This is a genomic window from Pantoea sp. ACRSB, from assembly GCF_022346905.1.
Classification (GTDB): Bacteria; Pseudomonadota; Gammaproteobacteria; order Enterobacterales; family Enterobacteriaceae; genus Pantoea; species Pantoea piersonii.
Map to the genome: position 1 here is coordinate 55,370 of NZ_JAKRNL010000001.1, position 56,114 is coordinate 111,483.

At 57.7% G+C, this 56,114-nt stretch carries 54 protein-coding genes (1 of these 54 cut by a window edge); 28 read left to right on the forward strand and 26 right to left on the reverse strand.

Annotation, left to right across the window (positions count from 1 at the left end):
• On the reverse strand, positions 1-546 hold the 5' portion of the coding sequence (rstA, locus tag MHZ89_RS00285; protein WP_311781377.1) for a two-component system response regulator RstA. The gene continues 192 nt to the left of window position 1, outside the view; 546 of the gene's 738 nt are visible here — the first part of the coding sequence; the start codon lies at positions 544-546; its stop codon lies beyond the left edge, outside the window.
• A gap of 175 nt (positions 547-721) precedes the next feature.
• Here rstA and MHZ89_RS00290 point away from each other — a divergent pair, with 175 nt between their 5' ends.
• A complete protein-coding gene (locus MHZ89_RS00290; protein ID WP_120452717.1) occupies positions 722-1,138 on the forward strand; it encodes a hypothetical protein in 417 nt (138 codons plus the stop codon).
• On the opposite strand, the gene MHZ89_RS00295 is transcribed toward MHZ89_RS00290, so the two are convergent.
• Together MHZ89_RS00295 and ydgH are read right to left on the reverse strand one after the other, a co-directional pair.
• The gene (locus MHZ89_RS00295; protein ID WP_311781378.1) at positions 1,135-2,526 is read right to left on the reverse strand and encodes a basic amino acid/polyamine antiporter; all 1,392 of its coding nucleotides are present in this window, start codon (positions 2,524-2,526) and stop codon (positions 1,135-1,137) included. The genes MHZ89_RS00290 and MHZ89_RS00295 overlap by 4 nt on opposite strands.
• 202 nt (positions 2,527-2,728) lie before the next feature.
• The gene (gene ydgH / locus MHZ89_RS00300) at positions 2,729-3,682 is read right to left on the reverse strand and encodes a DUF1471 family protein YdgH (RefSeq protein WP_311781379.1); all 954 of its coding nucleotides are present in this window, start codon (positions 3,680-3,682) and stop codon (positions 2,729-2,731) included.
• A gap of 535 nt (positions 3,683-4,217) precedes the next feature.
• Between ydgH and pntA the strand changes: the two genes are divergently transcribed.
• Together pntA and pntB are read left to right on the forward strand one after the other, a co-directional pair.
• Positions 4,218-5,750, forward strand: a complete 1,533-nt coding sequence (pntA, locus tag MHZ89_RS00305; RefSeq protein WP_311781380.1) for a Re/Si-specific NAD(P)(+) transhydrogenase subunit alpha — start codon at positions 4,218-4,220, stop codon at positions 5,748-5,750.
• A gap of 3 nt (positions 5,751-5,753) precedes the next feature.
• Entirely contained in the window at positions 5,754-7,142 is a 1,389-nt protein-coding gene (gene pntB / locus MHZ89_RS00310) for a Re/Si-specific NAD(P)(+) transhydrogenase subunit beta (protein ID WP_311781381.1), read from the forward strand.
• Between the two features lie 29 nt (positions 7,143-7,171).
• On the opposite strand, the gene uspE is transcribed toward pntB, so the two are convergent.
• Both uspE and MHZ89_RS00320 read right to left on the reverse strand, forming a co-directional pair.
• Positions 7,172-8,131 (reverse strand): universal stress protein UspE, encoded by a 960-nt coding sequence (gene uspE, locus MHZ89_RS00315; protein ID WP_311781382.1) that lies wholly within the window; start codon positions 8,129-8,131, stop codon positions 7,172-7,174.
• A gap of 174 nt (positions 8,132-8,305) precedes the next feature.
• The gene (locus MHZ89_RS00320; RefSeq protein ID WP_120452708.1) at positions 8,306-9,058 is read right to left on the reverse strand and encodes an FNR family transcription factor; all 753 of its coding nucleotides are present in this window, start codon (positions 9,056-9,058) and stop codon (positions 8,306-8,308) included.
• A 320-nt stretch (positions 9,059-9,378) separates the two neighbouring features.
• Between MHZ89_RS00320 and smrA the strand changes: the two genes are divergently transcribed.
• The gene (smrA, locus tag MHZ89_RS00325; RefSeq protein WP_311781383.1) at positions 9,379-9,945 is read left to right on the forward strand and encodes a DNA endonuclease SmrA; all 567 of its coding nucleotides are present in this window, start codon (positions 9,379-9,381) and stop codon (positions 9,943-9,945) included.
• On the opposite strand, the gene MHZ89_RS00330 is transcribed toward smrA, so the two are convergent.
• On the reverse strand, positions 9,942-10,862 hold the full coding sequence (locus MHZ89_RS00330; protein ID WP_311781384.1) for a LysR substrate-binding domain-containing protein: 921 nt from the start codon (positions 10,860-10,862) through the stop codon (positions 9,942-9,944). The two genes, smrA and MHZ89_RS00330, sit on opposite strands and share 4 nt — an antisense overlap.
• A gap of 326 nt (positions 10,863-11,188) precedes the next feature.
• Here MHZ89_RS00330 and MHZ89_RS00335 point away from each other — a divergent pair, with 326 nt between their 5' ends.
• The 4 genes from MHZ89_RS00335 (at position 11,189) to MHZ89_RS00350 (ending at position 17,424) form a co-directional block, all read left to right on the forward strand.
• On the forward strand, positions 11,189-12,523 hold the full coding sequence (locus MHZ89_RS00335) for an aromatic acid/H+ symport family MFS transporter (RefSeq protein ID WP_311781385.1): 1,335 nt from the start codon (positions 11,189-11,191) through the stop codon (positions 12,521-12,523).
• A gap of 69 nt (positions 12,524-12,592) precedes the next feature.
• On the forward strand, positions 12,593-13,936 hold the full coding sequence (locus MHZ89_RS00340; protein WP_311781386.1) for a VOC family protein: 1,344 nt from the start codon (positions 12,593-12,595) through the stop codon (positions 13,934-13,936).
• Positions 13,937-14,034: 98 nt separating this feature from the next.
• The gene (locus MHZ89_RS00345; RefSeq protein WP_311781387.1) at positions 14,035-15,552 is read left to right on the forward strand and encodes a carboxylesterase/lipase family protein; all 1,518 of its coding nucleotides are present in this window, start codon (positions 14,035-14,037) and stop codon (positions 15,550-15,552) included.
• A 210-nt stretch (positions 15,553-15,762) separates the two neighbouring features.
• Complete coding sequence (locus MHZ89_RS00350) at positions 15,763-17,424, forward strand: methyl-accepting chemotaxis protein (protein WP_311781388.1); 1,662 nt, start codon at positions 15,763-15,765, stop codon at positions 17,422-17,424.
• On the opposite strand, the gene MHZ89_RS00355 is transcribed toward MHZ89_RS00350, so the two are convergent.
• A complete protein-coding gene (locus MHZ89_RS00355; protein WP_311781389.1) occupies positions 17,421-18,263 on the reverse strand; it encodes a LysR substrate-binding domain-containing protein in 843 nt (280 codons plus the stop codon). The genes MHZ89_RS00350 and MHZ89_RS00355 overlap by 4 nt on opposite strands.
• Positions 18,264-18,389: 126 nt before the next feature.
• Here MHZ89_RS00355 and MHZ89_RS00360 point away from each other — a divergent pair, with 126 nt between their 5' ends.
• From MHZ89_RS00360 to MHZ89_RS00370, 3 genes are all read left to right on the forward strand, one after another.
• The gene (locus tag MHZ89_RS00360; RefSeq protein WP_311781390.1) at positions 18,390-19,550 is read left to right on the forward strand and encodes a methionine aminotransferase; all 1,161 of its coding nucleotides are present in this window, start codon (positions 18,390-18,392) and stop codon (positions 19,548-19,550) included.
• Between the two features lie 17 nt (positions 19,551-19,567).
• Positions 19,568-20,347, forward strand: coding sequence for a transporter substrate-binding domain-containing protein (locus tag MHZ89_RS00365; RefSeq protein ID WP_311781391.1), 780 nt, complete (start codon positions 19,568-19,570; stop codon positions 20,345-20,347).
• Between the two features lie 115 nt (positions 20,348-20,462).
• Positions 20,463-21,008, forward strand: a complete 546-nt coding sequence (locus tag MHZ89_RS00370; RefSeq protein ID WP_311781392.1) for a hypothetical protein — start codon at positions 20,463-20,465, stop codon at positions 21,006-21,008.
• A 171-nt stretch (positions 21,009-21,179) separates the two neighbouring features.
• On the opposite strand, the gene pepT is transcribed toward MHZ89_RS00370, so the two are convergent.
• A complete protein-coding gene (gene pepT, locus MHZ89_RS00375) occupies positions 21,180-22,406 on the reverse strand; it encodes a peptidase T (protein ID WP_409373179.1) in 1,227 nt (408 codons plus the stop codon).
• A gap of 122 nt (positions 22,407-22,528) precedes the next feature.
• On the opposite strand from pepT, the gene MHZ89_RS00380 reads away from it, so the two are divergent.
• The gene (locus MHZ89_RS00380) at positions 22,529-24,118 is read left to right on the forward strand and encodes an ABC transporter substrate-binding protein (RefSeq protein WP_311782232.1); all 1,590 of its coding nucleotides are present in this window, start codon (positions 22,529-22,531) and stop codon (positions 24,116-24,118) included.
• On the opposite strand, the gene MHZ89_RS00385 is transcribed toward MHZ89_RS00380, so the two are convergent.
• Positions 24,119-25,030 (reverse strand): LysR family transcriptional regulator, encoded by a 912-nt coding sequence (locus MHZ89_RS00385; protein ID WP_311781394.1) that lies wholly within the window; start codon positions 25,028-25,030, stop codon positions 24,119-24,121. It lies immediately after the preceding gene.
• Between the two features lie 155 nt (positions 25,031-25,185).
• Here MHZ89_RS00385 and MHZ89_RS00390 point away from each other — a divergent pair, with 155 nt between their 5' ends.
• Entirely contained in the window at positions 25,186-26,607 is a 1,422-nt protein-coding gene (locus MHZ89_RS00390) for a M20 family metallopeptidase (protein WP_311781395.1), read from the forward strand.
• On the forward strand, positions 26,604-27,878 hold the full coding sequence (locus MHZ89_RS00395; RefSeq protein WP_311781396.1) for an MFS transporter: 1,275 nt from the start codon (positions 26,604-26,606) through the stop codon (positions 27,876-27,878). The genes MHZ89_RS00390 and MHZ89_RS00395 overlap by 4 nt, the downstream gene beginning before the upstream one ends.
• Before the next feature lie 31 nt (positions 27,879-27,909).
• Here the strand turns inward: MHZ89_RS00395 and aldA are convergent, their stop codons facing one another.
• Positions 27,910-29,349 (reverse strand): aldehyde dehydrogenase, encoded by a 1,440-nt coding sequence (gene aldA, locus MHZ89_RS00400; RefSeq protein WP_311781397.1) that lies wholly within the window; start codon positions 29,347-29,349, stop codon positions 27,910-27,912.
• A gap of 240 nt (positions 29,350-29,589) precedes the next feature.
• On the opposite strand from aldA, the gene MHZ89_RS00405 reads away from it, so the two are divergent.
• On the forward strand, positions 29,590-29,856 hold the full coding sequence (locus MHZ89_RS00405) for a DksA/TraR family C4-type zinc finger protein (protein ID WP_311781398.1): 267 nt from the start codon (positions 29,590-29,592) through the stop codon (positions 29,854-29,856).
• A gap of 1 nt (position 29,857) precedes the next feature.
• Here MHZ89_RS00405 and MHZ89_RS00410 read toward each other — a convergent pair whose 3' ends face one another.
• Together MHZ89_RS00410 and MHZ89_RS00415 are read right to left on the reverse strand one after the other, a co-directional pair.
• Positions 29,858-29,956 carry a YoaK family small membrane protein gene (locus MHZ89_RS00410; protein ID WP_143806249.1) on the reverse strand — a complete coding sequence of 33 codons (99 nt, stop codon included), beginning with the start codon at positions 29,954-29,956 and terminating at the stop codon, positions 29,858-29,860.
• 21 nt (positions 29,957-29,977) lie between these two features.
• Positions 29,978-30,301, reverse strand: coding sequence for a hypothetical protein (locus tag MHZ89_RS00415; RefSeq protein ID WP_311781399.1), 324 nt, complete (start codon positions 30,299-30,301; stop codon positions 29,978-29,980).
• A 357-nt stretch (positions 30,302-30,658) separates the two neighbouring features.
• Between MHZ89_RS00415 and rhaT the strand changes: the two genes are divergently transcribed.
• Positions 30,659-31,693, forward strand: a complete 1,035-nt coding sequence (gene rhaT, locus MHZ89_RS00420) for an L-rhamnose/proton symporter RhaT (RefSeq protein ID WP_311781400.1) — start codon at positions 30,659-30,661, stop codon at positions 31,691-31,693.
• Between the two features lie 207 nt (positions 31,694-31,900).
• On the opposite strand, the gene rhaR is transcribed toward rhaT, so the two are convergent.
• Positions 31,901-32,773: an HTH-type transcriptional activator RhaR gene (gene rhaR / locus MHZ89_RS00425; RefSeq protein WP_311781401.1), complete on the reverse strand. Its 873-nt coding sequence runs from the start codon at positions 32,771-32,773 to the stop codon at positions 31,901-31,903.
• A gap of 14 nt (positions 32,774-32,787) precedes the next feature.
• Positions 32,788-33,609: an HTH-type transcriptional activator RhaS gene (gene rhaS, locus MHZ89_RS00430; RefSeq protein ID WP_311781402.1), complete on the reverse strand. Its 822-nt coding sequence runs from the start codon at positions 33,607-33,609 to the stop codon at positions 32,788-32,790.
• Positions 33,610-33,899: 290 nt separating this feature from the next.
• On the opposite strand from rhaS, the gene rhaB reads away from it, so the two are divergent.
• From rhaB to rhaM, 4 genes are read left to right on the forward strand one after another with little or no spacing between them, the layout of a single operon-like run.
• Positions 33,900-35,381 (forward strand): rhamnulokinase, encoded by a 1,482-nt coding sequence (rhaB, locus tag MHZ89_RS00435; RefSeq protein WP_311781403.1) that lies wholly within the window; start codon positions 33,900-33,902, stop codon positions 35,379-35,381.
• The gene (locus MHZ89_RS00440; protein WP_311781404.1) at positions 35,365-36,621 is read left to right on the forward strand and encodes an L-rhamnose isomerase; all 1,257 of its coding nucleotides are present in this window, start codon (positions 35,365-35,367) and stop codon (positions 36,619-36,621) included. The genes rhaB and MHZ89_RS00440 overlap by 17 nt, the downstream gene beginning before the upstream one ends.
• Before the next feature lie 9 nt (positions 36,622-36,630).
• Positions 36,631-37,473 carry a rhamnulose-1-phosphate aldolase gene (gene rhaD / locus MHZ89_RS00445; RefSeq protein ID WP_311781405.1) on the forward strand — a complete coding sequence of 281 codons (843 nt, stop codon included), beginning with the start codon at positions 36,631-36,633 and terminating at the stop codon, positions 37,471-37,473.
• Positions 37,463-37,777 (forward strand): L-rhamnose mutarotase, encoded by a 315-nt coding sequence (rhaM, locus tag MHZ89_RS00450; protein WP_311781406.1) that lies wholly within the window; start codon positions 37,463-37,465, stop codon positions 37,775-37,777. Before rhaD ends, rhaM begins: the two co-directional genes overlap by 11 nt.
• A 59-nt stretch (positions 37,778-37,836) precedes the next feature.
• Here the strand turns inward: rhaM and MHZ89_RS00455 are convergent, their stop codons facing one another.
• Positions 37,837-38,487: a TetR/AcrR family transcriptional regulator gene (locus tag MHZ89_RS00455; RefSeq protein ID WP_311781407.1), complete on the reverse strand. Its 651-nt coding sequence runs from the start codon at positions 38,485-38,487 to the stop codon at positions 37,837-37,839.
• A gap of 292 nt (positions 38,488-38,779) precedes the next feature.
• Here MHZ89_RS00455 and bhsA point away from each other — a divergent pair, with 292 nt between their 5' ends.
• On the forward strand, positions 38,780-39,037 hold the full coding sequence (gene bhsA / locus MHZ89_RS00460; protein ID WP_120452666.1) for a multiple stress resistance protein BhsA: 258 nt from the start codon (positions 38,780-38,782) through the stop codon (positions 39,035-39,037).
• Between the two features lie 31 nt (positions 39,038-39,068).
• Entirely contained in the window at positions 39,069-39,326 is a 258-nt protein-coding gene (locus tag MHZ89_RS00465; RefSeq protein ID WP_311781408.1) for a hypothetical protein, read from the forward strand.
• Positions 39,327-39,371: 45 nt separating this feature from the next.
• Here MHZ89_RS00465 and MHZ89_RS00470 read toward each other — a convergent pair whose 3' ends face one another.
• From MHZ89_RS00470 to MHZ89_RS00485, 4 genes are all read right to left on the reverse strand, one after another.
• Positions 39,372-40,556 carry a sugar transporter gene (locus MHZ89_RS00470; protein WP_311781409.1) on the reverse strand — a complete coding sequence of 395 codons (1,185 nt, stop codon included), beginning with the start codon at positions 40,554-40,556 and terminating at the stop codon, positions 39,372-39,374.
• Between the two features lie 175 nt (positions 40,557-40,731).
• Positions 40,732-41,274 carry a cytochrome b561 gene (gene cybB / locus MHZ89_RS00475; RefSeq protein ID WP_311781410.1) on the reverse strand — a complete coding sequence of 181 codons (543 nt, stop codon included), beginning with the start codon at positions 41,272-41,274 and terminating at the stop codon, positions 40,732-40,734.
• Between the two features lie 124 nt (positions 41,275-41,398).
• On the reverse strand, positions 41,399-41,650 hold the full coding sequence (locus MHZ89_RS00480; protein ID WP_120452659.1) for a hypothetical protein: 252 nt from the start codon (positions 41,648-41,650) through the stop codon (positions 41,399-41,401).
• Positions 41,651-41,811: 161 nt separating this feature from the next.
• On the reverse strand, positions 41,812-43,071 hold the full coding sequence (locus MHZ89_RS00485) for an MFS transporter (RefSeq protein WP_311781411.1): 1,260 nt from the start codon (positions 43,069-43,071) through the stop codon (positions 41,812-41,814).
• Between the two features lie 93 nt (positions 43,072-43,164).
• On the opposite strand from MHZ89_RS00485, the gene MHZ89_RS00490 reads away from it, so the two are divergent.
• The 4 genes from MHZ89_RS00490 (at position 43,165) to MHZ89_RS00505 (ending at position 47,777) form a co-directional block, all read left to right on the forward strand.
• Positions 43,165-44,061: a LysR family transcriptional regulator gene (locus tag MHZ89_RS00490; RefSeq protein WP_311781412.1), complete on the forward strand. Its 897-nt coding sequence runs from the start codon at positions 43,165-43,167 to the stop codon at positions 44,059-44,061.
• A 136-nt stretch (positions 44,062-44,197) separates the two neighbouring features.
• Positions 44,198-45,415: an ROK family protein gene (locus MHZ89_RS00495; RefSeq protein ID WP_311781413.1), complete on the forward strand. Its 1,218-nt coding sequence runs from the start codon at positions 44,198-44,200 to the stop codon at positions 45,413-45,415.
• Positions 45,416-45,519: 104 nt separating this feature from the next.
• Entirely contained in the window at positions 45,520-46,218 is a 699-nt protein-coding gene (gene bioD / locus MHZ89_RS00500) for a dethiobiotin synthase (protein WP_311781414.1), read from the forward strand.
• A 182-nt stretch (positions 46,219-46,400) separates the two neighbouring features.
• The gene (locus MHZ89_RS00505) at positions 46,401-47,777 is read left to right on the forward strand and encodes a nucleobase:cation symporter-2 family protein (RefSeq protein WP_311781415.1); all 1,377 of its coding nucleotides are present in this window, start codon (positions 46,401-46,403) and stop codon (positions 47,775-47,777) included.
• A gap of 153 nt (positions 47,778-47,930) precedes the next feature.
• On the opposite strand, the gene osmV is transcribed toward MHZ89_RS00505, so the two are convergent.
• Genes osmV through osmY form a run of 4 tightly spaced genes read right to left on the reverse strand, consistent with a single transcriptional unit; the run spans position 47,931 to position 51,369 of the window.
• Entirely contained in the window at positions 47,931-49,067 is a 1,137-nt protein-coding gene (osmV, locus tag MHZ89_RS00510) for an osmoprotectant ABC transporter ATP-binding protein OsmV (protein WP_311781416.1), read from the reverse strand.
• Positions 49,067-49,714 carry an osmoprotectant ABC transporter permease OsmW gene (gene osmW / locus MHZ89_RS00515; protein WP_126688884.1) on the reverse strand — a complete coding sequence of 216 codons (648 nt, stop codon included), beginning with the start codon at positions 49,712-49,714 and terminating at the stop codon, positions 49,067-49,069. Before osmW ends, osmV begins: the two co-directional genes overlap by 1 nt.
• 9 nt (positions 49,715-49,723) lie before the next feature.
• On the reverse strand, positions 49,724-50,635 hold the full coding sequence (locus MHZ89_RS00520; RefSeq protein ID WP_311782233.1) for a glycine betaine ABC transporter substrate-binding protein: 912 nt from the start codon (positions 50,633-50,635) through the stop codon (positions 49,724-49,726).
• A 20-nt stretch (positions 50,636-50,655) separates the two neighbouring features.
• The gene (gene osmY / locus MHZ89_RS00525) at positions 50,656-51,369 is read right to left on the reverse strand and encodes an osmoprotectant ABC transporter permease OsmY (protein ID WP_311781417.1); all 714 of its coding nucleotides are present in this window, start codon (positions 51,367-51,369) and stop codon (positions 50,656-50,658) included.
• A gap of 298 nt (positions 51,370-51,667) precedes the next feature.
• Between osmY and MHZ89_RS00530 the strand changes: the two genes are divergently transcribed.
• The gene (locus MHZ89_RS00530) at positions 51,668-53,134 is read left to right on the forward strand and encodes an MDR family MFS transporter (RefSeq protein ID WP_311781418.1); all 1,467 of its coding nucleotides are present in this window, start codon (positions 51,668-51,670) and stop codon (positions 53,132-53,134) included.
• Positions 53,135-53,161: 27 nt separating this feature from the next.
• Here MHZ89_RS00530 and MHZ89_RS00535 read toward each other — a convergent pair whose 3' ends face one another.
• The gene (locus tag MHZ89_RS00535; RefSeq protein ID WP_269950334.1) at positions 53,162-53,458 is read right to left on the reverse strand and encodes a DUF1161 domain-containing protein; all 297 of its coding nucleotides are present in this window, start codon (positions 53,456-53,458) and stop codon (positions 53,162-53,164) included.
• A gap of 55 nt (positions 53,459-53,513) precedes the next feature.
• Entirely contained in the window at positions 53,514-53,849 is a 336-nt protein-coding gene (locus tag MHZ89_RS00540; RefSeq protein WP_311781419.1) for a DUF1283 family protein, read from the reverse strand.
• A 134-nt stretch (positions 53,850-53,983) separates the two neighbouring features.
• On the opposite strand from MHZ89_RS00540, the gene MHZ89_RS00545 reads away from it, so the two are divergent.
• The gene (locus MHZ89_RS00545) at positions 53,984-54,310 is read left to right on the forward strand and encodes a YnfA family protein (RefSeq protein ID WP_311782234.1); all 327 of its coding nucleotides are present in this window, start codon (positions 53,984-53,986) and stop codon (positions 54,308-54,310) included.
• Between the two features lie 36 nt (positions 54,311-54,346).
• Here MHZ89_RS00545 and ydfG read toward each other — a convergent pair whose 3' ends face one another.
• Complete coding sequence (ydfG, locus tag MHZ89_RS00550) at positions 54,347-55,093, reverse strand: bifunctional NADP-dependent 3-hydroxy acid dehydrogenase/3-hydroxypropionate dehydrogenase YdfG (protein WP_311781420.1); 747 nt, start codon at positions 55,091-55,093, stop codon at positions 54,347-54,349.
• Between the last annotated feature and the right edge of the window lie 1,021 nt (positions 55,094-56,114).

Here is a 56,114-nt window from a genome sequence, read left to right on the forward strand (position 1 = left end):
CTGTCCTGCATGACTGGCCAGCTCCCACAGCAGGTCGAAATCGGCGGTCGAGAGCACGATTTGCTCGCTAAAGAGCGTGACTTCGCGGTTCAGCGCGTCGATGGTCAGCGAGCCGAAGCGCAGCAGCTTCTGCTTCTGCGCCACGGCGGGTGTGGGCGTCTCATCGCTTTGTCCCTGCTGCGCCTGACGCAAATGCAGCCGCAGCCGCGCCAGCAGCACCGCAGGCGGCGTGGTTTTCAGAATATAGTCCTGCGCGCCCATCTCCAGTGCCAGAATATGGTTCATGTCGCTGTCGAGCGAGGTGAGGAGCACAATCGGGCCTTGCCACTGTTGCGACTGGCTACGCAGATCGCGGCACAGCGTCATGCCATCTTTGCCCGGCAGCATAATATCCAGCATCACCAGATCCGGCTGTTCGGCCGCGATAACCGCTTCAGCGCGGTCGCCGCGCGTCTCGACAATCACTTCAATATCATGACGGCCAAGGTAGGCCGCAATCAGCGAACCGACTTCCGGCTCGTCTTCAACAAAAACGATTTTATTCATAATCCACTGCGACAAATTAGCCTGGCGAGCAGCATAGCTTTTCCCGGTCCTGAGCACTATGCTGCCGCACGAAATATCCCTGCGTTACTGGTATCTGCACAGCAAAATGTGCCATCATTAACTCTGCGTTTAAGCAAGGTTCTGAACCGTAATGAAAAACAGAGGGAGAGAGAGGGTGTCTGATAAAGAGCTGGCTTCAGCCGTATACAGTGACCGCATCTGCTTAAACTATAGCGATTTTCTCTCCGCCTCGTGCAAAAAACGCTGGAGCTTCGTTGACGCCATCTATGGCGTAATGCCGATTTTTGGCATGGTGACGCGCAAATCCTCGGCCCGCAGTGTACAGGCGAGCGACGAGCATCTGAAAGAATTAGCGTTGCAAATCATTTCGACTCAGGTCAGCGACGAAATTAATATCGCTCGCCTTATCACCCTGGCAGAACAGCAGCACATCAGCCGTTTTGATATCCAGCTGCCTTATCCGCTCTCCGAGCAGCAGCTGGATGCTATCCATCAGGAATACCGCAAACCGCTCAACCTCACACAGCGCGACGATCTGCTGTGTGTGGCGATCCCCGGTCAGCCGCACTAAATCATCAGCTGCCACATAGCGGGCAGCGACGCCGCCATTAACAAGCCGATAGCCACGCGCTCCAGCTGCGACAGCGAGACGTCGCCACGTCCGCCGCGTCGGGCGAACAGGAACAGCAGCAGGCCAGGGGCGTAAAGCACCACCGAAAGCAGCAGATGCAGCGGCCCGGATGCGTAGAGCAGCCACAGCCCATAAAAGCTGGCGCCGAGGCCAGTCGCCAGCGCCAGCGGCTGCGCTTTTCCGCGCGTCAGCTTCACCAGATAGAGTCCTACCAGCAGATAGGGCATCAGTATCATCTCAGAAGCGATGGTCAGCAGCGTATTGTAGTCGGCGTGGGTCAGGGCGATCAGTATCAGACAGATTTGCACGCTGCCGTTAGTCAGCCACAGCGACGCGGCAGGCGCGTTGCGATCGTTCTGGCGCGCAATGCTGCGTGGAAACGCGCCCTGCTGCGCGGCGATAAAAGGCACTTCCGCCGCCATAATGGTCCAGCTCAGGTAGGCGCCGCATACCGAAACGATCAGGCCGGCCGCAATCACCGCATCGCCCCAGTGGCCCATCAAACGCGTCATCAGTCCCGCCATCGACGGATTACGCATCTGCGCCAGCTCGGCGCGCGGTACGACGCCCAGCGACAGCAGCGTCACCAGCAGATAGACCAGCAGCGCCGCCAGCACCGCCAGCAGGGTGGCGCGGCCAACATCCTTTTTCTGACGCGCGCGGGCGGACACCACCACGGCGCCTTCTACGCCGATAAACACCCACAGGGTAATCAGCATGGTCTGCTTCACCTGCTCCCACAGCGGCTTACCGAGCGAGAGGCCGGAAAAGTCGAAATGGAACCGGTCGTAATTAAACGCCGCTACCGCCAGCACCACAAACAGCACCAGCGGTACCAGCTTGCCCAGCGTCGCCAGCAGATTGATGCTTGCGGCGGTTTGCACGCCGCGCAGCACCAGAAAATGCACCATCCACAGCAGCAGCGACGCGCCCAGCATCGCCTGCCAGGTATTGCCGTCGCCGAAAACCACCCGATTGGGCGTATCGGTAAAGAAACTCAACGCGGAGAAGACGATCACCAGATAGGAGACGTTGGCGATAACGGCGCACAGCCAGTAGCCCCAGGCGGAGCAGAAGCCGAGGAGTTCGCCGAAACCGGCGCGCGCATAGGTAAAGATACCGCCATCCAGCTCCGGCTTCAGCCGGGTCAGCAGCAGCATGGCCAGCGCCAGAAACAGAATGCCGACGCCGGTGATGACCCAGCCGATCAGCAGCGCCGCCGGCCCGGCTACCGCTGCCATATTCTGCGGCAAACTGAACACGCCTGCGCCCAGCATTGAGCTGAGTACCAGCGCAGTAAGCGCGCTGAGACCTAATTTTTTCTCCAAAATACCTTCCCGCTAGCATAAGTGGCTGGATTATGTTCTGAGCGACGAATTTAACCGCGCTTTTTTGCTTTTACATGACTAATTCACCTAAAAGCAGCGCGCAGATTCTACGGAGTGCGAAAAAGGATGGCAATGCGTGGTTATGCAAAATTGTGAAGGGATAATGCAAACAGCAGGGCGGCGGGCGCCGCCCTGAAGGAAATTACTTGAAGAGATCGGCTGTGACGGTCAGGTTGCCGCCGCTCTGGTTCTGCCACTGGCGGGTAACGTGATAGTACTTCGCCCCTTTATCGGCGGCGCGTTTCGCCACTTCTTCAGAGATTTCTGTCGGCGTGCCGAAGTGGCCAGTGAAGGTAACGGTGTCAAACGGCTGCATCTGCGCAGCGGTAATGGCGTTTACTTCCTGAACCGACTTGCCGTTCGCCAGCTTAACGGTATAGCGCTGGCCGGTAGAGCTCTGGGTTTCAAAGAAGCGGCCCACGCTGCTGCTCGGCGTTTCTGACGAGGCGACGCCTGGGATCTCAACGCGTTTCGCCGCTTCGCCGCCGGCCGCCAGCGCCGCTTTGCCCGCTTCGGAATCGGCCGGGATCAGGTTCGGGCTCTGCACCTTACGCTCTTTCGCGTCAGCTTTATAAACATAGGCGGTGATGTACTGGTTGCCGCCGTCGTTGGCATCGACCTGGCGCACGATATAGAAAGAGGCCGCGCCTTTTCTTTTCGCTGCTTTGCTGATGGCGTCGTTGACGTCCGGCTGGCTGGCGAAGAAGCCGCTAGCGCTCACGGTGTCAAACGGCTCCAGACGGTAAGCTTCCGCTTTCGGCAGCTCTTTAACGCCGTTAATCACCCGGTAGGTAGTGGCGTTGCTGGCTTTCGGCGCGTCAGCTTTATAAAGGTCAGCCGTAACGCGCCAGTTGCCGCTGTTGCCGTTGCTGTCGTTGATGCCCTGAATGTAATAAGAGGCTGCGCCCAGTTCATCCGCACGTTTCGACACGGCGTCAGCAGCGTCGTTAATCGCATTAAAGCGGCCGGTGATGTTAATACGTTCGAATGGTTTCAGCTCGGCCGCTTTTTCCGGCGTCAGTTCCTGCGCGGCGAATGCATTGGCCGCGAGCAGTGATAACAAGGTTGACGCCAGAATGGTGTTCTTCAGCTTCATAAAAATGATCCTTCGCCTTACGCAAAATGAGTACGAAAACGTGCTGGACTCTTGATGTATAACAGATTAGCCGCTGATTATTGCATGTTATAAACAGGCTGTCGCAGCCAATTTATGCGACAAATCTCGGGAAATTGATAGTGAAATTCATCATGACGTCATGCAAATTTGCTAAGGCCAGTTTTTGTACTGATTATCACTAAAGATGGTAACGCTTAGTGGTTAATCAGTTAATGTATTGTTAAATAAAGGTTTTTACTAACCAGAAATTCGTCATGATTCGATTCTGCTTAGCAGAATATATTTCAAACTTTTCAATTTGCAGTCGCATAGCGCGGCTTTTCTCGTATGACGCTGAATAATTGTATGAATGTTGCTGGCGAGAGTTCTGGTTGTAGATCGCTGTTCACATTTTCAGTAGGTTATAAATACTTTGATACAAGTGCATTTCGTTCATAAGCGCCTGAAACCCTGTTTCAGGCGCTGTGTCGCTATGCAGTCGACAGGCCATCATCACGTGATGAAAGGGATGAATATGTTAATTGGAATACCCAAAGAGCGATTGCCTAACGAGGCGCGCGTGGCGGCGACGCCGAAAACCGTTGAGCAGCTTATCAAACTGGGTTTTAGCGTTGCTGTCGAGCACGATGCGGGCAAACGCGCCAGTTTTGATGATGAAAGTTTTGCCGCCGCAGGCGCCAGCCTTTGTGATGGGCAGCAGATCTGGCAGTCCGATATCGTGCTGAAGGTCAATGCGCCTGACGATGAGGAGATCGCCCTGACGCGGGCGGGCAGCACGCTGGTGAGCTTTGTCTGGCCGGCGCAAAATGCGGCGCTGCTGGAGAAGCTGGCGGCGCGGCAGGTTACCCTAATGGCGATGGACGCCGTACCGCGTATTTCGCGCGCGCAGTCGCTGGATGCGCTCAGCTCGATGGCGAACATCGCGGGCTATCGCGCCATTGTCGAAGCCGCTCACGAATTTGGCCGCTTCTTTACCGGGCAGATTACCGCGGCGGGTAAAGTGCCGCCGGCGAAAGTGATGGTGATCGGCGCAGGCGTTGCCGGACTGGCGGCCATTGGCGCGGCGGGCAGCCTCGGCGCTATCGTGCGCGCCTTTGATACCCGTCCGGAAGTAAAAGAGCAGGTGCAAAGCATGGGCGCCGAATTCCTTGAGCTCGATTTTGAAGAGGAAGCGGGCAGTGGCGACGGCTATGCGAAAGTGATGTCCGAAGCCTTTATTAAAGCGGAGATGGCGCTGTTCGCCGCGCAGGCGAAAGAGGTCGATATTATCGTCACGACGGCGCTGATCCCAGGCAAGCCCGCGCCGAAACTGATCACCGCCGAGATGGTGGCCAGCATGAAGCCGGGGAGTGTTATTGTCGATCTGGCGGCGCAAACCGGCGGTAACTGCGAGCTGACCCAGGCCGATCGCGTCACCGTTACCGATAACGGCGTGAAGATCATTGGCTATACCGATCTGCCCAGCCGCCTGCCGACCCAGTCCTCTCAGCTTTATGGCACCAACCTGGTGAACCTGATGAAGCTGCTGTGCAAAGAGAAGAACGGCGAGATCGTAATTGATTTCGACGATGTCGTGGTGCGCGGCGTGACCGTGATCCGCGACGGCGAAGTCACCTGGCCCGCACCGCCGATTCAGGTCTCCGCCGCGCCAAAAGCGGCGCCTGCTGCGGCGCAGCCTGCGGTCAAGGAAGCAGCGAAACCTGCGCCGACCTGGCGCAAGTATCTGCTGCTGGCACTGGCGATCGTGCTGTTCGCCTGCCTTGCCAACGTCGCGCCTGCGGAGTTCCTGTCGCACTTTACGGTGTTCGCGCTCGCCTGCGTGGTCGGCTACTACGTGGTGTGGAACGTCAGTCACGCGCTGCATACGCCCCTGATGTCGGTAACCAATGCTATTTCCGGCATTATTGTGGTCGGCGCAGTGCTGCAAATGGGGCATGGCGGCTGGGTCACCTTTATCTCATTTATTGCGGTGCTGATCGCCAGCATCAATATTTTCGGTGGTTTCACCGTCACCCAGCGCATGCTGAAAATGTTTCGTAAGGGGTAACAAATGTCTGGCGGATTAGTGACTGCAGCATACATTGTTGCCGCGATTCTCTTTATTTTCAGCCTGGCGGGACTCTCGAAGCATGAGACCTCGAAGCAGGGCAATCTGTTTGGCATCAGCGGGATGGCGCTGGCGCTGCTGGCGACCATTTTTGGTCCTGACAGCGGCAACGTCGCCTGGATTTTGCTGGCGATGGTTATTGGCGGCGCGATTGGCGTGCGCCTGGCGCAAAAGGTCGAAATGACCGAAATGCCGGAACTGGTGGCGATTCTCCACAGCTTCGTCGGCCTGGCCGCTGTGCTGGTGGGCTTCAACAGCTATATCGATCATGCGCCGGGTTTGCCTGCGGTGATGGAAAATATTCACCTGACTGAAGTCTTTCTCGGCATCTTTATCGGTGCGGTGACCTTTACCGGTTCGCTGGTGGCGTTCGGCAAGCTGCGCGGCAAAATCTCGTCGCGTCCGCTGATGCTGCCGCATCGCCACAAGCTTAACCTGCTGGCGCTGGTGGTCTCCTTCCTGCTGCTGCTGTGGTTTGTACGCACCGACAGCAGCGGCGCGCAGGGCTTCTCGCTGCTGCTGATGACGCTGATCGCGCTGGCGTTCGGCTGGCATCTGGTGGCCTCTATCGGCGGCGCCGATATGCCGGTGGTGGTGTCGATGCTCAACTCTTACTCCGGCTGGGCGGCAGCGGCGGCGGGCTTTATGCTGAGCAACGACCTGCTGATCGTGACCGGCGCGCTGGTGGGGTCGTCGGGTGCCATTCTCTCTTACATTATGTGTAAGGCGATGAACCGCTCCTTTATCAGCGTTATCGCTGGCGGCTTCGGCACCGACAGCAGCGCAGGCGGCGAAAGCGAAGAGGCGGGCGAGCACCGCGAAATCAGCGTGGAAGAGACGGCTGAACTGCTGAAGCAATCTTCATCGGTCATTATCACGCCGGGCTACGGCATGGCGGTGGCGCAGGCGCAGTATCCGGTGGCGGAGATCACTGAAAAGCTGCGCGCGCGCGGCATCAAGGTGCGCTTCGGCATCCATCCGGTTGCCGGGCGTCTGCCGGGCCATATGAACGTGCTGCTGGCAGAGGCGAAAGTGCCTTATGACGTGGTGCTGGAGATGGATGAGATCAACGATGACTTTTCCGACACCGATACCGTTCTGGTAATCGGCGCCAATGACACCGTTAACCCGGCGGCGCAGGACGATCCGCGCAGTCCGATTGCGGGTATGCCGGTGCTTGAGGTGTGGAAAGCGCAAAACGTTATCGTGTTTAAACGTTCGATGAATACCGGCTACGCCGGCGTGCAGAATCCGCTGTTCTTTAAAGAGAATACGCAGATGCTGTTCGGTGATGCCAAAGCGAGCGTTGAAGGGATACTCAAAGCGCTGTAAAGAAAAGGGCGGCCAGCTGGCCGCCCTTGTTATTCGTCATCTTCCTCTTCGTCATCATCCAGCGTAACGGGCGAATTAAAGTCGTCAGGCTTGATCGCCAGCAGGTCGCAGCGCAGGTGATCGATAACCTGTTCCGCCGTGTTGCCAAGGAACGCCGCTGACAGACCGGTACGGCCGATAGTGCCGAGCACCACAATCCCGGCGCTGAGCTGACCGGCGATATCGGGAATCACCTCTTCAGGCAGCCCTTTTGCGACGTGAGTAAACTCCTCGCTGATTGAGAATTTCTGACGCAGCGCTTTCATCGCCACCAGATGCTGGCCGCGAATCGCGTCGTTGTAGACGCTGGGGTCGAAGTCGGGCAGCTCGATAGCAATATTGATCGGCGTAATCGGGTAGGCACCGACCAGATGCACCTCAGTGTGATTCACCATCTCCGCCAGCCGGGTAGTTTCCCGAATCAGCTTCTGGTTCAGCTCATCGTGATGTGGCTCTTCGCTGGCGAGATTCACGGCTACCACCGCTTTGCCGCCTTCCGGCCAGGGCTGATCTTTTACCATCCACACCGGGCAAGGGCACTTACGCAGCAGATGCCAGTCGGTAGGGGTAAAGATTACGGCCTCCAGCCGATCGTGCTGATGCGCCATCTTCAGCACAAGATCGTGCCCATGCGCCAGCACCTCCTGAATAATCGCTTCATAGGGGCGATTGTGCCACACCACTTTAATTTCAATATCTACGCCCGCTTCGAGATAGGCGTGCGCCTGCTCGCGGATCCATTCGGTGCGCTGGCTTATCACGCCTTGCCGCATAGATGAACGCTCATCTGGCGAGAGCAGCGTGGTCATCTCATAGGAGAAGTCATAGATCGGCAGAAAGGCCTTTATTTTGCCGCCGATACGCTGATTAAGGTAAACCGCGCGTCGTAACGCAGGCTGATCGTCTTGCTGGGGGTCGATAGCGACCAGCATATTTTGGTAGCGGGACATAGGGAATAACTCCTTAAACCAAGCCGAACTGGTTTAAAGATAGCCTAAGTTAAGGACGGGAAGAAGCGGAAAAGTTACTGTGGGATCAATAAACTAACAAATTTACGCTGGCGATCAGAGTTGCAGAGGCGTTGCGCGCATACCTGCAACTCTAATCATTAGGCGACCAATTAATTAAGCAGCCTGAACGCTCTGACCGGCCAGTTCAGCAAGCAGGTCATGGTTTTCAATAGTGATATATTTGCCTTTTACCGCCAGCATACCCGATTTCTGAAAACGACCGAGCAGACGGCTGATGGTTTCAACGGTCAGACCAAGGTAGTTACCGATATCGCCGCGCGTCATCGTCAGGCGGAATTCACGCTGGGAGAAGCCGCGCTGGCCGAAACGACGCGAGAGATTCCAGATAAACGCAGCCAGACGTTCTTCAGCATTTTTCTTCGACAGCAGCAGGATCATATCCTGGTCGCCTTTGATTTCACCGCTCATCAAACGCATCATCTGCTGACGCAGGGCCGGCATTTTACCTGATAAATCGTCCAGCGTTTCGAATGGGATCTCACACACCATCGCCGTTTCCAGCGCCTGGGCGAAGCTGGGATGATTGCCGTTCATGATCGCGTCGAAGCCGACCAGATCGCCTGCCAGGTGGAATCCGGTAATCTGCTCGTCGCCCTGTTCAGTAATGGTGTAGCTCTTGATTGTGCCGGAACGGATAGCGTAAAGCGATTTCAGATCGTCGCCCGCTTTAAACAGCGTCTGGCCTTTCTGAATCGGTTTTTTACGCTCGATAATGTTGTCGAGCTGATCCAGCTCATGTTCATTCAGAGTGAACGGGATACACAGCTGACTAATGCTGCAGTCCTGACAGTGGATGGCACAGCCACCCGACTGAATACGGCGAATGGTGCGTTTTTCTGTGATCATAATGTACGCTCGACGATTATTGACTGGCGTCAATTTTATCATTTTTCACGCTTAAATGAACTCATCAGAGCAGTTTTAGCCTCAGAAAGTGTAGGGATGTCAGGCGTGGCGCGGAGCCGCGTTCTGACAAGCCCTGCGCGTCACATTTTTCCTTTTTGGAACGAAAACTTTCCACTTTATTGATCTGGACGGGCGTTTTTTAAACTACTGACTGGCGTATTTCACCACTGGCGCACTGTTTTTTCCCTTTGCTACTATTGCATCTACTGAGGCAGATTTGATCCCTCTATTTCCCTGTTGACCTGGCGTGAGAAAATTCCATGAACCTAGACGATAAAGACCTGTTTCGGGATGCCATGGGTGATGTCACTCCATTAAAAGATAGCGCCAGTACCTTATGGCTGAAATCGCCCTCAACCAAAGCGCCGCGACGTTCTGAAACCACGATCGCGGAAGAGAACTTTCTGACGCGCGGCTACCTCGATATTATTCCGCTTGCCACGCCGCTGGAGTATAAGGCGGACGGCATCCAGCAGGGCGTGCTGGATAAGCTGCGCAAGGGTGAATATAAGATGGACGCCAGCCTGAACCTGCTGCGCCAGCCGGTGGAAACCTGCCGTCAGGCGGTTTTCAGCTTTATGCAGCAGGCGCGCAAAGATGGGCTGCGCAATTTACTGATCATTCATGGTAAAGGGCGCGATAACGAATCCCATGCCAATATCGTGCGCAGTTATCTGGCGCGCTGGCTGCGTCAGTTTGACGACGTGCAGACCTTTTGCACCTCGCAGCCGCAGCATGGCGGCGCAGGGGCGCTCTATGTCGGCCTGCGTAAAACTGAAAAGGCGCGGCTGGATAATCGCGAACGTCATGCAAAACGCAGCCGTTAGTCAGGCGCTTTGCGGATAGTCGCCATCAGGATTTCAGCGCTAAGAGTCAAAGGGTGGCCGGTGCGGGTGATAATACCGACCGGCTCGCCCGGTCCCGATGAGCTGATGGGCAGGGCGCACAGGGCATTGTGCGCCAGATCTTCCTTGATAGCGCCGGAGGGCACAAACCAGACGTAGTCATACCGCAGCGCCAGCTGGCGCGCGAGCGACGTCGAGGAGGTCTCAACGCAGGTGCTGGGCAGGGTACAGCCCTGTTCGTCCAGCATCTGCTGCGCGATACGGCGCGGCGCAGTTCCTTCAGGCGAGATAACAACCGGCCACTGCATGGCTCGCGACAGCGTGACGTTGTCACTTAAAAGCGGATGTTCCGGCCGCACTACTAACTTAAGCGATTCGAGAAACAGCAGTTCGTAGGTCAGGCCGGTCATCATTTCGCTGTCCGCCATACGACCAATACCGATATCAAATTCACCCGCACGCAGCCCGGCCAGCAGTACGTTATTATGCAGGGTGGCGACCTGAACGGTCGCATGAGGCTGCTGCTGATGAAAACGATCGAGGATTTGCGGCAGCATCCCCATAGCTGCCGTAGTGAGCGCGCCAAGCCGGATCACCACCGGGCGCGTTGACACCGGCAGGTTAACGCTCTGGCCTGCGTGATTAAGGGCATCCAGCACTTTTACCGCGTGGATCAAAAATTGTTCGCCCATGGTGGTGAGCTGCGCGCCCAGCCGGCCTCGCTCAAACAGGCGAACGCCCGTCAGCTCCTCAAGCTCATTTAACGTTTTAGAGAGTGCGGGCTGGCTGAGGTTCAGGGTTTCCGCCGCGCGCCCCAGGGTCCCCTGTTGCGCCACCGCAACAAAGGTATGAAGATGGCGCAAGCGAATGCGCTGATTGAAAAGGATATTTTTGTCCATCTCACAAAGTTAATAAGTTTTGCCGCTACCCGACAACTATTAAAGATGGGTTTTGTTAACTTTGCTGCAAAATATAATTAACAAAATGGGATGAGCGACCTTTGTGATTGATATTTAGGTAAAAGTGCTCGCAGCAGGGCGGCAGAGCGGCGGCCAGGCTGGAAAAGAGGTTTAAAGGGAATTCAGTGCGTTAACCATTAAATGTTGAATAATTCTCAATATCATATAAAAATCGAACGCCTTATTGTTAACGATGGGCTATTATAGCTGCCGTTTTTTTTACCAAAACTGATGTTTCAAGAGGTGAGCGCAGTGAGGAGTTCGCAGTGACCAGCATTGAAGCAGTAGACGTTCGCCAGTTAATCAATCAGTCAGAGCTAAGCCGCTGGCAAAAGCGTCTGATTGCGCTCTGCTTTATTGTGGTCGCGCTTGACGGCATGGATATCGCGCTGATGGGCTTTATCGCCCCGACGCTCAAGGCGGCCTGGAACGTCACCAACCATCAGCTTGGCGTTGTGATCAGCGCGGCGCTCGTCGGGCTGGCGCTCGGCGCTATGCTGGCGGGGCCGCTGGCCGATCGCTATGGTCGCCGCATGATGATTATCCTCAGCGTCTTTTTCTTCGGGCTATGGACTCTCGCCACTGCGCTGGCAAATAACATCGAGCAGATGATGCTGTTTCGCTTTCTGACCGGTCTGGGCCTGGGCGCGGCGATGCCTAACGTCGGCACGCTGGTGGCGGAATATGCGCCGGAGCGCCGCCGCGCCTTTATCATCACCGTGGTGTTCTGCGGCTTTACTTTCGGCGCCGCCAGCGGCGGCTTTGCCGCCTCGTGGCTGCTGCCGCGCTACAGCTGGCATGCGGTCATGATGCTGGGCGGCATCCTGCCGCTGGTGGTTTTGCCGTTTTTAATGCGTGGCGTGCCGGAGTCGGTGCGTTTTCTGATTAGCCGCCGCGCGCCCGCGACGCGCATTCACGCGATTCTGGAGCGAATGCTGCCCGGCGCCACGCGGCCCGACAGCGCCTTTCACTCGCAGGAGCCGACACCACAGACTCAGGGCGCAATCGCTACCGTTGTTTCCCGTCGCTATCTTTTTGGCAGCCTGATGTTGTGGGGCGGCTATTTTATGGGGCTGTTTCTGGTTTATCTGATCGGCAGCTGGCTGCCATCGCTTATCAATACGCTGGGCATGTCCGTAACCGACGCGGCTATTATCACCGCCATGTATCAGGCGGGCGGCACCCTTGGGTCGCTGTTTGCCGGCTGGCTGATGGACCGCTTTAATGCGAATCTGGCGCTGGCTGTTATCTATTTCTGCGGTGGACTGGCGATTGTTGCGCTGGGCTTTTCACCAGCGGAAGTGGGAATGATGAGCGGCATCGCCTTTCTCAGCGGCTTCTGTTTCAACGGCGCCAATACCGGCATGAATGCGCTTTCCGCCAGCTACTATCCTACCCATGCCCGCGCGACGGGCTCCAGCTGGATGCATGGCGTCGGCCGCGTCGGGGCTATCCTCAGCGCCTTTGTCGGCGCGGAGATGCTCTCTCTCGGCTGGTCTTTTAGCCTGATCTTCGTGCTGCTGGCGATCCCCGCGCTGCTGACCACGCTGATGCTGGTGATGAAAAATCGCTTCGGCTTTAAGCCGATCACAAATCCGTAACTTTTTTGCCTGCCGATTTCGCGTTGCTCTACAGTAGCAGCAACGTCGATCATGTCAGGAGCAGGCACCATGAATCACTTCCTCAGCGCGGACGCTATTCGTACGCGCTTCTCACAGGCGATGTCCGCTATGTATCAGCAGGAGGTGCCGCAGTATGGCACGCTGATGACGCTGGTACAGCGCGTCAATGCGCGCTGCTTAGCCGAGCGCCCGGCGCTGAAAGTGCGGCTTGAAGCAGCAGATGAGCTTGAGCGCCTTAATCTGGAGCGTCACGGCGCTATTCGCGTCGGTACGGCTGAAGAGCTGGCGACGCTGCGGCAGATGTTCGCGGTAATGGGGATGGAGCCGGTCGGCTACTACGATCTCTCGCAGGCGGGCGTGCCGGTGCACTCCACCGCGTTTCGTCCAGTCAGCGACGCTGCGCTGCGCCGCAATCCCTTCCGCGTTTTTACCTCGCTGCTGCGGCTGGAACTCATCGACGATCTTCAGCTGCGGGAAAAGGCGGCGGCGATACTGGCGCAGCGCGACATTTTTACGCCGCGCTGCCGGGCGCTAATCGCGCAATATCAGCAGCAGGGTGGCCTCGGTGACGCGGACGCCGACGCCTTTGTCAAAGAGGCGCTGGAAACGTTCCGCTGGCATGGCGTGAGCACTGTTGACAGCGAGACCTACCAGGCGCTGAGCCAGCAGCATCGCCTGATTGCTGACGTGGTCTGCTTTCCCGGATGCCATATCAATCATCTGACGCCGCGCACGCTCGACATCGACCTGGTGCAGTCGCTGATGCCGGAGTACGGCATCGAACCTAAAGCCCTGATTGAAGGGCCGCCACGGCGCGAAGTCCCGATTCTGCTGCGTCAGACCAGCTTTAAGGCGCTGGAGGAGCCGGTACGCTTCAAGCAGGGCGAGACCGGGACTCATACCGCGCGCTTTGGCGAAATCGAGCAGCGCGGCGTGGCGCTGACGCCGAAAGGGCGCGCGCTGTACGATCGTCTGCTGGCGGAAGCAGGCACTGGTGCCGATAACCAGCAGCATCAGCAGCGGCTGGCCGAGGTATTTCGCGACTTTCCCGACAATGAGCGCAGCCTGCGCGAGCAGCAGCTCGCCTGGTTTGATTACCGGCTGAGCGAAAAGGGCGAGGCGCAGCCGCCGCGTCCGGGCGAATCGCTGGCGACGCTGATCGACCAGGGACGCATTATTGCCGATCCGGTTGTTTATGAAGATTTTCTGCCGGTCAGCGCGGCAGGCATATTCCAGTCGAATCTGGGGGACAGGGCGCAGGCGCGTACGGCGGGCAACGCCAGCAGGGCTGATTTTGAAGCGGCGCTCGGCGCGCCGGTGCAGGATGAGATGCAGCTCTATCAGGCGCGCCAGCAGCAATCGCTGGTACGGTGCGGTATCGGCGACGCTTAACGCGGGCGGCTCAGCATATTCTGCAAATGCACTAAGGACATAGACAATATCTTAACGGCCTGTAGATAATGCCTTAACGCTTTATCAGGGAACAGGTAATGAAAAACAGACGACCTCTGCGCCTCCGAACAGCGGAAGGCGAGCTAAGAGGAAGTATGGATGATGATCTCTTTGTCTTTAAGGGTATTCCTTATGCCGCCGCGCCGGTGGGCGCGCTGCGCTGGCGCGCGCCGCAGCCGGTAACGCCCTGGCAGGAGGTGCGTGATGCAACTGCATTCGGCGCCGCCTGCTGGCAGAACCGCGCGCTCTGCGTCGCCGCAGGCGGTGGCGATCCCGGCCCGCTCAGCGAAGACTGCCTTTATCTCAACGTCTGGACGCCTGACGTCGAGCCGTCGCGGCCCTTGCCTGTAATGGTATGGCTACACGGCGGTGGTTTTGTGATGGGGTCGGGCGGGCTGGCGCCCTATAACGGCAAGCCAATGGCGGCGCGCGGCGCGGTGGTCGTAACGGTAAATTACCGTCTCGGCCATCTCGGTTTCTTCGCGCATCCGGCGCTGGACGCGGAATACCGCGACGGCGGCATCGTTAATAACTTCGCTTTGCTCGACCAGATTGCCGCGCTGCAATGGATACAGCGCAATATCCCCGCGTTTGGCGGTAATCGTGACAACGTCACAATATTTGGCGAGTCGTCCGGCGCGCGCAGCGTGCTTTCGCTCTGTTGCTCACCGCTGGCGGAGGGGCTGTTTCATAAAGCGATAGTGCAAAGCGCCTACAGCCTGCCGGACAAACCGCGTAAAGCGGCTCTGCAGCAGGGCGAGCAGGTCGCGGCGCATTTCGGTCTGCGCAACGCTACCGCGCAGCAGCTGCGCGAACTGCCAGCCGACGCCTTCTGGCCGCTGGAGTCCCCTTTGTGGCACGGGCCGGTGCCCATCGCTGGCGACGCCGTATTGCCGCAACCGATGATGCACACCTTTATGGCGGGGCGGCAGCATCGCATTCCGCTGATGGCTGGCAGCAACAGCGACGAAGCCAGCGTGCTGGGATACTTTAACGTGGATACCGCCGCGGTTATGCGCCAGCTGCGGGCCAACAGGCCGCTCAGCTATCGGCTGCTGAAATGGCTATACGATATTCATGACGATCGCCTGCTGGGGCGTGCTGCGGCACGCGATATGGCTTTTAGCGTCATGCCGTGGATCCTGATGCGCGCGCAGCACAACGTCGGCATGCCGGGCTGGCGCTACTGGTTCGACTATGTTTCCGAACAGTCGCGCGATCTCTATCCACACGGCGCATGGCATGGCAACGAGGTGCCCTATACGCTTAATACGCTGGAAGCGATGCAGCCTGCCGACAGTGAACGCCCCTATACCGACAGCGATCGCGCCTTTTCGCAGCGTATGGCGGATTACTGGTTCGCCTTTGCGCGAGACGTAAATGAATTCAGCCACCGCCTAGAGGGCGAGATAAGCTGGCCCGCCTGGCATCCCGGCGAAGATATTACGCTGTCGTTTGGCGAAGGCGGAGAGAATGCGCTGCTGCTCAAGCGCAATTTTATGCGTGCGCGTCTGAGGCTGTTTCGCCTGATGATGAAAAGCATGGTAAAGCTTTGACGGCTAATTATTAAGGCAGCAGAACGGTTTTTTTTCCTGCCTGCGCAATACTAAATATTGCAAATCAGTTGCTTATGCGTACCTGCCTCAGAGGCATTAAGCAATTTTTTTGCTAACTAAACTGCTGTACCTTCCTGAATTTCTGCCGATAACGCCATTATGCCCGAGATTATCGGGCCCCTCTCGGTTTTCACCGTCAAGGATTTGGCTATGGGTATATTAAAAAATTTCACAATTCGCGCCGTTATGCTGTGGATTCTCGGGCTTTTTTGCCTGCTGTGGTGCGCAGTAGGCTGGTTCAGCGTGCATTCGCTCGGCGCGCTCAGCGAAGGCAATGACGTCGATCGCCATCTGGTCGCGCAAATGACTACCTTAAGCAAGGGCAACGACCAGTATTTTCGCGTTATCACGCGCCTGTCGCGCATTATGGAAAGCAAAGCGGGCGGTGCGCAGCCAACTGAGGCGGACTGGCAGCCGGTTCAGCAGGCGCTGAACAACATGACGCAGCAGCTGACGCAGTTTAAACAGATGGCGCCAGGCCCGATGGAAGCGCAGATCGTCGACCAGGTCATCGTCAGCTGGCAAAAGCTGCTCGATGAAGGTGTGACGCCGCAGCTGCAAAAAGCGCGTCAGGATTCGCTGGAAGCCTATCGCCAGCACGCCAGCACAGTGACGCCTGCGTTGAGCCGCGCGTTTGGTGCCAGCGCTGAGGCGTTCAATCAGGCGGCGGCCGTCAAGCTGGATCAGACCCGCGTCAGAGTCGATCACCTGACCGTACTGACGAAAATTACGCTGGTGGCGGCAGTTTTCCTGGGCTTACTGATCCTGCTGTTTACCGATCGCTATCTGGTCACCATGCTGGTGAAGCCGCTGGATCGCATCCGCGAACATTTCGCCGTGATCGCCACAGGCGATCTGAGCCAGCCGGTTGCGCCGTTCGGACGTAACTGCGTCGGCAAGCTGGTGCCGCTGCTGAGTGCCATGCAGGAGAGCCTGCGCGAAGCGGTCAGCGCGATCCGCAGCGGTACCGAGAATATCTCGCGCGGCGCGGCAGAAATCTCAGCGGGCAACAACGATCTCTCCTCACGCACTGAAGAGCAGGCGGCGGCGCTGGAGCAGACTGCCGCCAGCATGGAACAGCTGACCGCAACGGTGAAATTCAACGCCGACAACGCGCGTCAGGCCAGCATGCTGGCGGAAACCGCCTCGTCAACGGCGCAGCAGGGCGGCCAGCTGGTAAGCGAAGTGGTCTCTACCATGAACGGCATCTCCGGCAGTTCGAAAAAGATTGCCGAGATCACCAGCGTCATCAACGGCATCGCTTTCCAGACCAATATTCTGGCGCTGAACGCAGCGGTTGAGGCGGCGCGCGCCGGCGAACAGGGGCGCGGATTCGCGGTCGTCGCCAGCGAGGTGCGCAATCTGGCACAGCGCAGCGCTGGCGCGGCGAAAGAGATCGCCGCACTGATTGAGGATTCAGTGCAGCGCGTGGACAAAGGCGCGATTCTGGTGAGCAACACCGGCAGCACCATGCACAATATTCTTAAGTCGGTGCAGGACGTTGACGCCATCATGAAGCAGATTGCCGCCGCGTCGGAAGAGCAGAGCAAAGGCATTTCACAGGTAGGCGTAGCCGTCACCGAAATGGACAGCGTGACGCAGCAGAACGCCTCGCTGGTGGAAGAGGTCTCATCCGCCGCCGCCGCGCTGGCGCGTCAGACCGAATCGCTGGAAGCCTCGGTCTCCCGGTTCCGTCTTTCATCGCACGAGCCGATTGCCAGCACGCCGCCTCGCGGCAACAGCGCTACGCCGCCCGCAGCTACTGCACGCCTCCCTGGGGCAGACCAGAGCGGTGAATGGGTAACCTTCTAATCGCGTGACAGCCACGCCGCCAGATCCGACAGGAAAGGCGGCGCATCTTTGACCGGGCGCTGCAGCAGGCTGTAGGCCGCTCCGGTTTTCACCCGACTGGCGAACGGCGCAATCAGACGTCCGTTCGCCAGATCGCTCTCCACCAGATTAATATCCGCTACCGTTACGCCAAACCCCTGTATCGCCGCGCTAATGGCCAGATCCATTGTGCTGAAGTGTTGATTACGCGTCATCGTCAGCCTGGTATTCTGTGCGTCGAGCCACAGCTGCCAGTCGCGGCTATCGCTGGTGGGATGCAGAAAGGTCATTGCCGCCAGCGCCTCAGGCGAGGCGGGCGGCGCGATGTCGGCGGCCATTACCGGCGTAATCGCCTCATCAAACAGATGAATCGTCCCAGGCGGCGGCGTGCCGTAAAGGATGGCGGCGTCGAACCCATCCAGCTGCGCGTGATGCTCCAGCGTGGTGGTCAGGGCGACATGCAGTTCCGGCTGCTGCTGCTCCAGCGCCATCAGGCGCGGTACCAGCCAGCGCATCGCGCAGGTCGGCGCTTTTAGCCGAATCACGCCGTGATGGCGCATCGCCCTGTCCGTGGCGCTCTGCATCTGTTCAAAACCCTGGCGCAGTTCCGGCAGCAGCGCCGCTCCCTGCGCGGTCAGGCGCAGGCCGCGCGCGTGCCGCTCGAACAGCGCGAAGCCCAGATAGTGTTCAAGCGTGGCGATTTTACGACTGACCGCCCCCTGAGTAATACAGAGTTCGCCCGCCGCGCGCGTCAGGTTGAGATGGCGCGCAGTCACCAGAAAGGCGTGTATGGCGTTAAGCGGCAAAGAACGCGGCATCATCACTCCAGCTATGCATTTTAGTCATAGCTATTATGACAACAATTCGCTTGTCGGCTCAAGCGCCGGGTCGTTGAATAGAAATTAACTAAATCGACATGTTTATGCAGCCGCGCAGGAGTTTGCCCGATGAAAAGCAGCGTTAACGTCACCTCTAAATTGCCTGACGTAGGCACCACGATCTTCAGCGTCATCGGCCAGCTCTCGGCGCAGCACAGCGCGATTAACCTGTCGCAGGGCGCGCCTAACTTCCCTTGCGATCCGGCCCTGGTGGAGGAGGTCAGCCGCGCCATGCGCGAAGGGCATAACCAGTACGCGCCAATGACCGGCTGGCCCGCGCTAAAAGAGGCGCTGGCGGCTAAGGTCGCTGCGCTTTATGGTCAGCATTACGATCCCGCGACCGAAGTGCTGATTAGCGGCAGCGCCAGCCAGGGCATCTATATGGCGATTACGGCGCTGGTAAGCCAGGGCGACGAGGTGATTTTCTTCGAGCCCGCTTTCGACAGCTACGCGCCGGTGGTGCGTTTACAGGGCGGCACGCCGGTTGGCCTGAAGCTGCAGTTCCCCGACTACGCCATTAACTGGGATGAGCTGCGCGCCGCGCTGACGCCGCGCACCCGAATGATCATTATCAATACGCCGCACAACCCGAGCGCACAGGTGCTGACGCCCGCCGATCTGGCGCAGCTGGCGGCACTAACGCGCGGCACCGATATTGTGGTGCTCTCTGACGAAGTCTATGAGCATATTGTGTTCGACGGCCGCGCGCACTGCGGCATGGCGACCCATCCGGAGCTGGCGCAGCGCAGCGTGATCGTCTCTTCCTTCGGCAAAACCTTTCACGTTACCGGCTGGCGCGTCGGCTACTGTCTTGCGCCCGCCGAACTGATGGAGGAGCTGGTAAAAGTACATCAGTTTATGATGTATGCCGCCGATACGCCGATGCAGATCGGCTTTGCGCACTACCTGCAGCGCGCCGAAAACTATCTGTCGCTGTCGGCGTTCTACCAGCAGAAGCGCGATCGTCTGGTGTCGCTGCTGCAGGATTCGCCGTTTAAGCTGCTGCCGTGTGCCGGTTCTTTTTTTGTTTTAGCCAGCTACGGACATTTCAGTGACGAAGCTGACAGCGAGATGGTAAAACGTCTTATCGTTGAACACGGCGTGGCAACCATTCCGCTTTCGGCGTTTTATATGGACGGCACCGATAACAACGTGATTCGTCTCTCTTTTGCAAAAGATGATGCCACTCTGCAGCGCGGCGCAGAGGCGCTCTGTCGGGTGAAGGGTTAATCTCAGGGGAAAATAAGATGAAAAAACTGAACGCGCTCTTTCTTGCGCTGGGGCTGATGAGTTCTGTACATGCGCTGGCGGCGGAAACGCTGCGCTATGGCCTGGAGTCGCAGTATGCGCCGTTTGAGAGCCGCAACGCGCAGGGCGAGCTGGAAGGCTTCGATATTGAACTGGGCAAGGCTATCTGCGCCACCGGCAATTTCGACTGCCACTGGGTGGAGAGCAGCTTCGACGCGCTGATCCCGGCGCTGCAGGCGAAGAAATTCGACGCCATTAACTCAGCGATGAATATCACCGAAGCGCGGGCGAAAAGCATCGATTTCACCAAACCGATTTACCGTATTCCGAGCATGCTGATTGTCAAAGAGGGCGAGAAGCTGCAGCCGACCGCTGAGGCGCTGAAGGGCAAGAATATCGGCGTGCTGCAAGGGTCGATTCAGGAGACCTACGCTAAAAAGCACTGGGAAACGCAGGGCGTAACCGTGACCTCCTATCAGGATCAGAATCAGGTATATAACGATATGGTCGCAGGCCGTCTTGACGGCACGCTGGTGATGTCCGCCGCGGGCCAGTCGGGCTTCCTCGATAAGCCTCAGGGCAAGGGCTTCGTTTTTGCCGGTAAAGCGGTAGAAGATGACGCGATTCTCGGTTCCGGTATCGGTTTTGGACTGCGTAAGGGCGATACCAAACTGAAGCAGGCGCTGGATGCGGCGATTACCAAAATCCAGGACGACGGCACAGTGAAAAAGCTGGCGGAGAAATATTTCCCCGGCATTGACGTCAGCGCCAAAAAGTAAAATCAGTCAGGCGGCGGATAGCCGCCTTTTTAATATTGAGGTTTACGAACGCTGCCTTTGCGTTAATCATTATTAATCGCCTCTTTTTTGAAAATGTCTTACAAGGATGAAAACAGTGCCTCTGCCAGAACGCATGAAACCTGCCAACGTCAGCAACAAAAAAATTATTGAGATGACAAAAAAGGCTGAGCATATACTTTCTAAAATAGATGGGGGAAAAACAGAGCAAGACAGTGAGTTAAGGGCAATGATTGTTGACTGGAACAGCCAGGTAATGTGTCCCCGTGAATATTCAGATTTTAGAGATTTTAGATCCTGGACCAGCGCCAGGGAATTTACACGAATGGCCTTTAACCTGGAAAGGTTCTATGAGGATTTTACCTGGCATGAACTGCTGCATACCATTGAATATATTTGTAACGCGGAAGGCGAGGAATCTGAGCAAGACTTTGCTCTCTCTTTACTTGAGATAAACTTCCCGGGCAATCCCTCTGATCTTATCTATTGGCCCGATCAGTGGTTCCAGGACCCTGAAATGTTTCACGTCGAATTATCTGCTGAAGAGATTGCGGGATACCTGATGGCCCGATCGGGCAGGCAGCTGGTTGATGCCCCGCAGATAGAGCTGAAATATCCTGTTCCTGTGACTGACGGCCAGTAATACGGGATCACCTCCTTTTCAGCCTGAATAATTTGCATCAGTAAGCTTCCGCTACTCGCTCAAAGTAAACATTCAAATAACTAACCCCCCATTCAAGCCCTAATATCTTACAGCCTGAATCTTAGCCTGTAAGTTATTAGGGCATTTATTCCTGCTATCCTGCCGTAGCCTTTAGCGCTGCGCCGCCAGCAAACAGAGCCTCTCTGCCACCTGGTAGGACTTCACAAACGACGAAATCGGCAGAAACTCGAAGCGGGAGTGGAAGTTGTGCGCGCCGGTAAAGAAGTTCGGCGTCAGCAGGCCTTTCGCTGAGAGCGCCGCGCCGTCGGTACCGCCGCGCATCGGGATCACCTTCGGCTCAATATTCAGATCCGCCAGCGCGGTGAAGATCAGATCGATAGCGCGACGATCCTCACCTACGGCGTTGCTGATATTGCTGTAGATATCGCTGATGTGAATTGCAACGCTGCCCGTTGGGTAGCGCCGGGCGATCTCCGCTACCGCCTGATGCAGCTGCTCTTTGCGCGCGGCAAACTGCGTCAGATCGAAATCGCGAATCGAAGCTTTCAGCGTCGCCTGGCTGGCGCCCGCCTGCATTTCATTAAACCAGATATAGCCTTCACGGCCTTCTGTGTGCTCCGGCGTTTCCTGGCGATCGAACAGGCTGATAAAGTCGTGCGCCATCAGCAGCGGGTTAACCAGTACGCCTTTGGCCGACATCGGGTGCGCAGGCACGCCGGTAAAGGTTATTTCCGCCGACGCGCCGTTAAAGTTTTCATATACCACTTCGCCCAGTTCGCAGCAGTCGATGGTCCAGGCAAAATCGACGTTAAAACGCTTTTCCAGATCCAGCGCTTTCGCGCCGCGCAGGCCGATCTCCTCATCGGGCACAAAGGCCACCAGGATATCGCCGTGATCGCCCTGCAAATTCTCCATCAGCGTCATCACCACCGTCACCGCCGCTTTATTGTCCGCGCCCAGCACGCTGGTGCCGTCGCTGAAAATAATCTCCTCGCCAAGATAGGGCGCAATCTCCGGATGCTCCTCGCGACGCAGCCAGATACCTTCGCGCGCGTTGAGCAGCAGATCTTCTCCCTGCCAGGTGAGGATCTGCGGATGAATATCGGGCGACAGGCCTACGTCAACGGTATCGATATGGGTGATAAAACCGATGCGCGGCGCATCCTGCCGGTTGCCGCGCTTTACGGCGGTCACCGTGGCGCAGTCGTCGATTACCACCTCGTCGAGGCCGAGAGCGGTGAGCTCCTGCGCCAGCAGCCGCGCCATCGCGTGCTGGCTGGGTGTGCTTGGCAAAGTGTTCGATTTAGCGTCGCTCTGGCTGCTAACGGCCAGATAACGGAAAAAGCGTTGGATTAACTGATTTGCAAGGGCTGTCATCACTGTTCCTTATTTGTCTGCCATCAGCAGGGTTCGCTATGTTACGAAAACGTGATATCCATAAAGCGCCTGGATCATTTAGGGAATCTGACCAACGGAAGTCAATAAAAAGTGAGGAAATGATGAAAGCGAAGATAGCGATGCTGGCGTTGCTGACCGCCGCCCTGACGCATAACGCCAGCGCGAAAACGCTGGTTTACTGCGCGGAAGGGTCGCCGGAGAACTTTAATCCGCAGCTCTATACCTCGGGAACCAGCGTGGACGCCAGCGCAGTGCCGGTATTCAACCGGCTGGTGGATTTTAAATATGGCACAACTGAACTGGTGCCGAGCCTGGCCGAAAGCTGGGAGATCAGCCCGGACGGCAAGGTCTATACCTTCCATTTGCGTCAAAACGTAAAGTTTCAGAGCAACAAACTCTTCAAACCCAGCCGTGATTTCAACGCCGACGACGTTATTTTCTCTTTTATGCGGCAGATGGATCCGAAAAATCCCTATCACAATGTCTCTGGCGGCACCTACGCTAACTTCGACAGTCTGGAGCTAACGACGCTGATCAAAAGCATCGATCGCGTCGACGACCACACCGTACGCTTTACGCTTAACCATGCGGAATCGCCATTCCTCGCCGATCTCGCCTGGTACTTCGCTTCAATCCACTCCGCCGAATACGCCGATCGGATGCTGAAGGCGGGCACGCCGGAAAAAGTCGATATGGATCCCATCGGCACCGGCCCGTTCCAGCTGATGCAGTACCAGAAAGATTCGCGCATTCTCTATAAAGCCTTCCCGCAATACTGGGCAGGCAAGGCGAAGCTGGATCGCATCGTCTACAGCATCACGCCGGACGCCTCGGTTCGGCTCGCCAAGCTGGAGAAGGGGGAATGCCAGGTGATGCCGTTCCCCAATCCAGCCGATCTGGAGAAACTGCGCAGCAATCAGGCTATCAACCTGATGCAAAAAGCGGGGCTGAACACCGGTTTCCTGGCGTTTAACACCACTAAAGCGCCGCTGGATAAGGTCGAGGTGCGTCAGGCGCTGGCGATGGCGATCAACAAGCCCGCCATTATCGACGCTATCTTCAAAGGCACCGGCACCGTGGCTAAAAATATTCTGCCGCCAGGGGTCTGGAGCGAAAACAAAGATCTGAAGGATTATGATTACGATCCGGAAAAGGCCCGAGCGCTGCTGAAGCAGGCGGGCATCGCTCCCGGCACCGAAATTTCGCTCTGGGCCATGCCGGTTTCCCGGCCCTATAACCCCAACGCGCGCCGTATGGCGGAGATGATCCAGGCGGACTGGTCGAAGGTCGGCATCAAGGCGACCATCGTGACCTACGAATGGGGCGAATATCTCAAGCGGGTGCGCAGCGGCGAACATCAGGCGGCGCTGATGGGCTGGACAACCGCAACCGGGGATCCAGACAACTTCTTCGGACCGCTCTACAGCTGTAAATCGACGCAGGGCGGCTCGAACTCCTCGAAGTGGTGCTATCAGCCGTTTGAAAAGCTGATTACCGAGGCGCGCGCCGAGCCGGATCAGGGCAAGCGCACTGCGCTCTATCTGCAGGCGCAGCAGATAATGCATGACCAGATGCCTGCAGTGATGATTGCGCACTCGACCATTTTCGAGCCGGTGCGTAAAGAGGTGAGCGGCTACGATATCGATCCCTTCGGCAAGCACATCTTCTATCCGGTCGATATCAAAGAGTAATTACGCCAGTCCGGCGGCGATCTCATTCAGGCGCTGCTGGAGAAAAGAGAGAAAGGGCGACAGCGCCGCATTGCGCTGTCGCCCTGAAACCCGCTGCAGCTGCAGCGTACGCTGGCTGAGCTGGTCAACGCCCATCTCCCGCAGCACCAGATCGCGCTGCGTTTCGTTAAGCAGGGTAAAGGCGCTGCTGATGGTGATTGCGTCTGGCGTGCTGAGCAGAAAGTGGTAGAGCGTGGCGAAATAGTCGCAGGTCAGCACCGGTTCAATCACGCAGCCGCGCATCTGACAGGCCAGGTCAAACAGCTGACGTACCGTGGTGTTCTGCTCCGGCAGTGCCATCGGATAGGGGCTGAGCGCCTCCAGCGTCACCGGCGCCGGCTGCCGCGCCAGCGGATGATCCTTATGCATCGCCAGCAAGACTGGCGCAGGCCAGGAGCCCATCACTTCCACGCCGCTTTCGGGATGCAGGCTGAACTGCAGCGCCACATCGCATTCCCCGGCGCGTACCCGCTCGGCCACCGCCTGGGAGCCCTCGACCTTGAGCGCGAAGTAAACGCCGGGATTCAGGGCGCGAAATTCCGCCAGCAGGCCGGGCAGCAGGCTGAACGCCATGCCGTCGGTACAGGCGATGCGGATCAGGGTACGGCGGATCGCCTTCAGCCCTTTAATTTCCGCCAGCGCGTAATCCATATCCAGCATGCTTTGTCGTACCTGACGGGCAAGGATTTCACCCGCCTCATTAAGCACCATGCCGCGCGCATGGCGATCGAACAGCGGCGCGCCCACCTGCGCCTCCAGCCGCTGAATTTGCCGACTGATAGCCGATACCGCCACAAAAAGCTGTTCGCTGGCGGCGCTCAGCGAGCCGCTGTTGGCGACGGCAAGAAAATAACGGATTTCACTGCTCAGCATCACCTGACCTCTGCACCCCGTCGGTGCATGCTTCTTTATCGGGCATTTTAGCTTTGCTTTAAAAGCAAGGCTATATCGATAAATTGATAATTGTGGCAAGGCCGACCTTTTGGCAAAGATAGAGCAACTACAGAACAAAAAAAGACAGGGCAAACATGACGGAACAACAGGCTATTCAACAGGCGATGCGCTACTTCGACAGCGGGGAATTTAAACAGCTTCTGGCGCGCCGCGTGGCGTGCGTGACCGAAAGCCAGCGCGCGGATCGCGACGGCGAGCTACATCACTATTTGCACGAAGAGATCGCGCCGCAGCTGTCGGCACTTGGCTTTGCGCTGCACTTTATCGACAATCCGGTCGTAGAAAACCGCCCGTTTCTGGTGGCAACGCGCATCGAGGACGAGGCGCTGCCGACGCTGCTCGTCTATGGCCACGGCGACGTGGTGTTTGGCGATGATGACAACTGGCGTGACGGACTTGCGCCCTGGCGGCTGACGGAAGAGGGCGATCGCTGGTATGGGCGCGGCAGCGCCGATAACAAAGGGCAACACTGTATCAATCTTGCGGCGCTGGAGCAGGTTTACCAGGCGCGCGGCGGCCGTCTCGGCTTTAACTGCAAAATCCTGTTCGAGATGGGCGAAGAGATTAGCTCGCCAGGGCTGGCCGAGCTGTGCCAGCAACAGCAGGCGCTGCTGCGTGCTGACCTCTTTATCGCGTCGGACGGGCCGCGCGTCAGCGCGCCGCGGCCTACGCTGTTTCTGGGATCGCGCGGCGCGGCCAATTTCCGTCTGACCATTAACGCACGCGACAACGCCTACCACTCTGGCAACTGGGGCGGGCTGTTAAGCAACCCCGGCACGCAGCTGGCAAACGCTATCGCCTCGCTGGTCAACGCGCATGGCGTGCTGCAGGTCGAGGCGCTGAAGCCCGACTCGCTGAGCGCGGCGGTGCGCGCCATTCTCAGCGATATCGAGCCAGGCGGTATGCCGGGCGATCCGGCGCTGGACGCAAACTGGGGCGAACCCGGCCTGACCCCTGCCGAACGCCTTTACGGCTGGAACACGCTGGAGGTGCTGGCGTTCGAAACCGGCAACCCGGCGCGTCCGATGAACGCCATTCCCGGTAAGGCGACCGCTGTGTGTCAGCTACGTTTTGTGGTGGGCACCGACTGGGAGAATCTGGTAACGCACGTCGAGGCGCATCTGCGCGCTCAGGGTTTTGACAATGTTCAGGTCGATTTCCTGCGCGGATCGCCCGCAACGCGTCTTGATCCCCAAAGCCCGCTGGTCGCCTGGGCGCTGGAGAGCCTTGCCGCCAGCAGCGGCAAAAAACCGGCGCTGCTGCCTAATCTGGGCGGCTCGCTGCCGAATGAGGTCTTTTCCGACATTCTCGGCCTGCCGACACTGTGGGTGCCACACTCCTATCCCGCCTGCGGCCAACACGGCGTTAACGAGCATATGCTGAAGTCCATAGCGCGCGAAGGCTTGCTGATTATGACGCGGCTGTTCTGGCAGCTGGGCGAAGAGGGCGAGGCGCTGCTGGCGCGACAGCAGGCTTATCAGGGGGCGCGCGCATGAGCAACCTGACGCAAGCGGTTCCGCTGGTTCAGAGCAAGCCGAGCCTGCATAAGACCCTGTTCGCCACCTGTATCGGCAATGCGCTGGAGTGGTTCGATATTGCGGTCTACGGCTTTTTCGCCAGCTATATCGCGCACGCCTTTTTTCCCACCAGCGACGCCTCCGTTTCGCTGCTGCTCACCTTCGGCAGCTTTGGCGTCTCCTTTCTTATTCGGCCGCTCGGCGCGGTGGTGCTGGGCAACTATGCCGATCGCCACGGGCGCAAAAAGGCGCTGCTGCTCTCCATTAATCTGATGATGCTGGGCGGCGCGATAATCACCTTTATGCCGGAGTACGGCACCATCGGGCTGGCGGCGCCGCTGTTGATTATGCTGGCGCGTCTGATTCAGGGGTTCTCGGCGGGTGGGGAGTTCGGCAGTTCCACGGCGTTCCTGGTGGAGCACTTTCCCGAGCGTAAAGCCTTTATCGCCAGCTGGCAGTTCGCGACACAGGGCGCGAGCACGCTGATGGCTTCCGCTTTCGGGCTGGGACTGACGCAGATGCTCAGCGAGACGCAGATGCTGTCGTGGGGCTGGCGCATTCCTTTCGCCTTTGGACTGCTGATCGGCCCGCTGGGGCTTTATATCCGTCGCCACGTTCATGAGCCAGCCAGCTTTATGCAGCAGGAGAAACCAGAAGCGCCCCTGAAGCAGCTGTTTGGCCGTCAGAAAGAGCTGATGCTGCTGGCGGTCGGTCTGATGGTGATTTCAACAGCGGTAAACTACATGCTGAACTATGTGCCGACCTATGCCACCAAAACGCTGCATCTGCCGGGAAGCGTCGCCTTTAGCGCCACGCTGCTGGCAGGTATTATTCTGACCCTGGTGACGCCGCTGATGGGGCTCTGGGCTGAACGCGTGGGACGTGTGCCGCTGATGTGGGGTTCGCTGCTGCTGTTGCTGGTAACGATTTATCCAGCCTTTCGCTATATGGTGAATCACACCTCGCCGCTGACGCTGCTGCTGCTGGTGGGCTGGATGGCGCTGCTGAAATCGATCTACTTCTCCACTGTGCCTTCGGTGATGGCGGATCTTTTTCCGCTCGGCACGCGCGCCAGCGGCATGGCAATCAGCTATAACGTGGCGGTCACGATCTTCGGCGGTTTTGCGCCGCTGATCTGTACATTGCTGATTAACGCCACCGGCAGCAGCCTTGCGCCGGGTTACTATCTTATGGCGGTATCGCTGCTGAGCGCCGCGGCGCTGCTGCGCAGCCGTCATCGTGTCGCATAAAGAACAGCCGCCCGTAAAGGGCGGCTTACAGTTAAAGCGAGAACTGCAGATAGGCGACGTGCGTCTGCAGATACTCCTCCAGCCCGTGACGCCCGTCCGCGCCGCCGATGCCCGATTTACGCCAGCCCGCGTGGAAGCCCTGCATCGCTTCGAAGTTCTCACGGTTGACATAGGTTTCGCCGAACTTCAGCTTACGCAGCGCCACCATAGTGGTATTAAGATTCTGCGTATAGAGAGAAGAGGTCAGGCCATATTCGCAGTCGTTGGCCAGCGCAATGGCCTCGTCCAGCGTTTTGAACGTCATGACCGGCAGTACCGGCCCAAAGATCTCTTCGCGCATGATCTCCATATCCTGACGCACGTCGGTGATAATGGTCGGCTCGAAAAAGAAGCCTTTATTGCCGGCGCGTTTGCCGCCCAGCACCACTTTGCCGCCAGCCGCCACGGCGTCCGCCACCTTTTTCTCCACGCGCGCCAGCGCGGCGGCGGTAATCAGCGGCCCCATATCTATCTCGCGCTGCTCCGCCGGATCGCCAAATTTAACGGCTTTAAACGCCTCGGTTAAGGCGGTCATAAAGCGATCGTAAACGCCTTCCTGCACATAGACACGCTCTGCGCAGTTGCAGACCTGTCCGCTGTTGATCACGCGCGAGCTGACGATCGCCTTCACCGCCAGGTCCACGTCGGCATCATCCATCACGATAGCTGGCGCTTTACCACCCAGCTCCAGCGAAACCTTAGTGACGTTCTTCGCCGCCGCCGCCATGGTGGCTACGCCCGCGCCGACGCTGCCGGTCAGGCTGACCAGACCGACTCGGGGGTCAGAGGCCAGCTGTTGGCCTATCTCCGGGCCATAGCCATAGACAAAATTGATTACGCCCGGCGGCAGGCCGATATGATGCGCGATCTCAGCGAAGATGCCAGCGTTGAGCGGCGTCAGTTCGCTTGGTTTAATCACGATGGTATTGCCGGTAATCAGCGCCGGTGCGGCTTTACGCGCAATCAAAAAGAAAGGGAAGTTCCACGGCAGAATGCCGGTGGTCACGCCGATCGCCTTTTTAAATACGAAAATATTTTCATTGGGGCGATCGCTGTTGACGATCTCGCCTTCATAGCGGCGCGCCCACTCGGCCATATAGTCGAGATAATCAGCGGTAAACAATACTTCTGTCTGCGCCAGCCCCTGCGTTTTGCCTCCTTCAGCGACGATGGTGGCGGTCAGTTCCGGCTCGCGGTCGCGAATAGCCTCCGCCAGCTTGCGCAACCAGCTGCCGCGCTCAACGGCGGGCAGGGCTTCCCAGGCGGGCTGCGCGATTTCGGCCGCCTCTATCGCGCGGCTGGCCTCCTGCGCGCAGCCTTCGGGTATGCGAGCCAGCAGCGCTTCGGTCGCAGGATTGATCACCTCAATCCATTTATCGCTCTGGTGCGCGACAAATTCGCCGTTAATGTAATGTTTTAGTTCTGTTGTCATCCGCTGTATCTCCGATGTCGGGTACGTTAATAAAATGTTTTATAAATGCAGCGTGAAACAAAACAGACCGCGACACCTTAGTCTGGCTGCCATCCGCGGCGCGGCGCTGGCAAACAAACGCAGATTAAAGTGATGACGGCGACAAAAGGTTGTATTCATCCGCTATGGCCCGCATATCTTCTCTACGTTGCGCAAAACGGATTTTGGGCCAACACTTTCAGGAAGCATGAGGAGGATGTTATGGCTAGCGGATGGGCGTCAGACGGCGCCGTTCAGGAACAGATCGAAAGTACAGTTAACGATGAGATCGCTCGCGTGCGCGGCACGATGAGCAAGGGCGAAAGCGCGGAATTTTGCGACGAGTGCGGCGAGCCGATACCGCAGGCGCGCCGTGAAGCGGTGCCGGGCGTACGCTTCTGCCTGGCCTGTCAGCAGGCGCACGATAAGCAGCTAAAAGGCTGCGCCCTCTATAACCGACGCGGCAGTAAAGACAGCCAGCTGCGTTAGTTCAGGAACCTGGCATGGCGAGTCCGCTGCCGATAAACCATGCCAGAAAACCGACGCCAGCGACAATAATGGCGATCGGAAACAGAATACCCACTCTCATAGCAACCTCGTTATCTCCGCGTCAGGCGACCTGCATCACCGCACGGTGCGTTTTCAGCATACTGAAAAGTTGAAACTGGCTGGCGTCGCTGACGTCGCGCAGCACTTCCCCTTTTTTATAGATAATGGTGTGAACCTTGCCTAGCTGACGCCATACCACAAGCGCCGAGGCGATCAGCGCGCAGTTCTCTTCCGCCTGTTGACACTCCAGCGTGGCGTACTGCGCCTCTTCCAGTTCATTAATAAAAATCTTTAACGCGCTGGCGGGCAGAATGGCGCGCAGGTCATCCAGCATCACCCGACTTACTGAGCGCGTTAAGAACAGCGTTAACCATTTCCCCGTCATCTCAATCCCGGCAGTAGAAGATTTTCTACGTCTTATACGGCGTTAACGGCCATTAGTGAAGTGATCTTTCCTTTTTTGCCAGGGTTACATAAAAGGCGGCAGCCAGCGGATAAATGTGCTGCGCGGCACAACAATTTTCAAAAAAAACCTTAATAATAAGAGGCTTAATTAATTTCCGCGCGGCGATTCCGACAAAGCAGAAACTGTGATCCGCGTAGGGGCTAACTGGTGGATATTGCCATTCACGCTTTGCAAACGGCAGCTATCCAAAGGCTGAGGCGTTCAGGCGCGCCGTAGACTGCCTGCTGATCAGGAACCGGGTTTCCTGTAGGCCTCAACCTTACGCAAGGAATAACAATGAACAGTGCCATTATCGCAGGTATCTTCTGGCATCTCGTCGGTGCTGCCAGCGCAGCGTGTTTCTACGCGCCGTTTAAACAGGTGAAAAAGTGGTCATGGGAAACGATGTGGTCAGTGGGGGGCTTTATGTCCTGGCTGATCCTGCCGTGGGCCGTGAGTGCCGTACTGCTGCCCAACTTCTGGGCCTACTACAGCAGCTTCAGCCTCTCACAGCTGCTGCCGGTATTTCTGTTCGGCGCGATGTGGGGCATCGGCAATATTAACTACGGCCTGACGATGCGCTATCTCGGCATGTCGATGGGGATCGGTATCGCCATCGGCATTACGCTGGTGGTCGGCACCCTGATGACGCCGCTGATTCAGGGACGCTTTGGCGAGCTGTTCGCCTCAACCGGCGGCCGGTTAACCCTGCTCGGCGTCGCCGTGGCGCTGGTGGGCGTAGCGATCGTTTCGCGTGCCGGCCTGCTGAAAGAGCGCGCGCTGGGGATCAATGCGGAAGAGTTCAATCTTAAAAAAGGGCTGCTGCTGGCGGTGCTGTGCGGCATTTTTTCGGCAGGTATGTCGTTTGCCATGGATGCGGCTAAGCCGATGCATGAAGCGGCGGCGCAGCTGGGCATCGATCCGCTCTACGTCGCGCTGCCAAGCTACGTGGTAATTATGGGCGGCGGGGCGCTGGTTAACCTGGCATTCTGTTTTATCCGCCTGGCGGTTAAGCCGGAGCTGTCGCTGCGGCAGGATCTTTCCGTGGCGAAACCGCTGCTGATCGCCAATATCGCTTTTGCGGTGCTGGGCGGCACCATGTGGTATCTGCAATTTTTCTTCTATGCCTGGGGCCACGCAAGAATCCCGCCGCAGTATGACTACGTGAGCTGGATGCTGCATATGAGCCTCTATGTGCTGTGCGGCGGGCTGGTCGGTTTGCTGATGAAAGAGTGGAAATCGGCGGGTCGCCGTCCGGTCAGCGTGCTGTCTATCGGCTGCGTGGTGATTATTATCGCCGCTAATATTGTCGGGCTTGGGCTGGCCGCCTGAGTGTATGCAGGGTAAGAACAAGCAAGGCATGGGTGTACAAGAGTGTGCCAGCGCGGGTGAGAAGGCCCGATCGCAAAGACGCAAAAGACGGCATCCATGCCAGCTCGGCCCGCGACATCCCTGTCGCGGGACGCTTTGCTCTTCGGGCCTTTTCACCCGCTTAGCAGACTCTGGGCATGGCCTGAGAAATTAAGGGCAACCTCTTTTTCACGACGGCGCGCGGTCCTGTGCTGAGCTTCCCGAGCGCTGCGGCACAAACCGCTGACGCCAGGCGCTGGGCGTTAAACCCGTTTCGCGCGTAAAGACTACCGAGAAATAGTTGCTGTCATCGAAGCCGCAGCGCGCCGCCACTTCACTGATCAGACAATCCTGGGTGCGCAGCAGATATTTTGCCTGACAAAGCTGCAGCTGCCGCAGATAGTGACCGACCGTCATCCCGGTCTGCTGGCGAAACAGCTGCTTCAGCGCACGTTCGTTCAGCGAATTTTGCTGGCAAAAGGTCGCCAGATCGAAGGGGCGCGCCACCGCGCCCTGTAGCGCCGACATCAGCAGATCGAGCTGTTCGCCTTCCGGCAGCGCCCAGGGACGATCGGCTGCATAGCCGTGGCGGCGAAGAATAAGCGCCAGCTGTAAAAAAAGCGCCTCCGTAAGCTGAATGGAAAGGGGATCGCTTTTGCGGCTTTCGCGCTCCAGCTGGCTGATCACGCCGCGCGCCAGCGCCATGCCGCGGGTGGTCAGACGCCAGTAGCCCGGCGCGTCAACGCCTTGCGGCGGCAAGAGTTGTCCCCAGTCGAGAGCAAGACCGAAGCGATCGCGACAGTAGAGGATATTGTCCAGCACCAGGTCGTGAACGCTGTCATAGCTGTGGCAATCCTGGTCGCGGATATAGAAGACGTCGCCGCAGGTAATCAGCCAGGGGCGATCGTTGAGAATATGCAGGCCGTTGCCGCGCCAGACGATGACAATTTCGCTAAACTCATGCCGGTGAGCGGGAAAAGAGGGTTGCGGCATACGTTCAGCCACCGTAACCGGCAGGCCAGGCGTGGGAAAATAGTCGTCCCGACTCAGTATCAGCGTCATCGCTCGCTCCTTTTTTACATCATCTGCTGGCGCTCCGCTCGCGGTGCGCAGCCAAATTCACGCCTAAACAGGGTAGAGAAGTGGTTGCTGTCGCCGAAACCGCACTGAAAGGCGATATCGGTGATCCGCAGATCGCTGTGGCGCAGTAGATGGCGCGCCTGCAGCAGCCGCAGGCGGTTCAGATAGCGCTGTGGCGTACTGCCTGTTTGCTGCTTCATCTGACGATGCAGCGTGCGCAGCGACAGCGAAAAACGGTCAGCCAGCGCTTCCCACATAATATCTTCACTGTAGTGATCGTTAAGCCAGTCGAGCAGACGATGCAGGCGGGCTTCCTGATCCTGCGCCTGTTCATTGCGGCACGCTTCGCGCAGCAAAACCAGCAGTTGCAAGAAGAGCTGCTCCTGGCGAGCCTGTTTCTCCAGAGACCAGCCCTCATCCTGCCGCATCTTCGCCACGACATCCAGCGCCTGCGTCATGGCTTTGTTATTTATACGCCAGTGTGAGGCGTAGTTGCCCTCTCGCTCGCTCGGCAACAGCGTCTGCAATCCTGAAAGAAAGCGAAAGGCGGCAGGGCTGCGATAGAGCACGTTGGTCAGGCAGAGATTATCCGTCTGCTCATACAGATGCCGATCGTGATCGCGTACGAAGCAGACACAACCGGCGCACAGCGTTTGTGGCTGCCCGTTAAACACATGAATGCCCGAACCCTGTTCCACCAGCACAATTTCATGGAAATCATGATGATGCTCAGGAAACGCCTGCTGCGGCACGCGCGGTTCAATAGCGATAGCGTAATCACCCTGAGGAAAGAAATCGGCGCTGTGTAAAATTGTCATAGTGGCCTCGTCCGTTTAACAAAAGCGTAACCGAGTCTACTCAGCGCCCACGCCGCTTACCTTGAATTTTCTACTGCGAAGCGCAGGAAATTCGCTTTTTATTCAAGATATTCCCGCCAGATAAAAGAATTGCGGCGAAGCTCACATCTGCTGCCCTTACTTCTCTGTGATCTCTCTCACGAACATCTTTGCAAACCTGCCAGCGGCATAGTCGCGCTGGCAGTACGGGGAAGGTGGCGAACACGTAACGTTTTTACTCTGTCAGCATCATATCTAAGGAAGAATGGGCCATGAGTAAGCGAAATATCGTTGCGGTTGATTTAGGCGCATCCAGCGGACGCGTGATGCTCGCCCGATGGGACGCCGCATCACAGCAAATCGATCTGCGCGAGGTGCGTCGTTTCGCCAGTCTTCGCGAACGTCGGGGCGGCTATGACTGCTGGGATCTCGACCATCTTGAGCGCGAGATCCGCGCCGGGCTGGCGCAGCTGGACGATGAAGGCATCGTGCCGGACAGCATCGGCATCGACACCTGGGGCGTTGATATGGTGCTGCTGGATAAGGCGGGCAATCGGGTCGGCGAAGCGGTGAGCTATCGCGATAAACGCACCCACGGGCTGATGGAGCAGGCGCTGCGCGATCTGGGCAAAGAGGCTATTTATAGCCGCACCGGCATCCAGTTTCTGCCGTTTAATACTCTTTATCAGTTTCGCGCCCTGAGCCAGCAGCAGCCTGACTGGAAAGAGCAGGCCGCCCATGCGCTGATGATCCCCGACTATCTGCACTATCGCCTGACCGGCAAGCTCAACTGGGAATATACCAACGCCACCACCACGCAGCTGTTGAATATTGAAAGCGGCGAGTGGGACGCTGAGTTGCTCGACTGGGCGGGCGCGTCGCCTGAGTGGTTCGGCAAACCCACGTCGCCGGGCAATGTTATCGGTTACTGGCAGAACGCCAGCGGCGTCGACATTCCGGTCATCGCCGTTACGACACACGATACCGCCAGCGCGGTGCTTGCCACGCCGCTGACCCAGGAGAATGCGGCCTATCTCAGCTCCGGCACCTGGTCGCTGATGGGATTCGAAAGCCTGCTGCCTTACGCCAGCGCAGCTGCGCTCCAGGCCAATATCACCAACGAGGGCGGCGCAGAGGGCTATCGCGTTCTGAAAAACATTATGGGGCTATGGCTGCTGCAGCGGATCTGCGCCGAGCTGCAGATCGACGATCTCTGCGCGCTGATCGCGGAGACGCAAAAAGAGCCCGCCTGTCGCGCGCTGATCAATCCTAACGACGCGCGCTTTATCAATCCCGACAGCATGGTGAACGAAATTCAGAATGCCTGCGCCGAACAGCATATGGCGGTGCCGCAGTCCGCCGCTGCGCTGGCGCGCTGTATTTTCGACAGCCTTGCGCTGCTCTATCGCGAAGTGCTTAACGAACTGGCCGGGCTGCGCGGCAGCGCGTTTCGTCAGCTGCATATTGTGGGCGGCGGCAGCCAGAACCAGTTTCTCAACCAGCTTTGTGCCGACGCCTGCGAAATACCGGTGCTGGCCGGCCCGGTCGAAGCCTCGACGCTGGGCAATGTCGGCTGCCAGCTTATCGCATTAGGCGAGCTGGCCGACGTAGCGGATTTTCGCCGCTGCGTAGAAAAAAACTTCCCATTAAAGACATTTAAACCGCTGACCAACAGCGCCTTTCGTGCCTGCCAGGCACGCTTCTCGGCGCTGACTCAGCCTGCTAAGGAACTCGCATATGACAAAGCTGATTGAGCAAGCCTTTGAGCTGGCTAAACAACGTTATGCCGATATCGGCGTGGATGTCGATCAGGCAATGGCGCGACTGGATAGCGTTCCGGTCTCCATGCACTGCTGGCAAGGCGACGACGTACGCGGCTTCGAGAACCCGCAAGGCGCGCTGACCGGCGGTATTCAGGCGACCGGCAACTACCCAGGGAAAGCGCGCAACGCCGCTGAGCTGCGCGCCGATCTGGAAAAGGCGATGTCGCTGATCCCAGGACCTAAGCGCCTGAACCTGCACGCAATCTATCTGGAAAGCGATACGCCGGTAGAGCGCGACGCCATTGAGCCGAAGCACTACGTCGGCTGGGTGGAGTGGGCGAAACAGCAGCAGCTGGGACTGGATTTTAATCCGAGCTGCTTCTCGCATCCGTTGAGCGCCGACGGGTTTACGCTCTCACACCCTGACAAGGCGATCCGTCAGTTCTGGATCGATCACTGTAAAGCGAGCCGTCGCGTCTCGGCTTATTTTGGCGAGCAGCTCGGTACGCCGTCGGTAATGAATATCTGGGTGCCAGACGGCATGAAGGATCTGACTGTCGATCGCCTTGCGCCGCGTCAGCGACTGCTGAGCGCGCTGGATGAGGTGATCGCCGACAAGCTCGATCCGCAGCACCATATCGATGCGGTGGAGAGCAAGCTGTTCGGCATCGGCGCGGAAAGCTATACCGTCGGTTCCAACGAGTTCTTTATGGGCTACGCCACCAGCCGTCAGACCGCGCTGACGCTGGATGCGGGCCATTTTCACCCGACTGAAGTGATCTCCGACAAGATCTCTACGGCCATGCTCTACGTGCCGCGCCTGCTGCTGCACGTCAGCCGCCCGGTGCGCTGGGACAGCGACCATGTGGTGCTGCTGGACGATGAAACTCAGGCGATCGCCAGCGAAATCGTGCGGCATCAGCTGTTCGACAAAGTGCATATCGGCCTCGACTTCTTCGATGCCTCTATCAACCGTATCGCCGCCTGGGTCATTGGCACACGCAACACGAAAAAAGCATTGCTGCGCGCGCTGCTGGAACCGACCGAGCGCCTGCGTCAGGCAGAAGCGGCAGGGGATTACACCGCGCGTCTTGCGCTGCTGGAAGAGCAGAAATCGCTGCCGTGGCAGGCGGTATGGGAGGCATGGTGTCTACATCACGACGTGCCCGCCGATGCCAGCTGGTTAAGCAGTGTCCGCGATTATGAAAAACAAATTCTGAGCCAACGTTAAGGATTCACTATGCAAAGCATTCTTTCATCCTGGTTTGTTCAGGGAATGGTTAAAGCGACCAGCGATATGTGGCTGAAGGGCTGGGACGAACGTAATGGCGGCAACGTATCGCTGCGCCTGCTTGAGGAAGAAACAGCGCCGTTCGCTGCCGACTTTTACGCGGAGCCGCGCTGCGTTGAGCTGACGAAACCGGCCCCTGAGCTGGCGAACTGCTGGTTCCTTGTTACCGGCTCCGGCAAATTTTTCCGCAATGTACAGCTCGATCCGGCTGACTCTCTGGCGTTGTTAAAGATTGATGAGAAAGGGCTGTCGTACAAGATTCACTGGGGACTGGCTAACGGCGGGCTGCCTACCTCAGAGCTGGCGGCGCACTTTCAGTCCCATAGCGTGCGTAAAGCGGTCTCCGGCGGCGCGGACCGCGTGATTATGCACTGCCACGCGACGAACTTTATGGCACTGAGCTATGTGGTGGATCTCGATTCGGCACGCTTTACTCGTCTGTTATGGGAAGGCAGCACTGAGTGTCTGGTGGTGTTTCCTGACGGCGTCGGTATTCTGCCCTGGATGGTGCCGGGAACGGATGAAATTGGCCAGGCGACAGCCGATCAGATGGCGTCGCACAGCATTGTGATGTGGCCGTTCCACGGTATTTTTGGCGCTGGGCCGACGCTGGATGAAACCTTCGGCTTGATCGACACGGCGGAGAAATCCTCTGAAGTGATCGTAAAGGTTCTGTCGATGGGCGGTATTCGACAGAGCATCACAACCGAACAGCTGGTCGCGCTGGGCAAACGCTTCAACGTTAAGCCCTGGCAGGCCGCTCTTGACGCAGGGCCAGCCAATGCTTCGTAAAGCCTTTGTCATGCAGGTCAATGCGGAGTGCCATCAGGAGTATGAGCGCCGCCATTCGCCCATCTGGCCGGAACTGGCGGAAACGCTGAAGGTACACGGCACGCACAACTACGCTATCTGGCTAGATGCCGAACGTAATTTGCTGTTTGCCAGCGTGGAAATAGAGTCGGAGGAGCGCTGGAATGCCGTCGCGCAAACGGAAGTGTGTCAACGCTGGTGGGCGTCAATGAAAGATTTGATGCCGAGCAATCCTGACAACAGCCCGATCAGTCAGCCGTTAAAACCGGTCTTTTTTCTCGAGTAGGCGATTGTGACAGAGGGCGGGGACTTACCCGCCCTGATTACTTCATAGCGTAAAAATATTCAGCGCGACTTCATACACTGACCGGTCAGCGTTGGCCACATCGCCATCAGCGTATCAATAATATTATCGAGATCCCCCTGCGGCGCACCTTCACGCGCCCGCACCGACATGCCTTGCACCATACAGGCAAGATAGCGAGCCAGAGAAAGAATATCGACCTGCGCCGGGATTTCGCCGCGCTGCTGACGGGCGGCCAGGAAATCCAGCAGGGTCTGTTGCTGCGCGTCATGCTGCTGGCGCAGCATATGGGCAATCTCGCTTGATGACGAAGAGAGCGCAGTCGAGGTGCAGATAAAAAAGCAGCCCGACGGGGTATCGCAGTCAGTAAAGCAGGCCGCCGTGGCGCGGAACCAGCCCTCAATCGCTTCGGTAACGGATTTATTCTCATCCTGTAGCGCAGCATTGCGCCAGGCGCTAAAGCGCTCGATATAGCGCTCCATCGCGGCGCGGAACAGGCCTTCCTTATTCACGAACTCGGCGTAAAGCGTAGGTGCTTTCGCACCGGTAGCGGCAACCAGATCGGAAAGAGAGGTACCCTCATAGCCGTGAGTCCAGAACAGCGTCAGGGCTTTGTCCAGCGCAGCGTCCCGATCGAAGGTTCTTGGCCGACCACGACATTTCTTCTGTGCTTCATCATATTGCTGACTCATAGATCCTCACTTCTGTAAAAGGCTCTATTAAATTACCGATCATTAAGAAAATATGCAAGCCAGCCGGCCTCCCAACGGAAGCTGGTTATCATTTTGTGCCGCACGCGGTGCTTTTCCCCCTTATGGTTAAGTGCAAAAGGGCGTCAAAGCCCATAATCACGCCACTTCCGCATTAAAATAACGATCGCTAAAAAAATATTGACGCAAGGTCGCTGCATGCACTACTATTTATTTAACGATCGTTAATTAATTTAACGACACCTTTTCAAACCCGAATATGAGAGCCGATATCATGAAAACCACTAAACTGACCCTGGCCGCGCTGGCCCTTACTACCCTGACTTTTGGTGCTTTCGCTGCTGAGCAGGTTGTCAGCGATCCTCTGCATCAGACGCCGGTAGGCACAATCTCCGCGCAGGGCGGTGCCAACCTTGATTCACTGGAAGCGCAGCTGAACGCGAAAGCGGATGCCGCAGGCGCGAAATCTTTCCGCATCACCTCTACCTCCGGTCAGAACAACCTGCACGGCACAGCGGTGATTTATCAGTAAGTGAGTCGCGTCGGAGAGCAGGAGAGAGAAGATGAAAAGCGTGAAATATAGTCTACTGGCAGCGTTGCTTGGCGTGGTTTCATTTGCCAGCGGCGCGGCGCAACAGCCAGAAGCTGCGCCTTATTATCAGACCGAGGCCGTAACGGTGAACGTCAGCGGCAGCAGCAGCCTGATTTCTCTGGAGCAGCAGCTGTCGGGGAAGCAGGACAATGGCCGCGTAAAGTCTTTTCGCATCACTTCGACCTCTGGCGCGAGCAGGCTGTCTGGCACCGCCGCCAGCCTTAACTAAGTCAGTAAAAAGGGGCTTCAGAAAATCATTCTGAAGCCCCTTTTTTTATCCGTTGCTGCGCAGCTGCGGATATCTGCGGAAGATAGCGATACACCAGAACAGCGCAACCAGTCCCAGCAGCCCGCCGATATTGCCGACGTCTGCCATGCTCAGATGTTTACTAACCTGATTGCCCAGCAGCGCGCCCGCGCCGATGCCGATATTATAGATGCCTGACATCAGCGACATCGCCACATCGGTTGCATCTGGCGCCAGCGACAGCACGCGCACCTGCATCGCCAGCCCGATCATCATCATCGCCATGCCCCACAGAATACAGAGCGTCGAAATTGCTGCCGGACGGACAGCGGCAAAAATCAGCAGCCCCATGCAGAGCGTAATGGTCGCAATCGCGCCGATCAGCAGCGCGGAAGGGAATTTATTGCCCAGCGAGCTAAAGAGCACGCTGCCCAGAATACCGGCAGAGCCAAACAGCAGCAGCAGCAGCGTAGTGAAGTTTTCATCCGCGTCCGCAACAAACTGCATAAACGGCTCTATATAGCTGTAGGCGGTATAGTGCGCGGTGACCACCAGCGTGACCAGCAGATACATGCTCACCAGCGCCGGTCGGCGAAACAGCATCGGGACGCTGCTCAGCGAGCCGGTATGTTCGCTCGGCAGACGCGGCAGAATGCGCGCCAGCAGCACCATCAGAACCAGTGCCGAGACGCCAATCATGCCGAAGGTGGTGCGCCAGCCAAGATATTGTCCCACTACGCGGCCGATGGGTACGCCCAGCACCATCGCCAGGGCGGTGCCGGTCGCCAGCATACTTAACGCCTGGGTTTTTTTACCGGCTGGCGCAACGCGTATCGCCAGCGAGGCGGTAATTGACCAGAAGACCGCGTGCGCCAGCGCGATGCCGATGCGCGACACCACCAGCGAATTGAAACTCCACGCAAAGGTGGAAAGCACATGGCTGGCGATAAAGATCAGAAACAGCACCGAAAGCAGTATGCGTCGCTCGATATTACGCGTAAGCAGCATCAGTGGTAGCGAAAGCAGCGCCACTACCCAGGCATAAATAGTGAGCATAATGCCCACGTCAGCGCTTTTCATGCTGAAGCTGGCGCCGATGTCCGAGAGCAGGCCAACGGGCACAAATTCAGTGGTATTAAAAACAAAGGCGGCGATAGCCAGCAGCACCACGCGTAGCCAGGCCGTTTTACGGGATACAGTAGTTGATTGCATGAAAATAAAATTAGTCAGAACAACAGCAAACAGATGCGGCTTTCACATCCACGATAGTGACTTGCGTCACAAATTATCGACTATTGTGGAGGATTTGCACGGTAAGGGGAACGCTGAAACGCAGTTTTATTCCTGAAAGTTTTTTATCGCCCGACCGGCGGGCGATAAAAAGCGGTTATCGATGAGAAGATTTGCCTGGCATCATCCGCGTGAGCGTATTGTCCCGAAGAAAATAGTGATGGAACAGCGCGCCCAGGGCGTGCAGGCCGATAAGCCAGTATCCCAGCGGCGCCAGAGTTTCATGCCAGTCGATTAAGCTATCGGAAAGGTCGAAATTGGGTTCGCTCGCGACCGGCATAGGAATACCGAACAGCCACCAGTCGCGTCCGCGCAGATAGCGCGACGTGAGCCCCAGAATGGGCAGGGTAATAAACAGGGCGTAAATCAGCGTGTGCACCAGATGCGCCAGACCCGATTGCCAGCGAGCGATGGGCGGCGTTATGACAGGAGTGCGGTGGCGCGTGCGTAAAAACAGGCGCGCCACCATCAGCAGCAGAACGGTAAAGCCTGCGCTGAAGTGAGTGATAATCATCGCGTAGCCCTGCCAGGAGCCGCGCTGGGCCAGGCCGCGCAGCTCAATAGTGGCGTAAGCCAGCGCGACCAGCAGGAAGGTCAGCCAGTGCAGGGTAATTTGTGAAGCGGCATATTTTTCGCGCATAGTCTGCTCATGCAACAGGAAGAAGAACTCTACCTTACTGGAAAAACATGCAAAATCTTAACAAACTGGCGCAACGGCGTCAGGCCCGCGGCTGACCTCTGCTTTCAGGCCAGCATAATCAGAGTCAGGCGATATGCTTTAGTGCCACGCTATTCTGACTCCTCAGGTTTTTTTTTACCGGCAGCGGACAACAGGCCTCACAACCCAGCGCTCGAGGGTAGTACTTGCGCGCCTGCTGGATAGCGGCATTCGCCGTGTAAAAAGTGCCAAGAAACAGGCGCGCTTCAAGCGGGGGAAGATACTGGCAGCCTGCGGCGTGCACCACATGGTTATCGTTATAGCCGGAAATTTTAGAAACGTAATAGTAATGGCCCACAGGGACATCCTCATTGCTGTGAATAAAAAAACATTTATTGTTGGAGTGAGAGGGATTATAGCGGGGATTAACGGCTTTTTTCTTGCTGGTACTGATTAGTCGGTCGACTAAGGCTTAACAGGCTAAAAAGGACGCATCTGCGTCCTTTTTGGTGATAGTTGTTACAGGTTTTTTTGCTGAAGGCGCCAGCCTACCAGCAGGGCGAGAAGCAGCAGCGCGGAGATAAAAAGGGTGATGCCTGCCCAGCCATAGCTGTGCCAGAACACGCCGCCAAGGGTACCGGCTACGCTGGAACCGACATAGTAGCTGAAGAGATAGAGCGATGACGCCTGACCTTTAGCGCGGCGCGCGCGCGGGCCGATCCAGCCGCTGGCGACGGAGTGCGCGGCGAAAAAGCCGGCGGTAAAGAGCATCATCCCCAGTAAAATCCACCACACTGCGCTGAATGCGGTAAGCAACAGGCCCGCCAGCATCAGGGCCGTCGCGCCAAGCAGCACCGGACCGCGACCCAGCTTCATCGTCAGCGCGCCCGCCTTAGGGGAACTCCAGGAGCCGGTCAGATAAACCACGGAGAGCAGGCCAACAATCGCCTGGCTGAGATGATAGGGCGCGCCGAGCAGGCGATAGCCAATATAGTTGAACAGCGTGACGAAGGCGCCCATCAGCAGAAAGCCTTCGGCGAACAGCAGCGGCAGGCCAGCATCGCGCCAGTGCAGCCGGAAATTGATCATCAGGCTGCGCGGCTTGAGCGACGCCGGTCGAAAATGACGCGAAGCGGGCAGAATGCGCCAGAACATCAGCGCCGAGGCGAGAGCGCAGCAGCCAATCACTGCAATGGCGATGCGCCATGAAAAGAAGTCGGTCAGCACGCCGCTCAGCAGTCGGCCGCTCATGCCGCCGATAGAGTTGCCGCTGATATAAAGCCCCATGGAAAACGCGATAACGCTCGGGTGGATCTCCTCGCTCAGATAGGTCATGCCGACGGCGGCAACGCCGCTGAGGGAGAGGCCCGTCAGCGCGCGCATCAGCAAAATACTATGCCAGCTGTTCATGGTCGCGGAAACCAGCGTACAGAGCGCGGCCAGCATCAGCGCCGTCACCATCACGTTCTTACGCCCGATGGCGTCGGAAAGCGGGCCTGTCACCAGCAAACCCAACGCCATCAGTCCGGTTGCGATAGAGAGCGAAATGCTGCTTTCGGCGGGCGAAACGCCGAACTGCGCCGACAGCACCGGTAAAATAGGCTGCACGCAGTAAAGCAGCGCAAAGGTCGCCAGACCGGCGGAGAAGAGCGCCAGGGTCACGCGCATAAACTGCGGCGTGCCGCGTTTAATCCATACGGACGATGAAGCCGGCGAAACCGCGGCAGAGTCGGCTAACTCATTATCGTCAAGGGTGACCGCCTGAGAAGAGCGACGCACGTTAATTCCTCATATAAAAGCAACAGGCTTACTCTAGGAAAGCGTCAATAGGTTGTCTAATATATTAATAATCTCAATTGATATGTTGAAAATATGAATATTGAACTGCGTCACCTGCGCTATTTTCTGGCGGTTGCGGAAGAACTTCACTTTGGCCGGGCGGCGCAGCGGCTGAATATCTCCCAGCCGCCGCTTAGCCAGCAGATCATGCAGCTGGAGCAGGAGATAGCAGCGAAGCTGTTTACACGCACCAACCGCAGCGTGCAGCTTACGCCGGCGGGTCAGAAGTTTCTCAGCGATGCACGCGCCATTTTACAGCAGGTGGAGCAGGCGGCCGGGCGCGCGGCGCGGCTTGAGCGCGGCGAAGAGGGCGAGCTGCGCATCGGTTTCACCTCTTCCGCGCCCTTTACCGGTCTGGTCTCGGACGCGCTCTATCAGTTCCGTCAGCGCTGGCCGCAGGTGCATATTCAGATGCAGGAGATTAATACGCGCCAGCAGCTTGCCCCGCTGCATGAGGGGCAGCTCGACCTGGGGGTAATGCGCAACACGGCGCTACCGTCCGATTTACGGCATCAGCTGCTGCTGCGCGAGCCGCTACGCGCGGTGGTGCACTGGGCGCACCCGCTGGCGGATGCGGAGTCTATCTCCATCAGCGATCTGGCGAACGAACCCTTTGTCTTTTTCGATCCGCAGGGGGGAACGGCGCTGCACGGTGAAATTCTCAGTCTGCTGCACCGCTACCATATCAAGCCCTACATTATGCAGGAGGTCGGCGAAGCGATGACGATCCTCGGCCTGGTGGCGACCGGTCTCGGCGTCTCGATTTTGCCCGCCTCGTTCGCCCGCGCGCGTCTGGCTGATGTGGTCTGGCTGCCGCTCAGGGAAGAGGATGCGCTGTCGGAGGTGTGGCTGGTTTGGTCTGGCGAGCGCGAACCCTCGATGCAGATGCGCAATATGATGCAGCTTCTGTCGCCTGCTGGCGAAAATTAAGGGCCAGACCTTAACCAAAGCCCGGTTTTTATGTGCTGCAAATCACATTTCAAATCAAATGTTTGACGCTCAACCGCAATCTGCCTCACCATAGTCGCTGTTTATTTAGAAGCGCGAAAATAACCGGGAGCAGGGCGTGAAGCTGGAGAGTCAGCCTGGGCATATTGACCAGATCAAACAGACTAATGCAGGCGTTGTTTACCGCCTGATCGATCTCTACGGTCCGATTTCGCGTATCGAACTTTCCAGGCTGGCGCAGCTGGCGCCTGCCAGTATCACCAAAATCGTGCGTGAAATGCTCGATGCCCATCTGGTGCAGGAAACGGAATTTCAGGAGCCGGGGTCGCGCGGACGACCGGCGATTGGCCTGATTCTCGACACGCTGGCCTGGCACTATCTGGCAGTGCGTCTGCATCATGGCGCGCTGACCCTGACGCTGCGCGATCTCAGCAGCCGCGCGCTGGTAGAGGAGACGTCGCCGCTGCCTAACGAAGCGCAGCAGCCGCTGCTGACGTCGCTGATTGATCGGGTGGACGCCTTTTTTATGCGCCATCAGCGCAAGCTGGAACGGCTGACGGCAATTGCCATTACCTTGCCCGGACTGATCAACGCCGCCTCAGGCGTAGTGCATCGCCTGCCGGGCTATGAGGTGCAGGAGATGCCGCTGGGCGATACGCTGGCGCAGCGCACCGGGGTGCCGGTTTTCGTGCAGCACGACATTTCCGCCTGGACGCTGGCGGAGTCGCTGTTCGGCGCGTCGCGCGGCGCGCAGGATGTGATTCAGATTGTGATTGATGACACCGTCGGCGCAGGCGTGATCAGCGGCGGCCAGCTGCTGCATAAAAGCGGCCGCGCGCTGGTGGAGATTGGGCATACGCAGATCGACCCTTACGGTCAGCAGTGTTATTGCGGCAATCACGGCTGTCTGGAGACGGTCGCCAGCACCGGCAGCCTGCTGGCGCTGGCGGCGCAGCGGCTGCCCACGCAGCCAGAGAGCGTGCTGCATCAGCAGCCCTTAACGCTGGAGTCGCTCTGTCTGGCGGCCCGTCAGGGCGATCGGCTGGCACGCGACGCCATCGCAGGCGTCGGGCATCATGTCGGTCGGATGCTGGCGATGATGGTTAATATTTTCAATCCGCAACATATTCTGATTGGCTCGCCGCTCAATCAGGCTGCCGAGGTGCTGTTTCCCGCCGTAAGCAGCACCATCCGACAGCAGGCGCTGCCCGCCTACAGCGAGTCAATTCAGCTCGCGCCGACCGAATTTGACGAGCCTGGCACCCTTGGCGCGGCGGCGCTGATTAAAGATGCGCTCTACAGCGGCTACCTGTTAGTGAAATTGTTGCAAGGTTAAGCGCGACTGAACTTTGCGCTAACGCAAGCCGCCTGCCATCCGCATTCCCTACAATGCGTTTTGCTTTTTTGTAAAACAAAACCGTTTAGTTGAGGAGGAGTGGGGTGAAAAATCTGTTCATTACCGGCACCGACACCGCTGTAGGGAAGACCGTGGTTTCACGCGCGCTTCTGCAGTATTTCGCACGCGCCGGCCTGAGCGCAGTCGGTTTCAAACCGGTTGCCAGAAACGCCGTACGCAGCGCTGATGGCCTGCGCAGTAAGGATGCGCTGGTTCTGCAGAGCAGCTCAACGCTATCCCTGCCTTACGACGCTGTTAATCCACTGATTTACGAAGAAGATGAGGTCTGCATTCGGCCGCGTGAGCCTGTAGACTATTCGTTACTCAGCCAGCGTTTGCAGCGCCTGCAGCAGCAGTCCGATTGCGTCGTAATCGAGGGAACTGGCGGCTGGCGCAGCCTGATGAATGATGCGAAGCCGCTCTCCGGCTGGGTGGAGCAACACCATATCCCGGTGGTGCTGGTAGTGGGCATCAAACAGGGCTGTCTCAGCCATGCGCTGCTAACCGCCGAGGCGATAACGCGCGACGGGCTGCCGCTGGCGGGCTGGGTCGCAAATCGCATCAATCCAGGGTTGGCGCACTACGCTGAGCTGATTGACGTGCTCAGCGACAGTATCAATGCGCCGCTGCTGGGGGAACTGCCTTATCTGCCGCGTGCCGAACAGCGCGATTTAGCGGGCTATCTTGATCTCTCCTCACTGGGGAAGATCGCCTTGCCCGATTCAGGTGCAAAGATTGCCTGATGGTGAAACATTCTCTTCAAAACCCGCTGCGGCTGTACCGATAGTTTCAGAGGCAGGCGCAGCGCATTTCTAATTAAATTTCATCTGGTTCAACCAGTTAGGGTGCAGTTTTGCCATTTGCTCCGCGTATGGCGTGATTAATGCATTAGCAGCGTTAATCACAAAGAAGTCGGAGCATCATTATGTCGCATACAGAAGAGAAAGCATTGCTGTACGGACTGGACGAACGCATTCGTCCTGCGCCCGCTTTTTTCGCCGCGCTGCAGCATCTGCTGGCCAGCGTCGTGGGCGTTATCACACCGCCGCTGATTATTAGCTCAGTGCTGGGATTACAGGCCTATCTCCCTTACCTGATCAGTATGTCACTGCTGGTTTCTGGCATCGGCACGTTTCTTCAGGCGCGGCGCGTGGCGGGAATAGGCGCGGGCATGATCTGCCTGCAGGGCACCAGCTTCGCCTTTCTTGGCGTTATCCTGTCGGGCGGCATGATTGTCAAAAACCGCGGCGGCTCGCCGGAGGAGATCATGGCGATGATCTTCGGCTGCACGCTGGTCGCCGCGCTGATCCCGTTGCTGATTAGCCGCTGCGTCTCTCAGCTACGTCGCGTTCTGACGCCGGTGGTGACCGGAACGGTGATTACGCTGATCGGCATCAGCCTGATTAAGGTGAGCATCACCGACTGGGCGGGCGGGCACCACGCCGCGAATTTCGGCGCGCCTGGTAATCTGGTGCTCGGCGGTCTGACGCTGCTGGTGATTATTACGCTGAACCGGATGCGTAACCGCTGGGCGCGGCTGATTGCGGTGCTCGCCGGGATCGTCGTCGGCTGCCTCGCCGCGGCGCTGAGCGGAAAGCTGGTGCTGACGCCGCAGCCTGAAACGGGCTGGCTGGCGCTGCCTGGCTTTTTCCGCTTCGGTTTCGCCTTTGACTGGACGATTTTCTTGCCGATTGCGCTGGTGGCGGTGATAGCCGTTATTGAGGCGGCAGGTGACATTACCGCTAACTGTATGCTGTCGCAGCAGCCGATCGTCGGCCCGCAGTTTCAGCGTCGGCTACAGGGCGCGCTCTGCGCCGATGGCGTCAGCTGTATGCTGGCGGCGATGTTTTCCGCGTTTCCCAATACCACCTTTGCGCAGAATAATGGGGTCATTCAGATGACTGGCGTAGCGAGCCGCTATGTCGGCATGGTAATGGGCGTGATGCTGGCGCTGCTGGGACTGTTTCCCGCCTTCGGCGCGCTGATGCAGCAGATACCGCCGCCGGTGCTGGGCGGGGCGACGCTGGTGATGTTCGGCAGCGTGGTGGCCGCCGGGATCCGCGTCCTGACGCAAACCCCGCTGGGCCGTCGGGAGATGTTAATTGTGGCAGTGTCGTTTGGGCTGGGGCTGGGCGTCGAAGCGGTGCCGGAGGCGCTGAAGCAGCTACCGCCGCTGGTCAGCCAGCTTTTTGGCCACGCGGTGACGACCGGCGGCGTGCTGGCGATCCTGCTCAATGTGGTGTTGCCCAGCGAACAGCGCGCTGTGTCGCTACCGCAGGGCGAAACGGCGGGCGAGCAGTAAACCCAGGGGGCTGGCAGTCCTTAAAGACGCCGGTGTTGTTAATACCGGCCCGCGCAGCCAGACGCCTCATCCCTGAGGCGTGCTCCCGGCGTTTTGTTCCAGGTGCCGTTCGGGCACTACTGCCTGCTTCCCGCTGATGCGCTGGCCGGTGGCTTAAGGATTAAGGCGGCGGCGCGTGCGGCCTGAACTCAGGTAGTCGGCGATATAGTCCTGAGAGATTTCGCCGCTGTAGCGACCCTCTTCATCGACAATCGGCATCCAGACGGTATTGTGCTCATAGAGTTTAGAGAGCACCACGCGCAGATTCTCCTCCGCCTTAGCGGTCACCCGGAAGGTATGCAGAAGTTCTTCGCAATGCCCGCTGGCATTACGTGCCTCGCGACGTTTTACAAAGCCGAGCGGTTTGCCATCGTTATCAACCACCGTTACCGAACGCATATCGTTTTCATCCATCAGGGCGAAAGCGTCCGCCAGCGGCGTCGCGCGCTTAACGGTAATCGTTGTCTGCTGATCGGTCACGTCGCCTGCCTGTACCAGCAGCAGACGCTTCAGCGTGCGATCCTGACCGACAAAAGAGCCGACAAACTCATTTTTCGGGCTGGCCAGCAGCTCATCGGGGCTGGCGCACTGCACAATTTTGCCCTGACCAAATACGGCGATGCGGTCGCCCAGCTTCAGCGCTTCGTCAATATCGTGGCTCACCAGCATCACGGTTTTCTTTAGCTGACGCTGCATATCGAGAAACTCGTTCTGGATCACCTCGCGGTTAATCGGGTCAACGGCGCCGAAGGGTTCATCCATTAGCAGCACCGGCGGATCCGCCGCCAGCGCGCGGATAACGCCAATGCGCTGCTGCTGGCCGCCCGACATTTCGCGCGGATAGCGGTGGAGGAATTTTGTGGGATCGAGCGCCACCATGCTCATCAGCTCGGTGGCGCGATCGCGGCAGCGTTTTTTATCCCAGCCCAGCATGCGCGGCACAACGGTAATGTTCTCCTCAATAGTCATATTGGGGAACAGGCCGATCTGCTGGATGACATAGCCGATGTTGCGGCGCAGCGTAACGGTATCCTGGGTACTGGTATCTTCGCCGTTAATCAGAATCTTGCCGCTGGTGCTGGGAATAAGGCGATTAATCATCTTCAGGGTTGTGGTCTTGCCGCAGCCTGAAGGGCCGAGCAGCACGCACATCTCGCCCTGCGGCACATGCAGGCTGACGTTATCAACGGCGGTGACGCTGGTGCCGTTTTTCTGGGTAAAGGTTTTCGTCAGGTTTTCCAGTTTTATCATTATCGAATCCCCTTAGGAGTCAGCGCTGACTGCAGACGCTGCAGCAGCCAGTCGAGAATAATAGCCAGCAGGCAGATCATCAGCGCGCCGGCAATGAGCATACGAATATCGCTGCCGCTGATGCCGTCCAGCAGCAGCAGTCCAAGGCCGCCCGCGCCGATTACCGCCGCAATCGCCATCACGCCGACGTTCATCACCACGGCGGTACGGATGCCGCCGAAGATCACCGGCAGGGCCATGGGGATCTCCACCCAGCGCAGTCGCTGCCAGAAGGTCATGCCGATGCCGCGTCCCGCCTCGCGCAGGCCGTCAGGCAGGTTTTCCAGCGCGGTATGGGTGTTGCGTACAATCGGCAGCAGCGAATAGAGAAAGACCGCTGTAATAGCGGGCAGCGCGCCGATGCCCTGACCGATCATTGAAAACAGCGGGATCATCAGGCCAAACAGCGCAATGGTGGGTATGGTGAGCACGACGGTGGCGATGCCCAGCACCGGCGCGGCCAGCCATCTGACGCGCACGATAAGAATGCCCAGCGGCACGCCTGCGACGATGGCGCAGCCCACCGCCACCAGCACCAGCCAGGTATGCTGCCAGGTCAGAGCCAGCAAGCTGCTCCAGTTGTTTATGATGTAATGTAGGGTATCCATATGACCGCCTTACAGCATGTTTTTGGCTGTGAGAAAATCGCGCGCAACCTGCTCGGGCGACTGATGATCGATATCGACGCGCTTATTCAGCTCGGAAATCGCATCGCTGGTAAGCAGCGGCGTGAGCTGGTTTAGCGCCTCTGCCAGGCCTGGATGGCTGTCGAGCACATCCTGACGCACCACCGGCGTGACGTTGTAACTTGGGAAGAAGTGCTTGTCATCCTCCAGCACTTTCAGGTCAAAACCTTTCACCCGCCCGTCAGTGGTGTAAATCAGGCCCGCGTCGACAAATCCGTCGCGTATCGCGTTATAGACCAGGCCTGGATCCATCTGCCGAATCTGCGGCCGGTCCAGCGCCAGGTTATAGGCGGCCTGTAGCGGTTTCATGCCGTCGGAGCGACCAGAAAACTCCAGATCCAGCCCGAGTCGCCAGTTATGGTCAGGATCGCGCTGGCGAATCTGCTCAATTTTCGTCACCAGCTGCGACATGGTGCTGATGCCTTCTTTCTCGGCCCGTTCGCGCTTCATCGCAAAGGCATAGGTATTATTCATCGGCGCCGGATTAAGCCACACCAGGCCCAGCTTGCCGTCGAGGGATTTTACCGTCTGGTACGCTTCTTCAGAGGAGAGCGGCCTTTTGATGTGGTTAAAGATAATGAGCGAGGTGCCGGTGTACTCCCAGGTCATATCTATCTGCTTATTCAGCATCGCGTTGCGGCTGATGGTGGTCGCGATATTGCGTTTGGGAATAACCTGAAAGCCCTTTTTCTGCAGCCACATTACGGTCATGGCGGAAAGGATATGCTGTTCGGTAAAGCTTTTGGTCGCCATCACCAGCGGCGCTGCGGCATGAACCGCCTGGCTAAATGCCAGCGTAGCGGCGAGGGTCACAGCGGTGCGTCTGAGCCAGCGCGTCAGCATTGTCATAACGTCTCCTGTGATTAAGCCGTGTGTGGGCTGAGGTAGCGTCCCAGCGCCGCCAGCAGCATATCGAGCACCAGCGCGAACAGCGCCGTGGCGACTGCGCCGAGGATCAGGGTCGGAAAATCGTTAAGGTAGATGCCGGGAAAAATCAGTTCGCCATAGCTGCTGGCACCAATTAAAAAGGCCAGCGGCGCGGTACCGACGTTAATGGCGGTCGCGATGCGGATGCCCGCCAGCATCACCGGCCAGGCATTAGGCAGTTCGACCTGACGCAGGCGCTGGAGCCGGGTCATACCGATGCCCTTTGCAGCCTCAATCAGAGAAGGCGGCACCGCGCTCAGCCCGGAAAAGGTATTGCGCACAATCGGCAGCAGCGAAGCGAGGAACAGAGCGAAAAGCGCGGGCTTATCACCAATGCCGATAACCACCATCGCCAGCGCCAGAACCGCCAGCGGCGGCAGCGTATTGCCGACGTTAAAAATCTGCATCACATATTCAGCCCAGCGGCGCGCAAAGGGGCGGCTCAGCACAATGCCGCTGGGAATACCGACCAGCAGCGCAAACAGCATCGACCAGAACACCAGATAGAGATGCTGCTGACCCAGATAGATCAGATCAACCCGGCGCGCGCGCAGCGTATCCAGGCCCAGGCCCCAGACCAGCAGCGCAAGCACACAAACAATAGCCAGCAGCGCAAGCCCGGCGCGTCTGACCAGTGAACCATTTTGCATGGGGTATCTCTCCCTGTGATTTGTTATCCAGGCGGGTAAAACGCAGCCCGATGAGTATGTATGGCTAAAAAGCTATTAAGCCTATAGCAGCGTAAAAAAGGGGGCGCCACTTTTTATGGGAAAAATCAGACAGATAGAAATCCCTGAAACAGCGGGTAGAGCCGCATGGCATCTGGTTTCAACAGGTGATTAATCATTTTCACTATCAAATTGTTACGCTGTCACAAAAACAGCGCACGCCAGGCACAGCAGCGGCGCGAATTTAGGCTAGCCTTGCTGAATAACAAAAGGGAGATGTATGACTGAGAGCGCACACCTGCAGGTCAGCCACCGCGGCTGGATCCTGTTCGCCTGTATGCTGGCGATGTTTATGGCCGCGATTGAAGTGACTATCGTCGCGACGGCAATGCCGACCATTATTGCCGATCTGGGCGGCTTTTCGCAGTTTGGCTGGGTTTTCTCTGTCTATCTGCTGACTCAGGCAGTGAGCGTGCCGCTTTATGGTCGCCTGGCGGATATGTGGGGACGGCGCAGAATGTTCTTTATTGGCACCTCGCTGTTTCTGGTCGGCTCGGTGCTTTGCGGCTTCGCCCACAGCATGCTGTGGCTGATCCTGTTCCGCGCTTTTCAGGGGTTAGGCGCAGGGGCCATTATGCCGCTCAGCTCAACCATCGTGGCGGATATCTACTCGCCGCGCGAGCGCGCCAGCGTGCAGGGCTGGCTCTCCAGCATATGGGGCGTGGCGGCGATCGTCGGTCCGCTGACCGGCGCCTGGCTGGTGGAGCACTTTAGCTGGTCGCTGATCTTCTGGGTCAATCTGCCGATAGGGCTTATCAGCATGGCGATGCTGGCGCGCTTTCTGCCTGCGCACTGCATCGAAGAAAAGCCGCAGCCGCTTAACGTGACGGGTAGCGTCTGGCTGATGGTGAGCGTCAGCGCGCTGCTGATGGCGCTGCTGCAGGCGGAGTGGCTCGGCTACTGGCTAATCGCTTTTCTGCTGCTGGCGCTGTTCGCCGGCTGGCAGCTAAAAAAGCATGAACTGCGCGCCGCTGCGCCGCTGTTTCCGCTGGAGATATGGCGTAGCCGTCTGGTTATCGCCGGGAATATCGGCAATCTGATTATCGGCGCGGCCATGATGGGGATCAGCGCCTTTTTGCCGACCTGGATTCAGGGCATTACCGGCGGCACGCCGTTGCAAGCGGGCAGCGCACTGGCCATGATGTCGATCGGCTGGCCGCTCGCCAGCACGCTCAGCGGGCGGCTGATGCTGCGCACCTCTTATCGCTTCACCGCCCAGCTTGGCGCGCTGCTGCTGGTCGCGGGCAGCGCCTTACTGCTGCTGTTGCGCGCTGACAGCTCGCTGTTTCAGGCTGGTGCCACCGCCTTTGTTATCGGTACCGGCATGGGGATGACCAGCACCACTTTTCTGGTGTCGGTGCAAAACCATGCGCACTACGATATTCGCGGCATCTGCACCGCGTCGATTATGTTTAGCCGCATGATGGGGTCAGCGGTTGGCACCGCGCTGATGGGCGCCGTCCTGAACCTCAACCTGTCGCAGCGGCTGCCGCACGCGCAGGATCCGGTGCAGCAGATTATGTCCGCGCCGACGCGCGAGGCGCTCTCCAGCGAAACGCTGCACCATATGGTGCTGGCGATCGCCGCCTCGCTGCACTGGGTGTTTGTCGTAGCGCTGGTGATTGCGCTGTTTGCGCTGGGTGTGGCGTGGATGATGCCGCGACAGCGGCCGGAGCATGCGGAATAAAAAAGGGCGACTGCGCGCCCTTTAAGGTTACTGAGCAGGCGCGTCCTGCGAGCTGCCCGCGCTGTCGGGCACGCTGCCCTCGTCGCTGCGTCCCACGCGCTTATAAACAATTTTCTGTGTGTCGTTTTCGCAATGGCCCACCACCTGGCCACCTGCCTGGTCAACCTGATCGTTAGGCACGATATCCAGCGAGAAACCCGATTCCGGGACGCCGTTCTGGATAATTTTCTGGCTGATATCCGCCTTGACGGATTCACAGGAGGCGTGTGCCAGCATCGGCAACGCCAGTAAAGTTGCGATTAACATTCCGGTCTGTTTCTTCATCATCTTCTCCTTTTGCGTAGTGAACCTTACTGACTATAGCATTTCGTGGGAAAAATCAGGGCGTGACCAGGCGGCCGGTACGGCGATCCAGGCAGCGCAGGGTATTGGGTTCCCAGTAGGCGTTAACGTTGTAGCTTTTTTCACAGGCGTCGCGCGTATCAAATGCGCGATCGGCTTTATCAAACTCTTTCTCGGCGCGGGTGTTTACTTTGTGGCGCAGGCGCTGGGTATCATTCCATTGCTCTTTGCTCTGACGCGCGGCTTCGTTACTGGCGGCGCTGCTGCCATCTTCAATAATCAGGCGACTGGTATTGGCGCTGGCCTGTACGGCGGTCAGCATCGCGCTGCTGGCCAGCAGCGCGGCGAGCAGGGTCGGAAACAATTTTTTCATCATCTTTTCCTTCGGTTAATGCCTGGCGCGCAGGAGTGACTCAGGGTTGCGGCAGGCAGTGCTTAGTATATCATCGCGCTTTATTTGCTCACCAGTAGTGGGCGTTCTGTTTACCTTTGCGAGAGGATCCCATGCTGGTTAAAACCGCGCTGCTCTTTTTTCTTACCGCCATCGCGGAGATTGTCGGCTGCTTTTTACCCTGGCTGTGGCTGAAAAAGAACGCTTCCCCCTGGCTGCTGCTGCCTGCCGCGCTGAGTCTGGCGGCTTTTGTCTGGCTGCTGACGCTGCATCCGGCGGCGAGCGGGCGCGTATATGCGGCCTACGGCGGCGTTTACGTACTGACTGCGCTGCTGTGGCTGCGCGTGGTGGATGGCGTAAAGCTGAGCGCGTGGGACTGGAGCGGGGCGCTGGTGGCGTTTTGCGGCATGCTGATTATCGTGGCGGGCTGGGGTCGCGCCTGAACAGAGGCCAGCCCGGCGGGCTGGCCTGTGGCATCATCAGGGCTTGTGCACTTTCAGACCGGCCTGCGTCTGGCTTACCGGCATCATTTCAAGCGTGTTGATATTGACATGCTTCGGCAGCGTGGCGACCCAGTACACAGCCTCGGTCACATCCTCCGGCGTTAGCGCCGTCGCGCCTTTGTAAACTTTATCCGCTTTTTCATCGTCGCCTTTGAAGCGCACGTTAGAGAACTCTGTGCCGCCCACCAGGCCTGGTTCGATATCGGTGACGCGCAGCGCGGTTCCATGCAGGTCGGTGCGCAGATTCAGGCTGAACTGGCGCACAAAGGCTTTGGTCGCGCCATAGACGTTGCCGCCCGCATAGGGCCAGCTTCCGGCTACGGAGCCGATATTGATAATATGGCCGACGTTGCGCTCCACCATATCCGGCAGCAGGGCGCGCGTCATATAGACCAGCCCTTTGGTATTGGTGTCGATCATATTTTCCCAGTCTTCAACGTTGGCGCGATGCGCCGGCTCGATGCCGAGCGCCAGTCCGGCGTTATTAACCAGCACGTCGATATTGCGCCACTCGGCGGGCAGAGAGGCGACCGCCTCCTCAATCGCGGCGCGGTTGCGCACGTCAAGCTGTACGGTATAGAGGTTTTCGCCCAGCTCCTCTTTCAGCTCCTGTAAACGCTCAGCGCGGCGTCCGCTGGCAATAACTTTATGACCTGTTTCAATGAATCGGCGGGTGATACTTTGACCAAAACCGGCGGTCGCGCCGGTAACAAAAATAATCATCTCACTGTTCCTTAAACAATTGCAGGTTTAATAGTCCCTTGATATTAAGAGCAAATCTTCAAACAAAAAAGGTTTGCGGGCCAAAACGCTCTAATTAAGGAAGCTGCCGCAGGTATTTAAGGGCGGAGGGCGATGGTCTGATCGACTGCCAAAGGGAGTGTTAATGGCCAGATGGAAACGCCTTTTCTCCGGGATCTGGTTATTAGCGCCTGGAGCATTGCTCAGAACCACAGAAAATTTTCAGGAAGATATGCTAAAACAGCCTTCAATCGCAGAGGTGTAACCATCTCAGGGAGCCATACGCTTTCTGCGCGTGGTCAGATGGGGATAAGATCTGCGCAGCGGCAAGAGAGGGACGCGCAAGAGTCTGCTTTCCACCGCAAACCCGGTAAAGCAGAGAGCATTAATCACAGCGTCTCAGGCAATTGATCGCCGTCCTGTTAAAAAACGAAACGGGTCTGGAAGCGATTCCCTGGCAGAGGGAACAGCAAGCGACAGAGAGGGGCTAATGTGAACTGCCTAATCGCGACAGCCCTTAGTTCTGATGAGTCCGTAGAGGGAGAAATAGCATTCATCACAAAAAGAAGAATCTACAGAGAAAAGGCGTTGTATAACCGTTCGGCGAGCGCCGCAATATAAACAAAGACGAGATGGCAATATTTTCATGTGAAAGTCTCTTAATAATTCTTCCGTCGGCTTGCAATATCAGACTCTGCCGGGCGGTGTTTTAGTGATGCTGGCGCGTTCAATAAAGGAATTATATAGGGTTTAAAAGAAACCCAAAGTAAACAGAAAGGCATGAAAAGCATTTTTTATTGAGGTATATCATGTTCATTTGGTTTTGTTAGCCAGGCTGGATCTTTCTTGTGCTTGATTTCACTGCTGTTTTATCAAGCGAAATTTTACAGGTTAGAAATTTTCGAATTTTTCGATAGTTTTCCAGGGGGATTTTGCAGGTAAGTTATTAATTTGGGTAAATATTTAAATCACTATTACTCCACGGCAAATGAAACTTATCCTG

What these genes read in the sequence shown, in the direction of transcription:
- pntA (WP_311781380.1), top strand. Translation starts at nt 4,218, where the DNA reads ATGTTAATTGGAATACCCAAAGAGCGATTGCCTAACGAGGCGCGCGTG.
- MHZ89_RS00410 (WP_143806249.1), bottom strand. Translation starts at nt 29,956, where the DNA reads ATGAGAGTGGGTATTCTGTTTCCGATCGCCATTATTGTCGCTGGCGTC.
- aldA (WP_311781397.1), bottom strand. Translation starts at nt 29,349, where the DNA reads ATGACAACAGAACTAAAACATTACATTAACGGCGAATTTGTCGCGCAC.
- ydgH (WP_311781379.1), bottom strand. Translation starts at nt 3,682, where the DNA reads ATGAAGCTGAAGAACACCATTCTGGCGTCAACCTTGTTATCACTGCTC.
- MHZ89_RS00390 (WP_311781395.1), top strand. Translation starts at nt 25,186, where the DNA reads ATGACGGAACAACAGGCTATTCAACAGGCGATGCGCTACTTCGACAGC.
- rhaM (WP_311781406.1), top strand. Translation starts at nt 37,463, where the DNA reads ATGCTTCGTAAAGCCTTTGTCATGCAGGTCAATGCGGAGTGCCATCAG.
- ydfG (WP_311781420.1), bottom strand. Translation starts at nt 55,093, where the DNA reads ATGATTATTTTTGTTACCGGCGCGACCGCCGGTTTTGGTCAAAGTATC.
- MHZ89_RS00415 (WP_311781399.1), bottom strand. Translation starts at nt 30,301, where the DNA reads ATGACGGGGAAATGGTTAACGCTGTTCTTAACGCGCTCAGTAAGTCGG.
- rhaS (WP_311781402.1), bottom strand. Translation starts at nt 33,609, where the DNA reads ATGACAATTTTACACAGCGCCGATTTCTTTCCTCAGGGTGATTACGCT.
- cybB (WP_311781410.1), bottom strand. Translation starts at nt 41,274, where the DNA reads ATGCGCGAAAAATATGCCGCTTCACAAATTACCCTGCACTGGCTGACC.
- uspE (WP_311781382.1), bottom strand. Translation starts at nt 8,131, where the DNA reads ATGTCCCGCTACCAAAATATGCTGGTCGCTATCGACCCCCAGCAAGAC.
- pepT (WP_409373179.1), bottom strand. Translation starts at nt 22,406, where the DNA reads ATGACAGCCCTTGCAAATCAGTTAATCCAACGCTTTTTCCGTTATCTG.
- MHZ89_RS00380 (WP_311782232.1), top strand. Translation starts at nt 22,529, where the DNA reads ATGAAAGCGAAGATAGCGATGCTGGCGTTGCTGACCGCCGCCCTGACG.
- MHZ89_RS00535 (WP_269950334.1), bottom strand. Translation starts at nt 53,458, where the DNA reads ATGAAGAAACAGACCGGAATGTTAATCGCAACTTTACTGGCGTTGCCG.
- MHZ89_RS00345 (WP_311781387.1), top strand. Translation starts at nt 14,035, where the DNA reads ATGAAAAACAGACGACCTCTGCGCCTCCGAACAGCGGAAGGCGAGCTA.
- MHZ89_RS00395 (WP_311781396.1), top strand. Translation starts at nt 26,604, where the DNA reads ATGAGCAACCTGACGCAAGCGGTTCCGCTGGTTCAGAGCAAGCCGAGC.
- rhaD (WP_311781405.1), top strand. Translation starts at nt 36,631, where the DNA reads ATGCAAAGCATTCTTTCATCCTGGTTTGTTCAGGGAATGGTTAAAGCG.
- MHZ89_RS00465 (WP_311781408.1), top strand. Translation starts at nt 39,069, where the DNA reads ATGAAAAGCGTGAAATATAGTCTACTGGCAGCGTTGCTTGGCGTGGTT.
- rhaT (WP_311781400.1), top strand. Translation starts at nt 30,659, where the DNA reads ATGAACAGTGCCATTATCGCAGGTATCTTCTGGCATCTCGTCGGTGCT.
- smrA (WP_311781383.1), top strand. Translation starts at nt 9,379, where the DNA reads ATGAACCTAGACGATAAAGACCTGTTTCGGGATGCCATGGGTGATGTC.
- MHZ89_RS00330 (WP_311781384.1), bottom strand. Translation starts at nt 10,862, where the DNA reads ATGGACAAAAATATCCTTTTCAATCAGCGCATTCGCTTGCGCCATCTT.
- pntB (WP_311781381.1), top strand. Translation starts at nt 5,754, where the DNA reads ATGTCTGGCGGATTAGTGACTGCAGCATACATTGTTGCCGCGATTCTC.
- MHZ89_RS00385 (WP_311781394.1), bottom strand. Translation starts at nt 25,030, where the DNA reads ATGCTGAGCAGTGAAATCCGTTATTTTCTTGCCGTCGCCAACAGCGGC.
- rhaB (WP_311781403.1), top strand. Translation starts at nt 33,900, where the DNA reads ATGAGTAAGCGAAATATCGTTGCGGTTGATTTAGGCGCATCCAGCGGA.
- MHZ89_RS00365 (WP_311781391.1), top strand. Translation starts at nt 19,568, where the DNA reads ATGAAAAAACTGAACGCGCTCTTTCTTGCGCTGGGGCTGATGAGTTCT.
- osmY (WP_311781417.1), bottom strand. Translation starts at nt 51,369, where the DNA reads ATGCAAAATGGTTCACTGGTCAGACGCGCCGGGCTTGCGCTGCTGGCT.
- bhsA (WP_120452666.1), top strand. Translation starts at nt 38,780, where the DNA reads ATGAAAACCACTAAACTGACCCTGGCCGCGCTGGCCCTTACTACCCTG.
- MHZ89_RS00350 (WP_311781388.1), top strand. Translation starts at nt 15,763, where the DNA reads ATGGGTATATTAAAAAATTTCACAATTCGCGCCGTTATGCTGTGGATT.
- MHZ89_RS00320 (WP_120452708.1), bottom strand. Translation starts at nt 9,058, where the DNA reads ATGATCACAGAAAAACGCACCATTCGCCGTATTCAGTCGGGTGGCTGT.
- MHZ89_RS00490 (WP_311781412.1), top strand. Translation starts at nt 43,165, where the DNA reads ATGAATATTGAACTGCGTCACCTGCGCTATTTTCTGGCGGTTGCGGAA.
- MHZ89_RS00405 (WP_311781398.1), top strand. Translation starts at nt 29,590, where the DNA reads ATGGCTAGCGGATGGGCGTCAGACGGCGCCGTTCAGGAACAGATCGAA.
- MHZ89_RS00530 (WP_311781418.1), top strand. Translation starts at nt 51,668, where the DNA reads ATGACTGAGAGCGCACACCTGCAGGTCAGCCACCGCGGCTGGATCCTG.
- MHZ89_RS00340 (WP_311781386.1), top strand. Translation starts at nt 12,593, where the DNA reads ATGAATCACTTCCTCAGCGCGGACGCTATTCGTACGCGCTTCTCACAG.
- MHZ89_RS00520 (WP_311782233.1), bottom strand. Translation starts at nt 50,635, where the DNA reads ATGCTGACGCGCTGGCTCAGACGCACCGCTGTGACCCTCGCCGCTACG.
- MHZ89_RS00540 (WP_311781419.1), bottom strand. Translation starts at nt 53,849, where the DNA reads ATGAAAAAATTGTTTCCGACCCTGCTCGCCGCGCTGCTGGCCAGCAGC.
- MHZ89_RS00505 (WP_311781415.1), top strand. Translation starts at nt 46,401, where the DNA reads ATGTCGCATACAGAAGAGAAAGCATTGCTGTACGGACTGGACGAACGC.
- osmW (WP_126688884.1), bottom strand. Translation starts at nt 49,714, where the DNA reads ATGGATACCCTACATTACATCATAAACAACTGGAGCAGCTTGCTGGCT.
- MHZ89_RS00440 (WP_311781404.1), top strand. Translation starts at nt 35,365, where the DNA reads ATGACAAAGCTGATTGAGCAAGCCTTTGAGCTGGCTAAACAACGTTAT.
- MHZ89_RS00470 (WP_311781409.1), bottom strand. Translation starts at nt 40,556, where the DNA reads ATGCAATCAACTACTGTATCCCGTAAAACGGCCTGGCTACGCGTGGTG.
- rhaR (WP_311781401.1), bottom strand. Translation starts at nt 32,773, where the DNA reads ATGACGCTGATACTGAGTCGGGACGACTATTTTCCCACGCCTGGCCTG.
- MHZ89_RS00455 (WP_311781407.1), bottom strand. Translation starts at nt 38,487, where the DNA reads ATGAGTCAGCAATATGATGAAGCACAGAAGAAATGTCGTGGTCGGCCA.
- MHZ89_RS00355 (WP_311781389.1), bottom strand. Translation starts at nt 18,263, where the DNA reads ATGATGCCGCGTTCTTTGCCGCTTAACGCCATACACGCCTTTCTGGTG.
- MHZ89_RS00360 (WP_311781390.1), top strand. Translation starts at nt 18,390, where the DNA reads ATGAAAAGCAGCGTTAACGTCACCTCTAAATTGCCTGACGTAGGCACC.
- osmV (WP_311781416.1), bottom strand. Translation starts at nt 49,067, where the DNA reads ATGATAAAACTGGAAAACCTGACGAAAACCTTTACCCAGAAAAACGGC.